Consider the following 57,671-nt stretch of genomic DNA (forward strand, 5'->3'; position numbering starts at 1 on the left):
TTGGAGCGGGAAACGAGACTCGAACTCGCGACCCCGACCTTGGCAAGGTCGTGCTCTACCAACTGAGCTATTCCCGCATCACATTTTTGGATGTTTCACGTGCCGACTTAATAACAAAAACTTCATCGGTACGGGGAGCGCATTATACGAAAAATTCAGATACTAGCAAGCCCTTACACTCAAAATTTTTATTTTTTTATTCGTTTGCTGACAATTCAATCACAATGGTGATTTTATCAACACCCGTTGTAATAAATTGATTTCAATACGTTAACATTGTTAACTTATTGGGAGAGAACAGCTTATGAAAGCCGCTCAAGATTGCGGCTTATTCGTTAATTTAACATTTATTCTTTAATAAATGTCTCTCGGTAATAAGCTAATTCAGCCACAGATTCACGAATATCATCAAGAGCTTGGTGAGTATTTTTCTTCGAAAAACCCGCTAGAATTTCAGGTTTCCATCGGCGAGCAAGCTCTTTTAATGTACTGACATCAAGATAGCGATAATGAAAATAGCTTTCTAATTCAGGCATGTAGTTGAACAGAAAACGTCTATCTTGCCCAACACTATTACCACAGATTGGGGATGCCCCTTGAGGAACCCATTTTTCTAAAAACGCAATCGTGGCTAACTCAGCTTCACGCTCACTCACGGTACTTTTGCGTACACGTTCAACTAAGCCGCTATTAGTGTGGGTGTTTACATTCCACTCATCCATCAAAGCGAGTTGTTCATCCGTTTGATGTACTGCAATTACAGGGCCTTCTGCTAAAATATTAAGATGACTATCTGTTACAATGGTCGCTATTTCAATAATACGATCACGAACAGGATCGAGCCCCGTCATTTCTAAATCGATCCAAATTAAATTATTCTCATTCTTTTGCATGATATACCCTAACTGCATTCTATGAAGTTAAGGTATGATAGCACTCTTCATGCCATCAGTGACAGGCGTGAGTAACCCCCTAAAATACAGCCCATAGTAAAGAGAGGACAGGTGGCTAAACAGAAACTTTCGAAAGGCCAACAGCGCCGAGTTCAAGAAAATCATCAAAAAAGACTTAAAAAGCAAAAAACAGTTGAAATTGATGATAGCCAATTAGGTGAAGCGCAAGAAGGCTTAGTCATTAGCCGTTTTGGGCAGCATGCTGATATTCAAGCAAGTGACGGGACTATCCAACGCTGTAACTTGCGCAGAACGATTTCGTCCCTCGTTACAGGGGATAATGTGGTGTGGCGACCAGCCTTGAACACACAAAGTGATATCAAAGTAAATGGCATCGTCGAAGCGGTTCACGAGCGCCGTTCTGTTCTAACTCGTCCCGATTATTATGATGGCTTAAAACCGATTGCCGCTAACATTGACCAAATTGTTGTGGTTTCAGCTATTTTACCTGAGCTTTCGCTGAATATTATTGACCGCTATTTAGTTGCCTGCGAAACCACCGGGATTAAGCCTGTTATCGTTCTCAATAAAGTCGACCTACTCGACGACGAAAACCGTGAGTGGGTAAGCGATTTAATGACAATTTATCGTGATATTGGCTATCAAGTTCTCGAAGTTTCAAGCCATACCAATGAAGGCATGGAAGCGCTTACTAACGCGCTAGCAGGTAAAGTATCTGTATTTGTTGGTCAGTCTGGTGTGGGCAAATCCAGTTTATTAAATGCATTACTCCCACATAACGAAGAAGCGATTTTAGTTAATGAGGTTTCAGACAACTCAGGGCTAGGACAACATACAACAACAACAGCTCGTTTATATCACTTCCCATTGGGCGGTGATGTGATTGACTCCCCTGGTGTCCGTGAGTTTGGTTTATGGCATCTAACAACGGAACAAGTGACCAAAGGATTTGTCGAATTTAAAGATTACCTTGGCGGCTGTAAATTCCGTGACTGTAAACATTTAGATGACCCTGGTTGCCTGTTACGTGAAGCCGTAGAAGCAAATAAAATTGCTGAATCACGCTTTGAAAACTACCATCGCATTTTAGAAAGCATGGAACAAATCAAACCTCGTGGTAATTTTACGGCGAAAGATAAATAATGTTAGTGAGTGCTTACAAATAACTCACTAACGCTAAACCCGCTCTAAATAATTTAATGATGGTTAGCCAATGATGCGGCCGTTTGAAATATGACGAGTAAACTGTGTACAATAGCCGCCCTTTTGCTAACATACCTTTAAAAATCAGAGGTTAACGTGCTAGATAAAATTAAAATTCGCTTGCAATATATGCTTCCAAAACAATGTCTTACTGAATTTGCAGGCTGGTTCGCAAGTCGCAATGCGGGTTTCATGACGCAATGGGCAATTAAACTGTTCGCAAAAGTCTATAAAGTGAACATGAATGAAGCGCAAAAAAGTGAGCTTACTGCTTATGCCACTTTTAATGATTTCTTTATCCGTCTGCTAAAAGAAGGCGCTCGCCCAATTGTGGAGAAAGAACACCAACTTGCTCAACCTGCTGACGGTGCAGTTAGTCAATTAGGCCCAATAAATGATGACCTTATCTTCCAAGCTAAAGGCCATAATTACACAGTTGAAGCGTTACTTGCTGGCCAATACCAATTAGCAGAGCATTTTCGTGGTGGTGACTTTATTACCACTTACCTCTCCCCAAGTGACTATCACCGTGTACACATGCCATGTGATGGTTTACTCAAAGAGATGATTTATGTGCCAGGCGATTTATTCTCTGTAAATCCATTAACGGCACAAAATGTTCCCAACCTGTTTGCACGGAATGAACGCTTGATTTGTGTTTTTGACACCCCTGTTGGCTTAATGGTACAAATCCTTGTAGGTGCAACCATCGTTGGTAGTATTGAGACGGTTTGGAGCGGTTGCGTCAATTCCAGTCGTGAAGGCGTCATTAAGCGCTGGGTTTACCCTGAGTTGGACTCTGAAGGTGCCGTTTTCTTGAAGAAAGGTGAGGAAATGGGGCTGTTTAAACTGGGCTCAACGGTGATTAATTTATTTGAACCTAACAAAGTGATATTTAATTCATCACTGATCCCCGGTTATGCAACTCGTATGGGCGAATTACTCGCTGAAACTGTTGCAAATACAGTAACAGAAGAACCTGCTGACGCTTAATTAAATTATTATCCCTTGAAGGAGCTCCTCACTGTGCGTGTGATTATCAGTTTTTTTCTTAGCCTGTTAATCGTTTTTTCTTCCGTTGCAGCACCGACTGCAGCGCAGGATGAAGCACAGATTAAGCAGGAGCTCAAACAACTTGAGTCAAGTACCAACCCCAAAGATGCAGAGATAGCACAAGCATTACAGGGTGCTTTGAATTGGATGAGTGAAACACGTGATTCCGATGCAAAGGCCAAGTCTTATCAAGAAGCCATTGATAACTTCCCTAGAATTATCAAAGAAATAAGACAAAAAATCCTCAATGAAAGTGATGAACCAGCACCTATACCTGTGGGTATCAGCTTAGGTGAACTTGAACAACGTATTATTCAGCTTAGCAGCCAATTACTCGATCAAAGCCGCTTAACTCAGCAAGAGCAAGATAAAGGCCGCGAAATCAGTGAATCACTAAGTATTCTGCCACAACAACTTTCTGAAGCTAGACGCTTACTCACTGAAGCCTCTTCGCGCTTTCAGTCTCTGAGTACCCCCTCAACGCCATTAGCCGATGCCCAGTACACATTAGCTCAAGCCGAAGTAAGTGCTCGCAAATCAACAGTTAATGAACTGGAAATGGCGCAGCTTTCTGCCAATAACCGCCAAGAAATCTCACGCCTTACGTTGGAGTTATACAAAAAACGCTATCAACGTATGGAACTTGAGTTACAAAACCTGCGTGATTTCCAAAATACCCAACGCCAACAAAAAGCAATTTTAGCGTTAGAACATACCGAGATGTTGGCTGCGCAAGGTGAACTGACCCCATTTTTAACTGAGCAGCTTGATATTAACCGTAAAATGTCTCAGGAATTAACCGCTCAGGCACAGCGCATGAGCGCAATCACCAATAGCCAAGCTGAAATTTCAACGAGTATCCGCGATGCTCGACAAGCGCTCACAACTATTCGCGAGCAAGCTCAGTGGATCAGCAGCTCAAGTACATTAGGGGAAGCGCTCAGAACACAACTCTCCCGTTTGCCTGATATTCCAAAGAGCCAGCAGCTTGATCGGGAAATGGCAGATTTACGCGTTCAACGCTTAAATTATGAAGATAGCCTCGATAGGCTAAGTAAAATAGATACAACCGAGCAAGAAAGCGAGCATGAGCTCAATACAGCTCAAGTACAAGTTTATCAGTCATTGATTAAAACCCGCCGTGAGCTACTAACCTCTTTAATTTCAGGTCTCGATGCTGAAATGTTAGAGCTAACAAAGCTCAATGTCGCCACTGGGCAATTGACCGATGCATTAAAAGAAGTCAAAGATGCTTCAAACCGTTATCTTTTCTGGGTCGCAGATGTTCCGCCAATAAGCATCAGCTATCCTGTCATGTTAGTAACAGATATTACTCAATTACTTTCTCTGGATACCTTGTCCCAACTGGCCGGTGCTCTGCGTGTTATGCTGACAACACAAGATACATTTTTGTATCTTTTAGGTTCGATAGCATTAGTCATTTTCAGTATTAGCACTCGCAAGCACTACCAAGCATTTCTTGACCGCTCCAGTTTACGGATTGGTAAGGTGACACAAGACCGGTTTTACTTAACCATTCGAACTATTTTTTGGTCAATAATTGTTGCTCTTCCTCTCCCTATGATGTGGTCAGCCATCGGTTATGGCTTACAAAGTGCATGGCAATATCCCATGGCCGCGGCGATAGGTTATGGTGTCAGTGCGACGACACCTTTACTATGGCTGTTTATGATCAGCGAAACCTTTTCTCGCCCTACTGGGTTATTTATTTCTCACTTCGGTTGGGACAAAGATTCTGTTAAACGTGCGATGCGTTATTACCGAATGGCGATTTTTGTCATCGTTCCACTCGTGATGGCAATTATTACCTTTGAACATTATAGCGATAGGGAATTTGCAGCTAGTATTGGCCGCTTATGCTTTATCTTTTTATGTGTCGCACTTAGCTTAATTACCAACAACTTACGCCGCTCACAAATCCCTCTCTACTTAGATAGACATGGCTCCGGTGAGAATATTGTTAATAAAGCATTATGGTGGATGATATTACTCGCACCTATCGTTGCTGGGTTCTTCTCCATTTTAGGTTATTTTTCAACTTCACAGGCCTTGCTTGCTCGTTTAGAAACCTCTGTCGCCATTTGGTTTGTTATCCTTATCGTTTATCATACGATCCGCCGTTGGATGTCAATGCAGCGCCGTAAATTAGCCTTCGAGCGTGCGAAACAACGCCGTGCTGAGATATTAGCTCAACGTGCTAAAGGTGAGGACGATAACCAGCAAGCAAACGCCAGTAGTGAAGGAAATATTGATATCGAAGAACAGGTTATCGACTTAGATACCATCAGTACCCAATCCGTTGGGTTAGTTCGTTCGATTTTAACCATGATTGCCTTGGTCTCATTGATTTGGCTGTGGTCCGAGCTACATACCGCATTCTCTTTTCTTGAAAATATTCGCTTATGGGATGTGACATCAACGGTTAATGGCGTTGATACCGTACAACCTATCACCATGGGGTCTATTTTCATTGCCATTTTGACTATTATCGTTACCGCACAATTGGTTCGTAACTTACCGGCTTTGCTTGAGTTGGCCGTACTCCAACATTTGGATTTAACACCAGGTACTGGTTACGCCATTAGCACATTAACAAAGTATACGATAACTATTATAGGGACCATTGTTGGCTTCTCTATGTTAGGAATTGAGTGGTCAAAACTGCAATGGCTTGTTGCGGCAATGGGGGTCGGGCTTGGTTTTGGTTTACAAGAAATTTTCGCCAATATTATCTCAGGGTTAATGATCTTATTTGAGAAACCGATCCGGATTGGGGACACAGTAACTATCCGTAACTTGACGGGGAGTATTACCAAGATAAACACCCGTGCCACTACGCTGACAGACTGGGATAGAAAAGAAATTATTGTGCCAAATAAGGCATTTATTACTGAACAATTTATTAACTGGTCACTGTCTGACACGATCACACGTATTGTCATGACTATTCCTGCACCTTCTGATGCCAATAGTGAATTAGTGACAGATACCATTTTACGTGCAGCCAAACGCTCTACGATGATTTTAGATAACCCAGCACCTGAAGTATATCTTGTTGATTTACAACAAGGTATTCAGATTTTTGAATTACGTGTCTATGCCGCTGAAATGGGCCACCGGTTACCTGCGCGCCATGAAATTCACCAAAACATCTTAGTTTCCTTTGCTGAACAAGGAATTACCTTGCCATTCCCACCATTCCAAGCAAGGGTGGATGTCCGTGATAATTCTCTGCAAAGTGCGACAAACAATCTTTCAGGGCGTAATCCTAGTCGTAAGTCAGGGGAATTGTAAGCCGTATTATGCCATTACAATTAAATGAAAAAGACGAATTAGTGATGTTGAGGATCGCCCAACTTGAACGTGTTGGGTCGATTTTATTCTTTTTAATTCCATTAATTATCTTATTAATTGTTGGGAAAGCTTTTGCATTTAATACACTGTACCTTTGGCAAGTGTATTGTGCGGTTTATATCGTTGGGTTTCGTGTACTTTGTAGCAAGCTATCATCACAACAGCAACAGCTAGCTATTCGTCGAGGCTGGGGAAACAATCGTTTTTATCGGCTTTCTTGGTGCTATCTTGTATTATCTGTTGTCATACTGGTGGGATACAAAATCGTATCCCACACATCTGCTTAATCATTAGCTGGCTTTAAAACCATACGATTTAATATAACCTTCCGCTAATTTTTGTGCTTGCTGTAATTCTTCAGGGCTTAACTGAGCCGCAATCTTATTTTGTAGACGATGACTTTCTGCGTTGCCGCTATACACCGCAGTTGCAAGCCATGCGTAGGCTTGCTGCAAGTTTTTCTTCACACCACGTCCTTCAGAATACATGACACCTAAGCGGTCTTGAGACTTGGCATCCTTTTGTTTCGCGGCTTTTCTAAACCAAAACACTGCTTTCTCGTCATCTAAATCAACTCCACTCCCAATCGAGTACATTTGGCCTATTTGGAATTGAGCAAGTATATTTCCGCCTTGCGCTGCTTTTCTAAACCAAAATGCCGCTTTTTCTAGGTTTTGACTGACACCTAAGCCTTGTGCGTACATCATAGCCATGTTGGTTTCAGCTCGGGTATCACCTTGAGCCGCTGCTTGTTCATACCATAGCATCGCTTTGTCATAATCACGACGCACACCAAAACCATTTACAAACATCGTACCTAAGCGAAACTGTGCATCTGAATTCCCTTGGTTCCCCGCCTTAATAAACCACTCAGCCGCTGCTTTAGAATCTTGAGAAACACCTAAACCTTTAAAATAACGCTCTCCTAGCTGAAATTGAGCTTTAGGATCACCTTTTTGTGCTAACTGCGTAATTTGTTCAATCGAGGGTTCTTGTGCTGCTGTCGCCGGTGCTGGCGCAGTGGTAGGTTTAGCGGTTAAAACAGAACTATAACAAATCGAGCCTAACAACAGTGCTAACGCAATTTTTTTCATCCTAAGGAACCCTCAACAGTGCAATATGCAACCTGTGAAAACAGTGCTATCCATTAATATCGACCGAAACACTTATCCCCCTAGTTTAAATTTACTTTTTGTCAGAAAAAATAGGAAAAGTGGCCTAAATTTCACAAAAAGCACGTTTCGCTGTATTTTCGCTATGGGAACTTACGTTTTTCATCTAATTGAGATAATAAAAAACCAGATAAACATATTGCCTATCTGGTTCCTCTATTTCAAATAACAAAATACATTATGCGTTATTAAGGTATTTATTTCTCAGATAACGAGCAACAGCATCATCACTATTCGAACCAATGACTTCCATGTGTGGTAACGCATCTTTTAGCAATTGATGAGCATTTTGCATGATGCAGCCTTTTCCAGCCATAGTCAGCATTTCTTTGTCATTCATGCCATCGCCAAAAGCAATACTATCACTCGGTGTATAGCCATGTAGTGCCGCAACTTGCTTCAGAGCCTCACCTTTAGAAACATCACCAGCCATAACTTCTAAACAGCTACGCAATGAAAACGTTACATTCACTTTATCTTGCCAGCGTGCTTGAATGCGCTGCTGTAAATCCACCAGCAGGTCATGATCTTCACTGGTGTAGTAAACTTTACAGACTTCAGAAGTGACAAAATTATGGCGGTCAAACAGCTGGTAGTTAAATACCGATTCTTTAAAAAATTCTTTTTGTTCAGGGCTTTCCCTGTTGATAAACCAATCATCACCATGGTAGTAATTAGTGATAAGTTCAGGGTTATCAAATTCCATCAAACACAATTCATGAGCTATTTGAGGGTCAACATTGTGCTCAAAAATTAAGTCACCGCGGGTATTATGGATCCGTGCACCGTTAGATGTGATCATATACGCGTCGATGCCTAAACCATCACGGATTTGAGCAACATCCACATGGTGACGGCCTGTTGCAAACACAAAATGCACATCTTGGGAAGTCACTAGCTGTTTCAAGGTGTCTTTTGTATAAGACGTTAAATCATGATTGGGAGATAACAGTGTCCCATCCAAATCGGAAGCAACTACAGGATATTTCATATTCAAACCCTAACTAATACTGCTCAAAAAAATCACAGATAGCATTAAGCGCCATCGCTCTTAATGCATCCACTTCAAATAGGATTTCATGGTGTGCCCCTTCAATGATGAGAGGTAATTTTTCTTCTCGTCCTATTTGCGCTTTTTGTCGGCTTTGACAAAAAGCTTGTAGCTCTTTATTGCTGACCACTTTTTCTTCGCTGGCTTCCAACACCATCAGTGGTACATCAATTTCTCCCGCTTTCGCAATTAGCTCATCGCCAATCACAAAACTTTCACGTAACCAATGGTAAGTCGGCCCACCTAAGCGCAATTCAGGATAATCGGCATAATAACGTAAGTAGCGCCGATAACGCTCTGGGCTGTGTGTTAATACATTGATTAAATAAGGTAATGGCTGCCATTTCCCAGTAGAAGCCGCATAATCATTACGGACACTTTCGCGAGATTCGGCTCTATCAACAATAAAGCTCGCCATCCAACGAGGCATTGGTAAATTAATACCAATCATCGGCGCACATAAGGTTGCAGCATCAAAAGTGACGTTATCTCGCAACAAATACCCGGCTAAGATAGCACTCCCCATTGAGTGAGCTAATGCATAACATTTTGGATAATGCCGATATTTAACCTCAAGCTCAATGAACTTTTCAAAATCGTCAATGTAATCAGTGAATTTTTCAACATGGCCTTTTTGAGGATCCGCTAACATGCGCCCTGATCGCCCTTGCCCACGATGATCAATAATAAACACATCATAGCCTAAATGATAAAAATCATAAGCCACTTCAGGGTACTTCACATAACTTTCACTGCGCCCCGGTGAAATGACAATCGCTTTATGATGTTTTGGATGAATAAAACGGACATAGTGAATGGGAATATCATCAACCCCCACGAATTGAGATTCTTCACGATGTTGCCAGAAATCTAAAAGCGGGCCATTTGTAAAAGCAGAAAATTGAGTTTCTCGATTCAGCCAACTCTCTTTTAGGTTTTCAGGCGTCATCCTGCAGTTTCCTTATCTATTCATTCATAACCTTCAAGATGGTCTTGGATAAGCGCCATAAATGCTACTCCAAAACGTTCGAGCTTGCGTTCGCCAACACCATTGATTAACAGTAATTCGGCAGGTGAAGTCGGGGTGTGCTCAGCCATTTCAATTAATGTTGCATCATTAAACACCACAAATGGCGGAATATTTTCTTCATCTGCAATGGATTTACGCAATTTACGCAGTTTAGCAAAGAGCTTTTTATCATAATTGCCATGATAAATTTTGTTTTGTTGATTACGGCTTTTTACCACTAAAACACGAGGAACTGCGAGTTTTAGTGCAGCTTCACCACGTAATACTGGCCGTGCTGCCTCCGTTAATTGAAGCGCTGAAAAATGCGTAATATTCTGTGTGATCATACCTAAATGGATCAGTTGGCGAATCACACTGACCCAATGTTCATTACTTTGTTCTTTACCAATGCCATAAACAGGCAGTTTATCATGGCCTAAATCACGAATACGCTGATTATTAGCGCCACGCAGAACCTCAACAATATAGCCGATACCAAAGCGCTGACCAACACGATAAATACAGGACAGCGCTTTTTGCGCATCCACTAACCCATCGTACTGTTTTGGTGGGTCTAAGCAAATATCACAATTGCCACAAGGCTGCTGGCGATTTTCACCAAAATAATTGAGTAGCACCAAACGGCGGCAAGTTTGTGCTTCAGCAAAAGCCGCGATGGCATTCAGCTTATGCCGTTCTATATCTTGCTGCATACCCGCAGGCTTTTCTGCAAGACAACGACGTAACCATGCCATATCTGCAGGGTCATAAAATAAAATGGCTTCGGCTTCAACACCGTCACGACCTGCCCGCCCTGTTTCTTGATAATACGCTTCGATATTACGCGGAATATCAAAATGAGCGACAAACCGAACGTTTGATTTGTTAATTCCCATCCCAAAAGCCACTGTCGCCACGACAACTTGTAGGTTATCTTTTAGAAATGCATCTTGTACCCACTCCCGTTGGGCAGCGTCTAACCCTGCATGGTATGCCGCAACACTTAAGCCTCGCTTTTGCAAGCGCTCTGTCGTTTCTTCAACCTTACTGCGACTATTACAATAAACAATACCCGCTTTTCCTTTTTGCCCTTTAATAAAAAACCAAAGTTGATCTAAAGGCTTATATTTTTCGACTAAGGTATAACGAATATTTGGCCTATCAAAGCTACTCACATGGACTAATGGCTCATGTAGCTCTAATAAGCGAATAATGTCTGCACGTGTGGTTTCATCCGCAGTTGCGGTTAACGCCATCACGGGTACATTAGGTAATGATTGCCGTAATTGGCCTAGTGCGCGGTATTCAGGGCGAAAATCATGTCCCCATTGGGAAATACAGTGGGCTTCATCCACTGCTAGCAAGGTGATGTTCCATCCTGCTAATTGGCTTAAGAAATAATCAGTTAACAACCGTTCAGGAGCAACATACAGTAATTTTATTTCCCCCTGACTGCACTGCTCCATGATTTGACGTTGTTCTTGTGACGTTTGCGATGAATTTAAACACGCAGCATTAACCCCATGTAACCTTAATTGGTCAACTTGGTCTTTCATTAATGATATTAATGGTGAAACGACCAGTGTGACACCTTCTTTAACTAAAGCAGGAACTTGGTAGCAAAGGGATTTTCCCCCCCCTGTTGGCATTAACACTAAGCAATCACGGTTATCCAAAATAGCCCCAATGACGGCATCTTGCCCAGGGCGAAATGACTGATAGCCGAATGTACTATTGAGCACATGTTCAGCCAATGAAAGTTGGTTAATGACGCAAGCAGTGGACACAAACTTCCTCAATCGATAAAACAAGCCGCTGCCCAATTGAGCAGCGAAGTTGTTGATTCATGACTTGGTATTCAACTCAGAACAAAATAGAGAGCTGAGTTTTTCTTCCATTACAGCATATCGTTTAGCATAACACCGATACCAAAACGTGTTTGGCGATAATTGTAGTCTATCATCGACTCACCATATCCGCTAAACAACTGGGTATAAAAACGCACATGTTTACTAATTGGATAGCTCCACCCCAATTCTGCACCACCATACCCTGTATTCCAGTTATAGCGCCCAGTCGTAGTAAACACGCTGTCTCCCAACGCATACCCTACTTTTAAGCGATAGTAACCCATATATTTGGTAATATCAGAATTATCATCACGCCCTTCACTTTCATGAATGCGGTACCAAGGTTTGAGATCAACTTGCCAGTTACCATTTTGCGCCATTGCCCTTGCATATACTCGGTTCCAGCTGCGAGAAGTAGGCTCTGAACGACCATTTGACTCGTGGTTAAAACCTGTTTCAATCTCACGCAACGTCCAACCCGCAAATTGGTAGTCGGTTAACCAGCCAACAAACACTTGAGGCTCATAGTTAGTTTCTCTAAATGGTGAAGATTCTTTTTTATTACTTAGCTGCCACCAAGAACGCTGAGTATAAGAAACAGCTAAAATTGAGTCATCACCCGCAATACCCGCCCATAATGGAAACGCTAAACTTAATTGAAATTTAACTTCGTCCTTTAACGCATCATCACCCCAATTGTAGCTAGAAATGGCTTCTTTATTCATCGAGGATGTATAGGTATAAAGGATATAATTCGATTCATATGGATACAGCACAAATGGGTTATCATGGTGTTGCAGTAATCCTGAAATGATGCTTCCACGTATTGGCAAGGTATTTTTGACATCTTCTTCAGGCTGAACACCTGTATTTTCAGTCGCAAACAATGAAGCAGACCAAAAGCAGAGCACTGCACTTAACAAAATCGGTAAAGCGCGCATTAGTCATTCCTATTTTCAACATCGTCCAAAAAAAGTTTGTCCTATTTTACACACAAAACTGAATAACTGTTGAAAGATTATTCATTCGTTTGTTAGAGACATAATTTACACATAATGTTAACTTATCATTCACATATTTTTAAAGGATGAAAACGATGAATGACCGTACTTATACTTTAGAAGAAGCCAGTGACTTAATGAGCCATGCATTTATTTATAAAATGCCATTTAACCAGCTACTTGGTATTAAATTAATGAGTTTAAATGATGACTTTGTTCAGCTTACTGTTGAAAATCGTCAACAATTAATTGGTAATTTTACTCAGAACATTTTACATGGCGGTGTGATCGCTTCGGTTTTAGATGTTGCAGGGGGGATGGTATGCATCAATCGTATTTTGCAGCGTATTAATCCATTAACCCACACCGAGATTGTCGATAAAATGTCCCGAATGGGGACAATCGACTTACGAGTTGATTATTTACGCCCCGGTCGAGGGCAAATTTTTACTGCTAGTGCTAGCTTATTAAGAGACGGCAATAAAATAGCCGTTACCCGCTGCGAGCTTCATAACGAAAACAACCAGCATATTGCAACAGCAACGGCAACTTATCTGGTTGGATAGAAATAAAATATAAATAATTAGTCACCTACTAAACTAATAACTTGTAAAAAAACCTGAGCAATGTCACATTAGTGGTATCAAAAATCGAGCCGCTTAAATCGGCTCGGTCTCTCTGTATAAGTATCTTTTTAGTCTTTAATTCAATTTCAGAGCCAACAATGAGCCAGCAAAATACTACCAAAGGCGTGTTATGTGCCTTAGGCGCCTATTTTATTTGGGGTGTCGCACCTATTTATTTTAAAAGCATCCAAGAAGTGCCCGCAGAAGAAATCCTGACTCATCGTATTATTTGGTCATTTTTCTTTATGATTTTATTATTAACAGTTTCACGGCATTGGAGTTATGTTCGCCAAGTACTAAAGCAACCAAAGAAAATATTAGTTCTTGGTGTAACGGCAACGACAATTGCTTGTAACTGGTTAATTTATATTTGGGCAGTTAATAATGGTTATATGCTACAAGCTAGCTTAGGTTACTTTATTAACCCACTAGTTAACGTACTGTTTGGAATGCTATTCTTACAAGAACGTTTTCGCCGCATGCAGTGGATTGCTGTTGGTCTTGCACTAACAGGTGTATTGATCCAGCTTTGGCAATTTGGCTCAGTGCCTGTGATTGGGCTAAGTTTAGCTGTTACATTTGCCACCTATGGATTATTACGTAAAAAATTAGGGGTCGACGCACAAACAGGAATGACATTCGAAACACTTTGGCTGCTTCCTGTCGGGATTATCTTCTTATTATTTTTTGCAGATAGTCCAACGAGTGATATGGCAATGAATGATTGGCATTTGAATGCACTTCTGATTGCTGCCGGGGTAATTACTACAGTGCCACTGTTACTATTTACAGAAGCAGCTAACCATTTAAGGCTTTCAACGCTAGGCTTTTTCCAATATATGGGGCCAAGTATTATGTTCTTACTCGCCGTCTTTGTGTACGGTGAAGTTATGACACCTGAATTGTTAGTCACTTTTGGGTTTATCTGGGTTGCATTAATTTTATTTACATTAGATGCATTATATACCCAGCAGAAACTGAGAAAAAAATAATGGCTAACTGTTTACAGAAACTCAGATAGCCGGTAAATAGCGTTAATATTAAATACCGACTCTCGTTTTATATTCTAAACGAAGTCGGTGTTTCATTATATGGAACTCAAATAGTTAATTTAATTAATGCAAATAGGCTATTTAATTAAGTAGTAAATTCTTTATCTACCACATGATAAATTAAAATTAATTTAAATCTTTTTGTTCTTATCTATATATACGCAATTGTAACAAAATAAATTTAATCACATAAAATCAATAAGTTAAACAGAAAAAATTCATCTTGATTTTCTATACATAATAGCTATCATTTAACTTATCTTAAATCCACTTCAATTAATAAACACATCCATCAAACAACTCTTTGAAATAAAAGTAGTTGTTTATTTTTTTCAATTAATGATTGCTTAATAGGAACTTGGTAATTATATTGTACGCCGCTTGTATTCACCCCAGCGGATGGTGATGGTCCGATTCATCACTGACGTTTCATTAAAGTGCGCACGATGACATTTCATTTTAAAAATGTCCTGGTGCGAGGTTTTCTGAAATTGAATGCAGACGGCTCTAAGATTTAATTTAATACAACCATGTAGCGTTAAGACTCTAAATAATTCGAAAACATAACTAGGCGACGAGCGAAGCCAACAACGTTGTGATTCGAAGTATGACGAGTACGACTCTAAATAATTCGAAAACACAACTAGGCGGCAAGCAAGAGAGTCGCTAGGAGCATACAAAAGTATGTGACTAGTGCGAACGAGTGAAGCCAACAACGTTGTGATTCGAAGTATGACGAGTACGGCTGCATTTTAGGTTCACTCGGCCTGTGCATTCAGACAGAGTTAACGTTGTTAAGGGCTTTTGGGAAGGGCTTAAAAATGCAACAGAATACCGTTCAAATGAAACGCGTACTGACCACTCCTGCGTTAGTTTTTTTCGGGCTGGCTTATATGGTGCCACTCGGAATTTTCACCACCTATGGACAAGTTACTGTATTGAGTGAGGGCCATCTGCCTATCGCTTATTTAATTACATTAGCTGCCGTCTTTTTTACCGCCATGAGCTATTGCCGCATGACAAGCGCACTTCCTCTTTCAGGATCTGCTTATTCATACGTGCAAAAAACCTTTGGCGGCACACTCGGGTTTTTAGTGGGTTGGGCACAATTGCTCGACTATCTCTTTCTGCCAATTATTAACTACATTGCAATTGGGATCTTTGTTCATGAAGCGTTCCCCGATATCCCAATGTATGTGATTATTTGCAGTACCATCACAATTGTTAGCATTATGAATATTTTGGGAATTAAATTAGTTTCCTCAATGAATATGCTAATCATTTTAATGCAATTTGTATTTATCGCAGTGTTCCTATACTTAAGTTTTAAAACTTCGTTTGTATTGGATACTGATGCTTTATTGGCACCTATTACGGTAATGTCAGAACAAGTATCAGGGTTATTTGCCGGTGCAGCGGTGCTATGCCTAGCCTTCCTTGGCTTTGATGCGATCTCCACCATGGCAGAAGAAACCAAAGATGCACGTAGTGCGTTACCAAAAGCGATTCTATACACCGTGTTTATCGCAGGTACGCTATTTGTCATCATTTCCTATGGTGCGCACTTGGTTTACCCGATGTGGCAAGATTTCATTCCTAATACCGATATTGCTAGCCTTGCGGTAATGAAACAAGTTGGTGGTGCGATGATGGCTTCTAGCTTTATCACCGCTTATGTTATCGGTGTATTTGCCTCGGCAATGACCTCACAAGCCAGTATTGTGCGTATTTTCTATGCGATGGGCCGTGAAGGTGTGTTACCACGTTCGCTGTTTGCTTATCTGCATCCAAGACTCAATACACCGGTTTACTCAATTATCTTTGTTGCGTTAGCATCACTGCTTTCATTAGTGCTTTCACTCAGCATGGTCGCCTCAATGATTAGTTTTGGTGCCTTAATTGCATTCACTTTTGTGAATTTATCGGTCATTAAACATTTTTACATTGACCGTAAAGCACCGCTGGATAATACAAAAATTATCACTTGCCTGATTATGCCTTCTATTGGTGTTATCCTAACATTATGGTTATGGACAAGCCTTGATAGCGAAGCCTTTAAAGTGGGTTTATGGTGGCTAGCCGCAGGGGCAATTTACTTAGCACTGCTGACCCATGGTTTTACTCGTCGTCCACCTGCAATCTCTGACGATGAAACTGAAATGATTATTAACTAAGCATTTCAAGTCTTATAAATGATTACGGGGGAGCACTTGCCTTCCCCGCTGTTTTTTTAGCTCTGGTGCCACCAAAGCACCACTGATACAGACGGTTTACAATGAATAATCAATTAGCTGACGTTATTTATTTTAACGGTTATATATATACTGCGGATGATAAAAATCGCGTTGTCGATGCGGTTGCTGTTCGTGATGGTTACATTCTTGCCACAGGCACTTCTGATGAACTTCATCAGTATGTTGGCCCTGAAACAGAGAGTATCGATCTCGAAGGCAAAATGATGATGCCTGGTATCATTGATGGTCACATGCACCCTTTTTGGGGCGGTATTCAACTCTTCGGTTGTCATTTAAATTATGAATCGTTAACTATCGAGCAAATTTTAGAGCGTGTACAAGATCACCTCGATAAAGACCCTCGTACCGGGGAAAATGATTGGCTCAAAGTCACTGCATGGCTACGTCAAGGAATGATCCCGGCGGGTGTTGATATGTATCGTGAAGATATGGACAAGCTCAATACAAAACGCCCTGTCGTATTATTTTCAAATGACTGCCATACATTGCTAGCCAATAGCCGTGCTCTCGAACTATTTGGTATCACTAAAGACACGCCTGAGCCACCTGATGGTAAAATTGGCAAATACGAGAACGGTGAGTTGAATGGCATCCTTGAAGATGCACCCGCTATGCGTGCTGCCGATAGCATTCCTTCAATTCGTGACGACCAAGCAATTGAAGTTGCTGAATTAGTACAGAAAGTACTTAACCAGCAAGGTGTGACTATGGTGATGGACGCCCGCGTTTCAGAACAACAGCTTGAAGCCTTTTCTCAATTACAGCAACGTGGTGACCTTACGATCCGTTTCCAAGCTGCTCGTGAAATCACCCCCGATGAAACACCAGATGTTGCTTCAGTAGCGGCAGCCGTGGATAAAGCCGCTGCATTTGCCAAAAAATGGCACCAAGCTGATTGGACACCAACCCCAGGTATTGGCTTGAATAATATTAAAATGTTTGTTGATGGTGTCATGCAATTTCCAACAATGACAGCGTCGTTATTGCAGCCATACCGCATTAATCAAGGCACAGATGACACGCCTAATTGGGTAGAAACGGATAACTATGGTGATCTGTATTTCACAGCTGAAATTCTTGATGAATTAATGGAAAAAATTGCCGCAGCAGGCTATGACCCTCACTTGCATACTGTTGGTGAAGGTGCCGTTTCCATCGTATTAGATGCGATTGAAAAAATGCGAGCAGCGCACCCAGAAAAAGATATTCGCCCAGGACTCGCTCACAATGAACTAGTCCATGCGGATGATTACGCCCGTTTTGCGCGCTTAAAAACCATCGCTTGTTTATCTTTCCAGTGGGCAGCCCCAACTCCAGAGCTAGCGGCTTTTGAGAAAAAAATGCTCGGTGATGAACGTTTTGAGCAACTTGAACCCATCGCTAAATTTGTCGATGCTGGCGCGGTTGTTGCATTTGGTAGTGACTGGCCAATCGATGATTTCGATGAGTGGTATGATTTAAAAGTCGCAGCGACACGCCGTGGCCGCGATATTAATGGCCAAAAAGCACCGAGACTCGATAATGACCGAGATTTGACGGTAATTGAAGTTTTGCGCTCTGCAACCATTGACTCTGCTTATGCACAGCACCGTGAAGATGTACTCGGCTCATTAGAGGCTGGAAAATTTGCTGATATGATCGTGCTAGATCGCAATGTATTTGAGATCCCTGCTGATGATATTGAAAATGTAAAAGTATTACGTACAATTATTGGTGGAAAAACTGTACATATTGCTTAATTATTTATTTAGATAACTAATTAAATAAACACCCCAAAGATTCAATAATATCTTGGGGTGTTTTTAATTGGGCACTTAATTCCAAACCTGAATACTCACAATTAAATCGGGAAATTACGAGGGAATAAACTCCCTCGTAAAGCAACATTATTCTTCGTAAGAAAACGTTGTTTGAACAACTGTATTTCCATGACTAATGACAATTAGGCAAAGCCTATCCCGCATTAATAGTGAAATACCGAACACGGTAATACACGCCGAAACAAACGCAATCACTGCGAACTTGCTCATTTCCCTTGACCTCTTAATAGTTAAGAGGCACAATCCTAATTGTTCGGTTAGGTTTGGGCCTCGTTGGTTAATAATAACTAACGGGGCTTTTCCATTTCTAACCCAAACATTTTATCCAATATAATAAGCTTGAACCAGAAAGGCTCAAGCACCCGCCCAAATGATAGCAAACTTTTATATTTCACTCACGCTCAATTCCATTGGAATAAATAAAAATATAAATTTAATTATCTAATTATTAGTTCGTATAATATTAATTAATTTACATATTGATTTTATATATTGGTTTAAGAAAAAGGCTAAAAATCGGCTATCTTTAAAATAGCCCTTGCAAAAGAAAAAAGTTACCGTTAGTATCCGCAGCGTTTTATATTCATCTACTAACTGCAAGGAGGTTTACCATGACAACAATTAATCAAACTCTTTGCGGGCACACTCAGAAATAGCCACTCTCGTTAGTTAATCTATTTTCTTAATTTTGCCTGCTAATTCACCTTATTTTTCAATTAAAAATGAGTTAATAGCTTATGGGCAATACCTTACATACTGTGGATCAGCAAGTCAGCTATATCGCCACAGAATCAACATGGATTGAAAGTAAAGCAATCCAACAGTTACAAACAACCGCAAACTTACCTAATATGGTCTCTGTTGTTGGCATGCCTGACCTACATCCAGGCCGTGGATACCCAATTGGTGCGGCATTTTTCTCAACCAAGCGCTTTTATCCTGCGCTAGTTGGTAATGACATCGGTTGTGGAATGGCGCTGTTCCAAACTGATATTAAAAAATCGAAAGTTAACCTCGATAAACTCGAAAAACAACTTTCTGAAATGTCAGATCATGCGCCTTTGTCATGGCTTGAAGAGCATGTTCCAAATAACATGCAATCACATGACTTTATGTCATCATTAAGTTCTATTGGTGGCGGAAATCATTTTGCTGAATTTCAGGGCGTTGATGAAATATTAAATCCAGAATTGTTCAGCATATGTGGATTAAATAAACAACAATTACTGTTATTAGTGCATAGTGGCTCTCGTGGCTTAGGCCAATCAATCCTTCGCCAACATGTAGAAAAATATAGTCATGATGGACTTATAGACAATACTCAAGATGCAAAAGATTATCTGGAAGCTCATCAGAATGCATTGGACTTTGCCCAACTAAATCGGCAAATGATAGGTTTACGTATGCTGCAACAAGTAAAGTCAAAGGGTAAACTCGTACTCGACCTTAATCATAACCTAGTTGAATCCTGTAAAATCAATGGTATTGAAGGGTGGATACATCGAAAAGGAGCGACACCATCAGATCGCGGGCTAGTCGTTATCCCTGGTTCTCGAGGTGATTACAGTTATCTCGTTTCTCCACAACCAAGTGAAGTTTGTCTGAATTCTCTTGCTCATGGAGCTGGACGGAAGTGGATGCGGGCTGAGTGTAAAGGGCGTTTATCACATAAATATACACCGACTCAATTATCAAGGACGGTATTAGGTAGCCGTGTTATCTGCGCAAACAAACAATTGATTTACGAAGAAGCCCCTCAATCTTATAAATCTATTGATACTGTAATTGAAAGCATGGTGAATATTGGCATCATCCAAGTTGTTGCACGCCTTAAACCTGTTATAACCTATAAAACCAGTGGAGATTGCTAATGATATTATTACAGTTTTCCTCTGCGCAGGGGCCTGAAGAATGTTGCATAGCGGTGGAAAAAGCACTTGCTTGTTTTTTCCAAGAAGCTAAAAAGCTTTCAGTCATTGCCGATACACTTGAGTTTTTTCCATCACGCTACGGACTGAAATCTGCCTTAATTTCATTGGAGGGTGAGAATGCAGAAATACTATCCCAAAAATGGACTGGCACTATTCAATGGCAGTGCCAAAGCCAAATTAGGCCACGACATAAACGTAAAAATTGGTTTTTGAGTGTCACCCGTTTCTCTCCCATTAAACCAATTGAAGAGAGTGAAATTGAGTTTGAATTTACTAAAGCACAGGGGGCTGGAGGGCAGCACGTTAATAAAACCTCGTCTGCGGTTAGAGCAAAACATGTCGCTACGGGTATCACTGTCAAAGTGCAATCTGAACGCAGCCAGCACGCTAACAAAAAGCTTGCGAAACAGTTAATTCAATGGAAATTGAATGAACATCAATCGCAGCAACTTAATGAACTGGATAAACAACGTCATCATTCCCATTATCAAATTGAAAGAGGAAACGCTGTAATTACTTTTTCAGGAAATGAATTTAAACGTTTAAAATAAAACAATGCCACCTCAGATAAGAGGTGGTATATAATTTAAGATATCTACCTTACTGTTTTGTGCTTTACTACCCAGACAATATTTAATTCACTAAATAACACATTGAATTATTAAATTGACATTCAGCAATATAATAATTTGGTTCAATGATAAAACTATATTCTTTTTGTGAAGAAAAACAATTTGTTGTTTGTATTAGTGACGAATGATCAACATCATAATTAATAGGTACAATATCACCCTTATTTTTATTCATTAAGCTATTAAATGCTGTTTCTAATTGTTTTTCATATTCCATGATACTCATTCCTTGTTGAATCTGCTTATCACCATAACCAAATTTATCAACGCTGTTCATCTACAAGCTCCTTTTATATGTACATTGAAAAATCACAAGTAAAATGGCTGATATAACCGATTAAAACAAGTTAAATTGAATAGAGTTAATCTTAAATTTTAAAGAAAATAATATAATATTAATTAGATATTATAAATATGGAAGAATCTCTATCAGCCACCTCAATAAGAGGTGGTAATAGCCTGAACGGATTAGAGTAATTTTTCTGTTAAAAACCAGCCTGCGATACTTTCTCGTTTTTGTTGAGTCGGTAACACTTCATGTGGAAATTCTTCAGACATAAAAAAAATTATTCGACCTGCAAGCGGTTCCAATTCAAACAATTGATTGTTTTCTTTATCATAGACAACAAGTTCACCTCCATCTCCAGCTTGCCATGCTTCATTCATATATAAAACAGTGGTTACCTTGCGACGCCCTTGTCCTCTTGGGTTATCAAGATGCTTTTTATAAAACCCACCATTAGGATAACGGCAGAAATGCGTTTCAAAATCACGCAGACCAAGATAAAGCTGGCAGTTAAGCTCTTGCCTAACCTGCTCCATTTTATCGAGATAATTAACGATAGGCTCCCCCATTTCAGGTTCTAGCCAAATAGTTTGATCAGCACGAATACTTTTATTTCCTTGTAAGGTATCGCCGCGCCCAATACGTGCATCCTGTAGGGTATCTGGGATACTATTTTTGATGGTTTGTATATGTTGCAGGCTCATGAAATCGTCCCACACATACCAACCTTGTGAGGAAAGTGAATCAATAAGTTTATCCATTGACATGATGAGTCTTAGAAAAGTTAATTAGGTAATATTTTATACTTCATTGAGATATAGTTTTAAAATTAAAAACTTAAATCCTGATGATTGATACGGCATATCAAAGTCAATCACTAAAAAGATAGTGATAGTTATCATAGAGTAAACTAGAAAAGAGATTCAAAATTACATAAATAACATACTCATTCCATAGTAAAAAAGCACTCCATCCATATTGAGTGCTTACTATAAAATCAAATTAAACGATTGATTGACTTAGCAGAATGCAGTTCTTCCAATACCACCACAAGAACAACGTGCCACTGGGTTAAGAAGACTTACCTGCCCTAGGTTTTTATTTACTTCACTATTCCCCTCTTCCGCCGATTGGAAAGCCGTAATTCGTTCTGAAATTAATTCGCTTTGAATTACGGGTTGAACTAATGTATTACCATCTTGATTTTCAATCATTTTTTGAGAACGAATTGACCAGTGAAGTTCAACATCTTTGATAGTTTCTTTAATGCTATGCATTTCTTCATTATATCTTTTAATATTTAAAGATAGATGATTTTTAAAAGGCCCTGAATTCACTTCTAATTCGCCTTGTTTTTCCATTTCAATATTTAGCTTATCAATATATTGATTTAATTCGTCTAATACTTTTAGTAAATTTGATTCCTGTAGTTCACTTATCCTACTTAACTCATTTAATACATGCTTATCTTTTGCTATGCTAGGGCTTTCTACTCTATACAATGAAATATTTCTACGTAATGACCTTATTTCTTCTATTTCTGAATTAGTTTTATGTTCGTTCAACTCACTTAGGCCTTTAAACACATTTAATTGTTCATCAAATACTTTTACATTTTTATGAACTTTTTCCTCTAACATTCTCATCGAATCATCTATCTGTTTTTGGCTATATTTATCAGTAACAACCGAACTGGAGCCCCAAGCTCTTCCTTTATTTAATAGCTGTACTGAACGAGATTTCAAATCATTTATAGACGAAACAAATTTTTCAATTTCATCATCTATCTCTTTTTTATTTTTTATTGTCTCAATTTCTATGTTATCTAACTGTAAATCAATTTTTCGTTCATCTTCTAATAACTTAGATGCTCTATTTTTCAATGATTTTAGCTTAGCGTTATGATAATTTATTGAGATAGATACAATACCTGTTTTAACTTTATTAAACGAAGTATTTAGATGGGTTATTTCATTATTTATCTTTACTAAAGTAGATTTTTCATGATTTAACATACCCTCTTTTGTCTCATGAGGGATTTTTTTGATTACAAAAATACTTTCTAGTAGTTTATGGTCACCACCAATATTTTTATTTTGCTTATTTATTTCCAACTCTATTTTATACTTAGAAAACTTACTAGCCTCAAAATATAAAATCTCATTACCGATATTTTCCTTGTTATATTTGCTAGCAAGATTTTTCATTGCTAGTAAATTACCTTCAAAAAATTTAATAGCTTTATTCACCTCATCTATTTTAGCGGTCACTTCACTATTTATATTTGTTTTTTCAGATAAATATTCATAACCATATTCATCTTGAATTTTCATTACTAATGAAGACTTCAGTTTCTTAATTTTATTTAAACGATTTTCAGCAGAAAAAATTAACGAGTCTATTTTTTTAAAATCATAACTATTTAAATTAAAATCAATTTTCATATTAATTCCTTTGATTTTCATATAATTAAAAACATAATTTGATATCTATATTGCGTTTTTATCTTATATTAAAGACAAAGGAGTGACTAATTTATTATTTGTATAATAAAAACAAATTATAATTATTTTAAACCTATATTTCATTTAAATAAATAAAGTAGAAATATTATTCAGATTTCTACTTTATTTATACTTGTCTATTACAGTTTCTCAAGCTTCGCATATGAAGCCACCAGCCACTTAATTCCTTGGCCTTGGAAAGCGATTTGTAAACGACAGTGTTCACCACTACCTTCAAGGTTAATAATCGTGCCTTCTCCAAATTTAGGATGAACTACACGCTGCCCTAATGCATAACCCGAATCATTTTGGCTAATCGGGGTACCAAGGCGTTGATGGCTAACTGGTCTTGAAACCTGCGCTCGCAAACGAACTTCTTCAACACACTCGGTTGGTAGCTCACCGATAAAACGAGAAGGCCTGTGATAAACTTCTTTGCCATATAAACGACGACTTTCAGCGTAGGTGATAGTCAGTTTTTCCATTGCTCGGGTAATACCGACATAAGCAAGGCGACGTTCTTCTTCAAGACGACCACTTTCATCCATCGACATTTGGCTTGGGAACATACCTTCTTCCATTCCCACAATGAATACAACTGGAAACTCCAGGCCTTTAGCCGAATGCAAAGTCATCAATTGAACGGCATCTTGACTAACATCCGCTTGTCCATCTCCTGCTTCCAATGCTGCATGAGAAAGAAAAGCCTGCAATGGCATTAAGTCTTGGTCTTCGTCTTGATAGCTGAAATCACGGGTTGCATTGACTAACTCTTCCAAGTTTTCAATTCGAGCCTGTGCTTTTTCGCCTTTTTCTTGCTCATACATCGCTCGTAGGCCTGAGTCGTTAATGACTCGATCAGCTTGGACGTGTAATGGCATGTCTTGGGTTTCTTTAGCTAATGCATCGACTAATTCTAAGAAACGCTCGATTGCAGCGGCTGCCCGACCTCCCAACACCTGCTCGCGAAGTAAGTACTCACAACTTTCCCATAATGTTAGTTGTTGATCCCGTGCAGTTTGGCGAACAGTATCTAATGTTCTATCTCCGATGCCACGTGTTGGTGTATTGACCACCCGCTCGAAGGAAGCATCATCATTACGATTTGCTATTAATCTTAAATAAGAAAGTGCATCTTTAATCTCTTGGCGTTCAAAGAAACGTTGCCCACCATAAATACGATATGGCATAGCACCTTGGATGAGCGCCTCTTCTAATACACGAGACTGTGCATTACTCCGGTACAGCATGGCACAATCTTGTAGGGCTCCACCATTTTCATGCCATTGTTTAATGCGCCCAACCACATAACGTGCTTCATCTAACTCATTAAAAGCGCAGTAGAGGGAAATGGGTTCACCATCTCCGCCTTCTGTCCATAAATTTTTCCCTAAGCGGTCACTGTTATTCGCGATCAATGCGTTCGCCGCTTTTAATATATTATTCGTTGAACGGTAGTTTTGCTCAAGGCGGATAGTTTCTGCACCAGGAAAATCATTGAGAAAGCGCTGGATATTTTCTACTTGAGCCCCACGCCAGCCATAGATTGATTGGTCATCATCACCAACAATCATGACTTTGCCAGTTTCCCCAGCGAGTACACGGATCCATGCATATTGGATATTATTGGTATCTTGGAATTCATCGACGAGAATATTCGTAAAGCGCTCACGATAATGCTGTAGTACATGGGGCTTGTTTAACCACAGTTCATGGGCACGTAATAATAGCTCAGCAAAATCCACCAGTCCGGCTCTATCACAGGCTTCTTGGTAAGCTTGGTATACTTTTAGCCATGTGGCTTCGACTGGGTTTCCGTAAGCTTCAATGTGCTGAGGACGCAAACCCTCATCTTTTTTACCGTTTATGTACCACATACCCTGACGTGGTGGCCATTGTTTTTCATCTAAATTCATCGCCTTAAGTAAGCGACGAATTAAACGGTATTGGTCATCACTATCGAGAATTTGAAAATCCTGCGGTAAATTGGCATCCATATAATGTTGGCGTAATAAACGATGCGCTAAGCCATGGAATGTTCCTATCCACATACCGCCTTCACTAGTACCAATCAATTGATTGATTCTATGGCGCATTTCTGCTGCCGCTTTGTTCGTGAACGTCACTGCCATAATTGAAAATGGGGAAGCATTTTCCACAGACATCAGCCATGCAATTCGATGCACTAGCACCCGAGTTTTACCACTACCTGCCCCCGCAAGGACAAGTAAATTGGTACGCGGGGCGGCAACCGCTTCGCGCTGTTTGTCATTAAGGCCTTCAAGCAGATAAGAGACGTCCATAGTTACCATCAAAGCAAAACAGTGGTTAATACCACTGTGAGGTTATTAACAATGGCTATTGCCACTGTATTTTTATACAGGAAATAATTATACCAATGATAAGAGAGAATCCAACCGCGAAATTTCTACATGCGGTAATAAACGACCCTCTTTCTCTTCCATCAGTGTTTTTTGTTCTGTGTTTATCCAGCAAGCTTGCATACCGCTGTTAATTGCACCTTCAACATCCGTTAACAGGTTGTCCCCGACATGAAGAATAAATTGTGGCTCAATTTCAAGTCGCTTTGCTGCTAAACGATACATATCACAAAATGGCTTTGAGCGCCCATCAGGCCCCGCTTTCAATACAAATTGAAAATATTGGCCTAACCCACATGCTTCCGGCTCTGCGTTACCATTAGTAATCGCCACCAACGGAACTTTTTCTGCAAGTTGGCACAATGTTTCATGGGTGGATTTCGGGACATCGATTCTATTTCGCCAATATGTGAAATGCGCCATGATGTCATCCGCCCCTTTTTGTGCCGCTTCTTTCGAATAACCATAATGGCAAAGCATCATTTTGGAAGAGAGCCAACGCCAACGTGATATATCATGATAAATATCAGGCTCTTGTTCTTCAACAAGACGGCGAAAAGCATAAAGATCTTCATTACTAAAATGATTAAAGCGCGGATCATATTCACGAACAAAACGTAAAACTTCTTCTTCCGTTTTATCAATAACTGGGTGGTTATCGTAAAGCGTGTCATCCAAATCAAACGTGATCGCCAGAATGGGTGATAACGGACGGTAAAAATGCATTAAGGTTTCTCCCTCTTTGCTCTCGGATGAGCCACATCATACACGTTTGCTAAGTGCTGAAAATCAAGGTGCGTATAGATTTGTGTTGTTGATAAATTTGCATGCCCAAGAAGTTCTTGCACTCCACGTAAATTCCCACTTGATTCAAGGATATGTGTCGCAAAAGAGTGGCGTAATTTATGGGGATTAATGTGGCTATTAACCCCTTGTTTTATTCCCCATTGCTCAAAACGTTTCTGTACGTTCCGATTCGAAATACGTTTACCGCTTTGGGTTGAAATAAAAACGGCGTCATCTTCAGGGTCATAGAGCTCTCGCATCTCAAGCCAACGTTGTAGCCAACTCACCGCAGTTTTACCCATTGGCACTCTGCGCTCTTTACTCCCTTTCCCCATTACCCACACTTCGCCCGTATTTAAATCAAGATGGCGAACATCTAGCCCGACTAGTTCAGATAAGCGTAACCCCGCGCCATACATCACTTCAAGCATCGTTCGGTCACGTACAACAAGAGGGTCGCCGCTATCCATATTCAAAAGTTGGGAGACTTCATCCACATCCATATTCTTAGGAAGTCGCTTTTTGGATTTAGGGGCATGGATTGCTTTTGCGGGGTTTGCGGGTAATTCCCCCTGGTGTACCATCCAATCAAAAAAACTACGCAGCGATGATAACCGCAACGCCATACTTGCTGCTTGTAAACCCGATTTGCGACTTTTAGCCGCAATGTTGCGCACAATCGCCGCATCCACTTTTTGCCATTCGTGGATATTTAATAAGGCTAACATCTCCACAATAACGCTCAGTTGGCGACGATAGTTAGTAATAGTAACCGGACTTAACCGGCGTTCAACACGCAGATAATACAGAAAGGCCTCAATTTGGCTCATCAGCCCTTCCGGCTGGTTTTTTACAGGCGTTCTATCCATTGGCATAATAACCTCGGTAGAATTTGAGCGACTTTCTCCAACATGACCGTTCCCATACCATGTTGATAATGTTCACGATCACGGCTAGTAAAAATGACCATACCTGATTCACCATGATGACCAAACAATGAAATGGCGACTGAGCCGACATTTAACGCATCAGGTAAAAGTAGTTGGATTTCAGGGCCATTTAACCGGCCGAGGTAGTTACGCTTATCACCAAAGCGTTGAATCCTCACTGGTTCAAAAACACGACGCGAGATAACTAATTGATGTGCATCCAAAGGTGCAGACAAATGCCAACTGTCACTAAACAAGCGTACCTGAGCACCGGATAAACCCAGTTTTTTTGCCCAACGGTTTAGCGCTAACAGCATTTGCTGTAAACTTTCTGCTGATGACATTTCAATCACCAACACTAACAACTCATCAAAAAGCTCTACATTTTCATGAGCTTGCTCAACCATAAACCGAATATCTTGTTCGAGCTCTTTGATTTTCAACCGTTGACGGCTCATGACTAACTCAGGCAATGAAATCGCTTCCCGCACAACATGTGGGACTTTTAGTTGCTCCAACAGCTGTGCATTACGAAGAAAAAAATAAGGGTTTTCCGTTAAATAGCGCACGACATCAAGCTCATCAATTTGATGAACCATTTCCTGTGCTTTTTTGGTTTTATCCATTTTTTCCTCTTCGGCTATTCAAAATTAGAGTTGAATGACCCCATCATAAACATGCGTTGCAGGACCTGTCATATAAAGAGGTGACCCAGGACCTTCCCAAGAAATATCTAATGAGCCCCCCGGCAAATCGACTTTAACCCGCTTCGCTAGTAGCCCTTGAGTAATCCCAACCGCGACAGCTGCGCATGCTCCGCTACCACAAGCTTGAGTTTCCCCTGCTCCACGCTCATAAACGCGCAAGCGAATATGGTCAGCACTGATAATTTCCATAAAGCCAATATTGGCACGTTCTGGAAAACGCTCATGATTTTCTAAAGCGGGGCCTAAAACTTCGACTTCTGCCGTATGAATACTTTCAACTTGAATGACACAATGCGGGTTACCCATTGAGACAACCCCACACAGCACTGTACGTTCTTGTGCTCGAATAATATAGGTCTTTTCTTCTTTAACTGCGCGAAATGGCACTCTCTGTGGTTCAAAATCAGGTTCGCCCATATTAACGCAGACATCATCATTCTCATTTATGGTTAATGTCATACGACCCGACTGAGTGCTGACTTTTATTTTTTGCTTATTCGTTAAGCCTTTGAGCCTAACAAAACGAGCAAAACAGCGGGCTCCATTACCACATTGAGCGACTTCACTGCCATCCGCATTAAAAATACGATAATGAAAATCAAGGTCAGGGTCATAAGGGGCTTCAACTAATAGTAGTTGATCGAACCCAACGCCTGTATGCCTATCTGCTAACCGACAAATCAATTCAGGCGAAAAATACACATTTTGTGTAACGCCATCAACAACCATGAAGTCATTGCCTAAGCCATGCATTTTAGAAAATTGCATTTCACGCTCCATAGAGGCGACTTACTGATTATTCGTGGTTTGAGCATGCTCTTTGGCAGTACTGTCTTGTGCGGTAGATTGCACATCAGATGCCTTAGCCGGAGCTGCAGTTTCTTCCGGCGGAAAATACAACGGGCCTTTTAAGCCACAGCCAGAAAGGGTAAATAAAACAACTAGTGCACTAAGCCCAATTAAACTTTTTTTCATTCTTTTTCGCCCGTAATACTCACTTTTGACATCTGATATTTTACACAATAACAGGAGTGGCCTCGCAAATCACGCCTGTTTATCCAGCATGTTAATATTATATACTTTAGGCTAAATTTAGTCTGAAATTTTTAGCGGGTATGCTGAGATTGACCCCAATGCAGGTTCCCTCCTATAATTTCAATTAACAATAATAATTTCAATTAAACCATTGTGAGCAAACAGGAAATTAATCGTGAATGACAGCGAATTTCATCAGCTAGCAGAAACGCTACTGAGCACCATCGAGGAGCATTTAGATAATTATGAGGGTGATGCCGATATTGATTGTGAAATCAATGGTGGTGTGATGACTCTTAGCTTTGAAGATGGCAGTAAAATTATTATTAACAAACAAGAGGCATTCCACCAAATATGGTTAGCAACTAAACAGGGTGGGTACCATTATGATTATAAACAAGGTAATTGGGTTTGTGACCGTTCAGGGCATGAATTCAAAACTAAACTAGCCGAGGCAATTGCTTTTCAAAGCCAAGAGCCCTTTTCGTTCTAAGCTTTACGAATTTATACGGTGGGCAGCGCAAAACTGCCTACCATCAATAATAATGTGCTTGTGGGTGCTGTGGTTGGCTAGATTGCCTTTCATACCCAACGTCATCATCTTCTGCCGTAAATGGCCATGTCGCACCAGAAAATGCAACAACTTGGTTTTTACCATCTTGATTAATGATTTGGTAAAACTGCGGTAAATTGAAATTGATAAAGTTTGCACCATAGGTAAACCGGTCGTGGGAAGAAGAATAGAATTTACTCACGTCACGGACGAGGTCTTCTTTTGACCCTTCACAGTGGGAATAAATTTCAACCCGATTTGCTTCATCTAAAACGTAAATATTAAAACCCGTGTTATCTGCGGTATTTTCAAAGAAAAACTGTACAATCCCTTCACTTGCATAACCATCGACAACAGCAGGCAAATGGTTATCACCCTTCGCCTGAAGTTTAACTGGCCAGCCATGTAGTTTGTTATGGGAGATAGCCCCATAGAACTCAACGGCATTTTCAAGTTTTTGCACAGATACATTTAGGCGCTCAAAGAATAAACCCCACGTCTGCCCGGCAATACGTAATGCTTTAAAACGCCCAGGGTCATTTCGGTTGCTTGATAAACGCAGTTCTACACACTCCGATACCAGCTGTTGTACACGGGTACGAATCAGCCCGCGTAAGTGCTCACTATAACAAAACACTTCAACTGCTTCAGGAGGTGATGCATCTTGATGCATTTTCCCTAAAATGGTCTTAAGTGCTTCTAACATGCATTGTTCTCCGCTGAAATGTAACGTTCTTACCTCATTCCACGAATTACGATACAACAAATCAATACTACCAATCAGACACCGTTGTGATTCTCCAAAACTGAAAATATCCAGTTTTCTAAAATCAACATGGACGACTTGCTCAGAATATACCTGTGTTGGGTCTTTTTCTAAGTTAACAATGATTGCAAGATGGCGGATTTCACAAGGGCTATAAAGCGCTTTTGGCGTTGGAGCGGGTAACCTGATAGGGAAATGGCTTGATACATCATGCATCAACTCAAGCAGCTTTCGTTCATCACACTGAGACTTCCCGTTATGCATATAAACCTGAGTATTCTCAGTCAACAGGCCGTTAAAATATGCCCATGCCACTAATTTATTTAAATAGCGATTATATTCAAGAGGTTGATGACCAATAATGGCCTCAATATTTGGCGCTTGGTTATACAAATACCAACCACTACGGTTAGCTCTCCCCTCGGGTACATAAATAAAGGTGAGATGCGCTTCGCTCAAATCAGGTGAAATTTGTGGATTAACTAATGTCACCTTACCAGGTAGCGCCTCGAAAGCCGCATATAATTTACGGGTTAGTACCCCAATATCTTGAGGGCTTGCACTAACACTTAAATTATTTCTACGCGCAAAGCGAATGAGATTACGATAACTTTGCATCATCGTATCAAGTAACTCGTTGTGTGCCTCACGGACACGCTCAATTTTCCATTGATTACGTGTGTCGAGAATAGACAAACGTTCTGCTCCCCACCCCCATGATTCAACCAATTGAGACAACACATCACGGCGCCAACCTGAGCATGTGTTATCCTCTTTTTCAGATAGTTTTTCACACACTTTTAGGTAGAAACAACGGCGGATAAGGTCAAGACGAGTTAGATCATTAATTTCAGTCAGGTAACGTGTCACACGCTCTAACATCAAACAGTATGAGTCCAAGCCATAACACACAATTTCGCCTGCATGTAAATGACGCTTAAACTCCATCGCTAATAATTTACCGTTAGGGTAATCCCATGAATAGGATTCCAGTAAAATACTCTTCAATACGGCTTTATAGGGGGAATCAACACTTTTGTATAGCTGCCATAGACTTGCACCGAAGTATTCCGCCGCAGAAAGCTCACTTAAACCACCTAAATCAAGCCATTCATTCGGTGTTAGCACGCCTTGTGCATATAGCCCCATAACATATTCATCGTAATGCTGCTCTTCTTCAACCGGCACCATAGTCCACAGCAAACGTTTACCCGCCATACGTACAGCTGTTCGATAAAATTCATCTAACAATAAGATATGTTGCGTTGAACCACAGTTTTCCCCACCAATATGCCCACTAGCATGATGGCGAAAACGATTTTCATCGATTAAAAAAACAGTGACATCAATCCCCAAAGACGCAGCCCACTGCTCAATTAAGGTACACTTCTTTTGCAAAAAACGTTTTTCTTCGTGGTCCAACCAAGAAGGATGGCAAACCCAAACGTCAATATCTGAACACTGACTTTGCCCAACAGATGAAGTGCTTCCCATCGAATAAATACCCGTAATAGGTAATTCGCCATTCGCTTCGGTTTCAATCGTGGGTAAAAAACGTTCGAAAGGTGCCAACCATTTTTTTTGCTCTGTATCAGGAGAGAAAAAACAGACACCATGGGGGACATTACCTTCAATAAAACCAGGTATCATTGGATGATGATAATGAAACAAGACAGGCAGCAAGCTATAAACCTTCGAGAAGGTTTCACTCATAGAAGCTGTTGCACGTTCTAACCGTAATTGGTTTATCGCATCCAGTCTTTGTTTTAAGGTTTCAATATAGAGATACAAAGGTTACGCCTGATTGAATGAAAGTAATACAAACCTGAGAATTTCCCAGCACCCAACAGATAGAGATAGATTTAAAATAATTTTCAAATGGATTGTCGGAAACGTGATCAATTTAACACCTTGCATCAAAAGGGTAAAGTAGATCACATAATTTTATACGCTTATTTTTGATACAAAATGCTTTTCAACATATTGTATAAAAAGGCTTTTTATTTTTTAATCTATAAAATATCCCTTGTTTTTCAATGGAATAATTTCTTTTTACCCAATTGTTTAGTAAAACAGCAAAATCAAACGATATTAAGTACAATACGCACAGTGTCTGCGCTTACTCGCTTCAACACGAATTAATACAAACCGCAGAGTGTTTCACACGAAAGATAGCACGATAAGCTAAAGAAATTGCTTAATAGCTATTCTAGGTCATCTCATTTTGAATCGCGTTCTTGCATCATGGAAGAAAAAGTAAATCAGTTATCAACAATTCAGAGAGTGGTTTTGCGCCTAACTGGAAAAAATATCCTTAACATGTTAAAACTAAGGCCAATTGTATGGTTAATCTGCGGCATTTTTCGCCAGAGAAAACAGTAAAATGACATCAACAAATATCGTGCGTATTGCAACGCGCAAGAGCCCTTTAGCCCTATGGCAAGCGCACTTTGTCAAAGACAAATTAGAGCAACTTCACCCAGGTTTGCTGGTTGAACTCGTGCCTATGGTGACAAAAGGCGACATCATCCTTGATACACCTCTCGCGAAAGTTGGCGGGAAAGGGTTATTCGTCAAAGAATTAGAACTTGCCTTATTAGAAGGGCGCGCAGACATTGCCGTTCATTCGATGAAAGATGTCCCTGTTGAATTTCCTGAAGGCTTAGGATTAGTCACGATTTGTGAACGTGAAGACCCCCGAGATGCCTTTGTCTCAAACCACTATGACAACCTTGAGGCACTACCAAAAGGCAGTATTGTCGGAACATCGAGTTTGCGTCGTCAATGCCAATTAAGGGAGCTCCGCCCTGATTTAGTCATTCGTGACTTACGCGGCAATGTCGGAACACGCTTATCAAAACTAGATAACGGTGAATATGACGCCATTATTTTGGCCGTTGCAGGGTTAAAACGTTTGGGGTTAGAAACTCGAATTAAAACCGCCCTTGCCCCTGAACAATGCTTGCCTGCCGTTGGCCAAGGTGCTGTCGGCATCGAATGCCGTTTAAATGATAGTAAAACCCGTGAGTTACTCGCGAAACTAAATAATGACGCAACATCGACCTGTGTTCTTGCCGAACGAGCAATGAATATGCGCCTTGAAGGTGGTTGCCAAGTTCCCATTGGCAGTTATGCTATTTGGCAAGATGACAAAATATGGCTACGCGCCTTGGTTGGAGCGCCAGACGGTAGTGTGATTATTCGTGGAGAACGACGAGTTTCACCAAGTGAAGCTAACCAAGCAGGGGTATCATTGGCTGAAGAATTACTTGAACGCGGTGCAAGGGATATTTTGGCGGATGTCTATCAAGGAAACCCGCCTGCATGAAAGTGCTTGTCACTCGCCCTGAGCCCGCATGTTCAGAGCTGATCACGGCAATCACCACCAAAGGGGGGGAAGCCTTCGCCTCTCCTTTAATTCGCATAGGGCCCGGTGCTGAATTAAATACCCTTATTCCTCAACTTGATAGCCTTACTGCGAATGATTTAGTCTTTCTTTTATCTAAAAATGCAGTCGAATATGCAAATTTAACACTTGAACAAATGGGGCGTAGCTGGTCAGATAAGTTATCTTACTACGGAATTGGCCGCTCTACAGGGCAATATTTTCAGCAAGTAACCGGAAAAGACATACGTTGGGCGGAGCAAGGCGAAACCAGTGAAATACTACTGACACACCCTGAGCTTCAATTTCTCGAAGGGAAAAACGCCCTGTTATTACGTGGAAATGGCGGGCGAGAGCTTCTCGCGTCAACATTACGGGCTCGAGGTGCGCAAGTCAGTTATTGTGAATGTTATACAAGGTACCCGGTTGATTATGATAAAGCTCTGTTCAATCAGCAGTGGTTTCAAACCGGTATTACAGATGTTGTGATCACGAGTGGTCAAATGTTAGCCTTGTTAGAAGAATTAATCACTGAAGAATACCAAACTTGGTGGTTTTCCCGCCGCCTACTTGTCGTCAGTGAACGGATTGCAGACCAAGCCCGCAGAGGCGGATGGCAAAAGGTCTGTGTAGCTAATAGCGCAGATAATAATGCTTTATTAGAAGCATTAATTTCAATCGATATGGGATGCTAATTTATGACGGAACACGATAAAACAACCGAGACGGTTACCCCAGAAGCTGGTGCAGAACAACAGCACCCAAAAACTAAACCTTCTTCGGAACAAAAACGTTCTGGTCTGATAGGCGGTGTAATTGCTATCGCTATTATCATCGCTATTGGCGGTGGGCTGTACTATTTCACTCAACAAAGTAATGCCACCTTAGTCAATGAAAACAATGAATTAAAACAAAAATTAAGTGATTTAATCGAACAACAAAACTCAGACAGGCAGCGGTTAGATGCATTAGTTGCGGCTAATGCTGAAATAAAAAGCCATTCTCGTGAATATGAAGAGAATCTCAACCGCCGCATGCAAGAGCTGCAAGCGCACGTTACTGCGTTATCTAGCGCTGATGTTAAAAGTTGGCTACTTGCACAAGCTGACTTTATGGTCAAAATGGCGGGAAGAAAGCTGTGGAATGATCGCGACCCAGTAACCGCGGCCGTTCTGCTAAAAAGCGCTGACTCAAGCTTGGCAGAAATGAATGACCCAAGCCTACTCGACATTCGTAAATCAATTAACAGTGATATGGCTAAATTAGCCGCAATCAACCAAGTTGACTATGACGGCATTATTTTACGTTTAAACCAGCTAAGCAATGAAGTCGATAACTTACGTTTAGCAGATTTAAACAGTGGAGATGCGAAAGCTGAGGATAACGCTGACATTAGCGATGATATTTCGGATTGGAAACAAAATTTGGCGCGTAGCTGGAAAAGTTTTGCAAATGACTTTGTCACAGTACGAGCTCGTGATGGCTCAGAAGCCCCTCTCCTTGCACCAAATCAAGACATTTACCTACGTGAAAACATTCGCTCTCAGCTATTAATTGCAGCGCAAGCCGTACCACGTTATCAAGAAGCTACCTACAAACAGTCATTAGAGCAGGCATCGACTTGGGTAAGAGCCTATTTTGATACTGAGGCGCCTGAAACCAAAGCATTCCTATCAACCATTGACGACCTAATCAATCAGCCGATTGATATTGACATGCCTGATACCTTGGAAAGCCAAGAAAAGCTAGAAAAAATCATGCAAACACGGGTTCGTAGCTTACTTTCTCAGTCATCCGACAATACAAAAGTTAGCGATGGTGCCGTTGATGCCGCAGCGGATGCGACTGAAGCACCAACAGAAGCCGCAGCAGATGCCGCTGTTCCTGCCACGGATACGCAAAAAGCAGAGTCAGCTGACAATTCACACCCTTCAGAATCAGCAGAGCCTGCTGGCAATAGGGGGTAATTATGATAAAAGTCCTGATCCTATTTATAGTACTTATTGCAGGGATAATCTTAGGCCCATTATTAGCGGGTCACCAAGGTTATGTTTTTATCCGTACAGATAATTATGACATTACGACCAGTGTAACCAGCCTCGTTTTGGGCTTTATCTTGCTCCAGTTTGTGCTGTTATTCCTTGGTTGGTGCTACCGCCGCTTTATCAGCACGACATCACGTACCCGAGGTTGGGTAAGTGGTCGTAAATACCACAAAGCGCATACCCAAACACAAAAAGCGCTACTGAAATTAGCAGAAGGTGATTTCGAGCAAGTTGAAAAATTAATGAGCAAACATGCTGATTTTTCTCAACAACCGGTCATTAACTACCTCATGGCAGCCGAAGCTGCTCAACAGCGTGGTGATGAATATCGCACTCACCAATACTTGGATAGAGCCGCCGAAGCCGCAGGAAGTGACCAGCTTCCTGTTGATATCAGCCGTGTCCGTATCCAATTAGCGGAAGGAGAAGTCCATGCTGCTCGCAATGGTATTGATAAACTTCTCGACAAAGCCCCAAGACACCCTGAAGTATTGCGTCTTGCGGAACAAGCTTATTTACGTTCGGGCGCCTATCAGTCACTGATTGAATTACTTCCTGTTATGGCTAAAGTACAGTTACACAATGAAGATGAGCTCGATGCATTGAAATTAAAGGCTTACAAAGGGTTGATGAACCAATATATGGCTGAAGGGGGTAGCGATGGGCTAAAAGCTTGGTGGAAAGCACAACCTCGCCGAGTTCGTCATGAAACCGCATTGCAAGCTTTCTTAGCAGAACATTTAATTGAATGTGGCGATACTGCAAGTGCAGAAAAAATGATTATTGATGGCTTAAAACAGCAATATGATGAACGCTTACTCCTGCTAGTGCCAAAACTGAATAGTGAACGCCCTGAAGTTATCGAAAAAACCCTTTTACATCTGCAAAAGCAAAACGGTGCCACCCCGTTACTCAACAGTACATTAGGTGTTTTATCGCTACAGCATGCCCAATGGGACAAAGCAGAGACCTACTTTAAGGCCGCTTTAGCACAACGTTTTGATGTTCAGGATGCATCATGGTTAGCCGATGCGTTTGACAGGCAACATAAATCTAGTGATGCGGCAAAAATTCGCCAAGATGCATTAAACCATTCATTGAAACAAGAACGAAACTAATATTCTTGCTTATCCTTTTCTAAAAACTCCACACCTTTTAGTGGAGTTTTTTTATTCATAAACTTAACTGCCACTAAGCCTAGCTTCCCCAATCAAAACGCAGAAAAGAATTTAAATACATTGCGTTAGTCGTATTAAATCATCGTAAAAGGAGAATATGAGGTTTATGATTGGTAACATTACAGATCAATAACTCAATGTTTAATCAATAATCGTTATTTAAGGATCAGCAAAACACACTTGGCTATGTTATAAAATAAACACATAGTGTATAAAGCTTTATATACATCTTTGCTTTGAATGAATTAGGGATATCGATATGAATGTAATTAAAACTATTTGGCGCTGGATTATTGCAACCCCAAACCGTTTACAAATATTCTTTGATCTTCTGCTGTTAGTATTATCACCTTTTGTTTTTATTATGATTATTGGTTTTAATACCGAAGATCTTAGTAAAGACATTTTCATTATTACATTCATTATCCTCTGCTATACCTATATTACTCGCTGGTTCAGTAAATGGTTTAGTAAAGGTAGAAGCTAATACCTATCTTATTTTCAGCCTCTTAGTCATTTTCTAAGGGGCTTGGTTTTTTACATAAACAAAAAAAAACACCTGCACAAGGCAGGTGTAAAATACAATCAGGTCTACAGACGGATGGTGCCTCACTCAACGTTTCGCCCGTTCGTTGATGGTAAGAGGATGAGCTCTTGATCATCTAAGTTGGACAATAGGCACCGATAATCGGCTTTGCGTCATCTCTGGGTTTATGAAGCTTCGCTGTCATAAGAAGTGAGATGAGCATCTACATATAAAATAATGCACAATGCATGCCAACTTTTTTAAACCGAGTTTTTTTTAAGTTTACTCTTTTGGCTTCGCTCTCATCTCTCGGTTTTACACATAATTTTCCTTCTTGGAAAGAAATCCCCCTAACATTAAAGAATTCACTAATGTGGTGCCTGTATCTTATCTTGCTATTTTGTCGCAGTTTAGAGACAGCATAAAACAGTTATTTACATTCCCTTATAAATCAACAAGTAAAATGTCTCCTTTTGACGACACCAATATAATGAATTGTATCTATTTTACGACACAGGCTAGTTAACCTGCTAAATTACAAATAAAAACAAGCAATTAACCATAGCCAATCATTATTGAAGAAACAGCACTAAGTAGACTTTAAACAATTCAGGTTATAACTAGGCGACAAGTGAAGATATACCGATGAGTATACACAAATATGTGATTCTAGGAGACTAACGCAGACAACAACGCGATGGGTCAAAGTGTGATGATTATAAAGCATAAAAAGCAAAAAACCCGTCGGTTAAGACGGGTTTCTTTAAATTGGTCGGCGAGAGAGGATTCGAACCTCCGACCCACTGGTCCCAAACCAGTTGCGCTACCAAGCTGCGCTACTCGCCGAAATTTTGTAGTACTTATTAATACCTATTACATTTCTTCGTGGTGCGAAAGGGGGGACTTGAACCCCCACGTCCATAGGACACTAACACCTGAAGCTAGCGCGTCTACCAATTCCGCCACCCTCGCAATGTCACAAAAAAATGGGGTGGCTAATGGGACTCGAACCCACGACAACTGGAATCACAATCCAGGGCTCTACCAACTGAGCTATAGCCACCATAACTTCACTTTTTTCAAAGCGTTGCTATATTACTACATACAACGTCATTTTGCCAACCGTAGCGAAGCGCTAAAACTGGTGCGCCCGACAGGATTCGAACCTGAGACCTCTGCCTCCGGAGGGCAGCGCTCTATCCAGCTGAGCTACGGGCGCTTAACGCCGTTGCGGGAGAGGATAGTACGGATTTATCCTCCCGCTGTCTAGTCCTTTTTGAAATAAAAATATCGATTGCTTGCCTTTTATCCATTTCGCTGAGAAAGAGAGCATATTTACCCTCTTTTTCACTGTACGACTAATAAAAATCCGTCGAAGCACCACCACTAAACTTTTGCATTGCGGCTATTGAACAGGCGAATAATGAAATAAAGCAGTGAAACGCACCCTAAAAAGATAGCACCAACGATTAAAGATAAACGGGTGTCTGGATTAATCGCCATCCCAACTAATACGCAGGCTAAAAATAACAAGGTCGCATAGTTAACCCATGGAAAAAGGATCGATTTGAAAGGATGCCCAATAAGCTTTTCTTTGTTTTGTTGGCGAAAACGGATTTGGCTGGTCAATAGCACTAACCAAGGCACCATACCTGGTAACACACTCGCACTATAGACATACACAAAGACTTTTTCTGGATTCGGTATGATGTAATTCAAGCTAGAACCCGCCACTAAACAGAGAATAGTAAAGCCAACGCAACGTGCTGGTACGCCATTTTTCGTTAATTTCAATAATGACTTAGGTAATTGCTTATTTTGCGCTAAGGCATATAGCATTCGCCCACCACTATACATGCCACTATTGCAACCAGATAACGCCGCAGTTAACACCACAAAGTTAATTACAGCGGCTGCGGACACAATCCCCACTTTCGCAAACGTAAGAACAAATGGGCTACCTTGTGAACCCACTTCCGTCCACGGAAAGAGTGTCACAACAATAAAAATAGCACCCACATAAAAAATTAATATGCGCCATAAAATATTATTGATCGCTTTTTTTAATGTAACTTGAGGATTTTTCGCTTCACCTGCCGTGATCCCAACTAATTCAACCCCTTGATAAGAGGCCACAACGATACACAACGCAAATAAGAAACCTTTCCACCCCCCTGCAAAGAAACCACCATGCTCAGTGAGGTTTGCTAGCCCAATCGGTTCAAAATTATTACCAAGGCCAAAAAAAATCAGACCTAAGCCAATTAAAATCATCACTACAATCGTGGTCACTTTGATCATGGCAAACCAGAACTCAAGCTCTCCATACAGCCGAACAGCAGCTAGGTTAGCTAATGCGACTAATACCACGGCAATAATGGCAAAAATCCATTGAGGCACGTCAGGGAACCAATATTCAGCATATACGCCAATGGCAGTGATCTCTGAGATACCAACGGCCACCCACATGAACCAGTAGCCCCACGCAGTGAGACATCCCCAAAACGGACTTAAGTATTTATAACCAAACGAAGCAAAAGAACCGGTTACAGGCTCAAGAAATAGCATTTCCCCCATTGAACGCATAATGAAGAAAACAAAAATTCCTGCGATGATATAAGCCAGTAAGACAGAAGGCCCAGCCCATTTTAGTGTACTGGCCGACCCCATAAATAACCCAACGCCAATAGTCCCACCGAGCGCAATCAGCTCGATATGCCGTGCTTCTAACCCACGTTGAAGCCCTTGCTGTGGATTTCCCATACATACCCCTGTCAAAATTAGATATTTAAAATGCAGTTTTAATTGAAACTCAGTTAGTAATAATCACTGCAATTATTTGAAAAGCATCAATTAGGCGATTAAAAAAATGCCATAGCCGCAAGATTAAGCACAAACTGGTGCGAATATGATTATTTTTGAGGGATTATAGAAATATTTGAAGAAAGAGACCAGTCATTCGGAGAATTCAGACCGCAAGCAAGGGATTAGGCCTACTTGCGGCCAGTAAAATACATCGATAATAACGATAAAAATCAAATCACTATAAAAATTACAGCTTACCGCCGTAATAGTAACCTAAAAATTTCAGTAATTTAAACTGACGAATAATACGGGAAGGCTGAGATAGTAAGCGATACAACCATTCCAACCCTAAGTTTTGCCAAACTTTCGGTGCACGTTTTACATGCCCTGTAAACACATCATAAGTCCCCCCAACGCCCATATATAAGGCATCTGGGTACACACTTCGGCAATCTCGCATAAAAATTTCTTGTTTCGGAGAACCCATCGCAACAGTGACAATTTTTGCACCACTTGCACGAATGCGTTCGAACAATGCACTTCGCTCTTCAGCAGTAAAATAGCCGTTTTGCGAACCTACAATGTTCACATTCCACTGCGAGCGTAGCTTGCTTTCAGTTTGCTCTAGAATTTCTGGTTTGCCACCCACTAGGAAAACTGGCGTACCTTCTTTACCGGCCCGTTCCATTAACCCTTCCCACAAGTCAGCACCAGCCACGCGGGAAACTTCAGCTTGGGGGTATTTACGACGAATAGCACGGACAATACTAATTCCGTCAGCATATAAATATTCGGCTTGGCCTAGTAACGTATTTAAAGCCGTATCTTGTTCAGCGATCATCACTTTTTCTGCATTAATCGCAACGAGCGTTCCCGTTTTCGTTTCCCCACCAGCAAATAAGTAGTCTAAAAAATGGGCCATATTTTTAAAGCCCCAAATATTATGACCACGAATACTATATTGTGGAATAGATGGCTGTGTAACGGATGAAGACTTAGTTGATGACGATTCCATGATACTCCTTTAGCGGCTTTCACGCTGTTGGCTTCTTAAAAAAGAAGCTGTTTTTGTGCGAATAAGCCCTGCACTTTCAAATAACCAATACAGTAATTTTGCTAACACCAGACACAGTCCGAATATTAAGCAGAAGAAAACCACCCGTGAGACGAAAGAATCCACGCCTTCACGCGCTAAAACAATGATGTTAAAAATGGCACCAAAACAAAATGCCTGCATAATGGCAGCCTTATAGCGATTCGGTTCTTTCAGGCTCATGCCATAGATCCAATCAAACCATTTGATGATAAGCCCCACAACTATGGCTCCGAGTGGTATAAAAATCACCCCACCCATCACCACCAATGAACCAATCAGTGTTGGGGAAATTGCCAGTCCAGAATGGTTGTTTAGTACTTCCCACGTAAAATAGTTGGCAGAATTCAATACCGTATCTGGGCGTTCTGGCCAAACCCAAGAAGGAATAAAAACATAAAAGTCACGGATAATCGGCGCTAGGCCTTGAAAGTCCATCTCATCATAGTGGCTTAACAGTAATGCTAAGTTTTCCCACGGGGAGAATGTGTCCCGTGTTAAATACAAGAAAGTGTAATACGCTTCGGCACCACTGACATCTAGCCCATAGCGCTTTAAGGCTAACCAGAACATACCTACAATACTTGCGACCCCGGCAGCAGCTAGCATCCACAGCGTAATCCAACCCCTGACAATCCCAATAAATAAGAATAGTGCGAAAGCAATAATAATGTTCGCTCTGGTTCCTCCAACGATAACATAGGTCAAGAAACCAAATGCAACGGTACTAACGAGGAAGAAAATCCAACGTTTCTGTGTCGGTCGCAAGAAATAAACAATCAACATTGCCGGTATGAAGAAATAGAAAAAGCGTTTTAATGCCACGCCAGAAACTTGGCTGGAGAAAATTTGGCTATAGGATTTTAGCTTAAACAGCAAAAAACCGTTCTGCATGAAAAAGATACCTACTGTCACGACTGCAATCAGTATCAATAACAGACAGGTTAGATTCGTTTCCACTTTGTTCATGCTAAACAACGCACGCCGTGGTGCGTCTGGTTGCCTAGAAAGCCGTGTTTTATAAGCAACATAATAAATCGCATAAAAACTGGTAGCCGCTAGTTGGGCGTAAAGTAAGTAATCCGCTTTCACAACCGCAACATCAAATTGGAACACTAACGCACAAGTTAATGGAAAACCAAAGTAAAACGTCAATAAATACAGCATTGAAAAGAAAATATTGAAGTTAAACCGAGCACGTAAAAACTCTTTGTACAACAAAGTACCAATAAAAATAATTGATATCAGGTAGACCAGTGCTAAGCCACCTAACTCCGTCAGTGTCATGCTCGCTCCTCCACGGCACTGAGAACGGCTTTCCAGCCTTCAGTAAAGTTAGGAGCAAAAAATTCGATATGCTGTTTATCTAATAAGCTCATTTGGCGCTGAGCTTCATCCACTAGTGGTATCGTCAGGTTGTCACCATAGAAAAATACAGGGACATTTTGAGCAGTTAGATCCTGCCAAAATGTATTTTGACGGCTGATCACAAAAGGAATACCAAATTGAATTAGCAAACAAACCGTACCAACACCTTGCTGGCGATTAAAAATAAAATAGCCAAGATCACAGGATTTGAGCAAATTAAGGTACTCGCTAAACTCCATGCGCTCTTTCAGAATTTCTACTTGCCCTGAAGTAAACTCACTATTTGCAGCCTGTTCGACTTGTTCAATATAGCCTTGGTTATTTGCAGGATAGCCCATTGGGACAATAACCTTAACCTCATCACCAAATTGCTGTTTAATCGCACTCAGCGCCTCTACATGACGATTAGAACGGTCACCTGAGTTACCCAACAAAATAGTCAGTTGAGAGCCTTCACGTGCCTTAGGCTCGCTAATTGTCAATGCGGGGTCCATTCGTGTTGGAAAATACAACACAGTGGCAGGCACTTTAGGGTTCGACTGGTGGAAATAGCACAAATCCCCACGTGTTGCACACACATGCCCTACTTTTTTCTGCGCTAAACGACGCAAAATATAGAATAACTTAAATTTTAGGGAGCTAGATTCTTCATAGAGGTCAGCTCCCCATATATGCCACCAAAACTGATGGGATTTGATTTGACCAAATAATAGCGCTAACCAAATAGGGGCGTTGAATTGCCCATGAAAGAAAAAGCGAGTACGGCGATCTGCCTTGGCACGCTGTATAACACTATTAGCAATGGCCTGTTTATTCGCAAAAACATCTATTTTTAGCTGAGGATAAGCGTCAGCAAGCTGCGCATCATCGCTTACCACCATAAAATGCGGCGTTGATGACGAAGCCATTTCTTGGCAAATGACGTCATTAAAAAACGTCAGTACCGTCTGATTGTGGTGTGGGAGGTTCGATCCCAGTACATGTATTAAGGTTGTCATGCTCGCCTACGGTAAATCAAAAATACGCAACAACATAAGGTAAAATAGACAATATAAGTGGCCATATAAGCCTGAGTTGCACCTACTGCACCATGTTCAGGGATAAGCCAATGGGCAAAGCCCGTTAATAATAAAAATTGACTCACTTCAGTGAGGACATAAAAACGCAATGCGGCTTTGGCAATGACCAAATAGCCAAATACGTAAGCCCCCACTTTCAATACATCACCGACCAACTGCCATGCAAACAGGTCTCTCATCCCTGTAAATTCTTTTGAGAACAGCAACCAAATCGCGAAATCACGTAGTAACCAAACTGTAAAACTCACAACGGCAACAGCAGGTAAAACAAACTTCAATGCTTTAACAATTTCTGCTGTGATTTCATTTTTATGCTGCAAACGCGATAACGTCGGCAATAAATACACTGAAAATGTCGCGGTAATAAACTGCAAATAGGCATCTGAAATAGTGGTCACACCGGTCCATAACCCCACTTCATCCCAGCTATAGGTTTGGGCGAGTAAGTTTCGCATCATGATATAAGCAACAGGCAACGTTACCGCTGTTAGCATCGCCATGACCGTAAATTTGCCTAAATTAGTCGCAATCGCTTTGTCCCATGCTGGCTTCAATGACGATAACGCAAACTGCTTGCGTTTAATTATCATCCCAGCCGCAGGCAATACCACAAGTGCAGGGACTAATGCTAACCCCGCTAGTGCACCTTCATACCCGCCCACTAGATAGCATAAATAATAAGCAATTACACCAATTACGCTACCCAAAATAATGGCTAATGCGTTTGCTGATGCGTCTCGGTAGCCCTTCAAAATAGCCAGAAAATAGTTCGCATACGCGATACCCATTTGAATTAAGGCGACTATTTGAATAACTGAGCTGTATTTTTCACTATCAAATAACGCCACGCTAATTGGCGCACTGCAAAGTAAAAAGATAAGCGCAAGTAGCGCTGAAAATCCTAAAATAATCGTCGATGAAGTTCCCAGAACCGCACGTAATTTTTGTGGGTCTTGGTGGTGCTCTGCAACATATTTTGTGACACCATTGAAAATCCCTGCACCAGATAACACCCCTAGTACAGTAATCAATTGGCGGAAGTTACCCGCCAGCCCCACACCGCTGGGCCCAAATGAGACTGCAAACAACTTAACGATTAACAGGCCTACCCCGATTTTAATCAGGGTAGAGCCAGCAGTCCAAACCGATGCTTTAGCAAGAGACATTAGGCAAAGAACGCTTTGATTCGCTCAATGACCGTCTGCTGTTCGTCATCAGTCATGTTGTAGAACATCGGTAAACGCACTAAGCGATCACTTTCTGATGTTGTATATTTATCTTCACCATGGAAACGGCCAAACTCAATACCTGCCGGGCTAGTGTGTAATGCAACGTAGTGGAATACCGTCAAAATGCCATGAGATTTCATGTAATCATTGAATTCGGTACGCTCTTCGATATCTTTAAGTTTGATGTAGAACATATGGGCATTATGTTTTAAGCCTTCTGGCACAGTTGCTAGGACTAAACGTCCCGCATCAACCAATGGCTGCAACGCTTCATCATACCGTTTCCATAATAGTAAACGGCGATCATTAATTTTGTCGGCTTCTTCTAACTGTGCCCATAGGTAAGCCGCTTGCAAATCAGACAACAGGTAGCTTGAGCCGATATCACGCCATGTGTATTTATCCACTTGACCACGGAAAAATTGGCTACGGTTCGTTCCTTTTTCACGGATCACTTCAGCACGGCTAATCAAGTCTTTATCATTGATAAGCGTTGCCCCACCTTCACCGCCTGAAGAATAGTTTTTAGTTTCATGGAAGCTATAACAGCCAATGTGGCCGATAGTCCCCAGTGCTTTGCCTTTATACGTCGACATCACACCTTGTGCCGCATCTTCAATCACGAATAAATCGTGTTTTTTCGCGATAGCCATAATGGTGTCCATCTCGCAAGCAACACCTGCATAATGGACTGGAACGATGGCACGCGTACGTTCAGTGATTGCGGCTTCAATTTTAGTTTCATCGATATTCATCGTATCCGGACGGATATCAACGAATACAATTTTAGCGCCACGTAATACGAATGCGTTAGAGGTCGATACAAAAGTAAAGCTTGGCATGATAATTTCATCACCTGGCTTAGTATCAATCAGGATCGCTGCCATTTCTAATGAGGCCGTACAAGATGGCGTTAACTGCACTTTTGGGCAATTAAATCGTTTTTCCATCCATTCTTCACAACGTTTCGTGAAGCCACCGTCACCACACAGTTTGCCACTTTCCATGGCTTGTCTCATATACTCTAATTCAGTACCTACAACGGGTGGTTTATTAAATGGAATCATGTTGTCCCCTGTATAACCAATAGGCGGTACTGGCAATTGCTGCACCGCTACGTGAATAAAGATTTAATGCCGCAACATTACTGATTTGCGTGGCCACATTTAACTGTCTTTTTTGGTGTTCCACACACCAATTAAATGCTGCTGACATCAACTTACGCCCCACACCTTGCCCTTTCGCTTCTGGCATTTTCGCTAGTAGGCCAACCCGTGCCGTTTCTGCATCAAGGTGCCGCAAACTCACGAAGCCCAATACCGCACCAGACGCATCTTTAACCAGTAAACAAGTGTGGTCAAACGTACCCAGAACTGATTTTTCTATCCACAACGCATAAAACTGCCCGCTATCACCATCACGGTACCAAGGTGCTCTAAAGCGGCTTTTGCTAAAGACAGACTCAGCGGCTTGCCGCAACGTAGGGATATCATCCACTTGTGCAACAATAACGTGGTCTTCCGCTGTTAAACCAGTCTTTAAATAAGCATTTTCTGTGCCAATAGTAAGAGCGAAATCGATTTCACCTTCAACAAATGAAAACCCCATACCAGCTAAATCATCAATCAGCTGCGTTTCAGACGCTGCGACTTTTGCTTGCACGATATCGTATTCATCCATTTGATAAGCAAGGAGAGTTTCGAGGTTATCCCCTGTAAAATTCAACTTTGCTGTTGAGCGATGAAAAAATTCGCTCTCCCATGGCAAGCTCTCAATACTGGCGTGGACGGACACGTAATAAATCCTCTAAATATTGCCCATAACCTGTTTTTTTCAGCTGTTGCGCTGAAAAAGCGACTTGTTCGTCTGTCAACCAGCCATTACGCCATGCTATTTCTTCTAAACAAGCCACTTTGAAGCCTTGGCGTTTTTCAACGGTTTGTACAAAAGTACCCGCCTCAATGAGGCTATCGTGAGTGCCTGTATCCAACCAAGCAAAGCCACGACCGAGCAATTCAACGTTTAATTCACCACGTTCTAAATACATTTGGTTAATTGACGTAATTTCTAATTCACCGCGTTCAGAAGGTTTAACTTGTTTTGCAAATTCAACCACTTGTGAATCATAGAAATACAACCCTGTCACCGCCCAATTGGATTTAGGTTTAAGCGGTTTTTCTTCAATAGACAGTACTTTAAAATTATCGTCAAATTCCACAACACCAAAGCGCTCAGGGTCCATCACTTGGTAACCAAAAACGGTTGCGCCATTTACTCGTTTAGCAACAGATTTTAATTTTGGGCTAAATGAATGGCCGAAAAAGATATTGTCGCCCAATACTAAGCAGCATGAATCACCATTAATGAACTCTTCACCAATGATAAACGCTTGCGCAAGGCCGTCTGGTGATGGCTGTTCCGCATAGCTCAGCTCAATCCCAAACTCATGGCCATCCCCTAATAAACGTTTAAACATCGGCAAGTCGTCAGGGGTAGAGATAATTAAAATCTCACGAACTCCCGCTAACATCAAAACTGAAAGCGGGTAGTAAATCATCGGCTTATCGTAGATAGGCAATAACTGTTTAGAAATACCGCGAGTAATAGGATGCAAACGCGTTCCCGACCCTCCAGCTAATATAATACCTTTCATACTGTCACCTAATTTCCTAGACCTAAACGTTCGCCCGCATAGGAACCGTCTTGTACGCGACGCCACCACGTTTCATTGTTCAAATACCACTGCACCGTTTTGCGAATACCTGATTCGAAGGTTTCTTGTGGCGTCCACCCCAATTCGCGCTCAATTTTCGCAGCATCAATCGCATAACGCATATCGTGGCCCGGCCGGTCTTTCACATACGTGATTAAGTCACGGTAGTGCGCCACACCTTCAGGCTTTTGCGGACGTAGCTCTTCAAGCAGTTCACAAATCGTTTCTACAACGTCAATATTACGGCGCTCATTATGGCCACCGATATTATAGGTGGTGCCAGGTTGCGCGGTTGTAGCAACTAAATGTAGTGCTCGTGCATGGTCTTCAACAAACAACCAGTCACGAATTTGCTCACCTTTACCATAAACAGGCAGAGGCTTACCCGCTAAGGCGTTCAAAATAATTAATGGGATCAATTTCTCTGGAAAATGATACGGCCCGTAGTTATTTGAACAATTAGTGATCATCGTTGGCAGGCCATAAGTTCTTTGCCAAGCACGAACTAAATGATCACTCGATGCTTTCGATGCTGAATATGGGCTACTTGGTGCATAAGGCGTTGTTTCTGTGAAGAAACCATCAGGTCCTTCTAAGTCACCATATACTTCATCTGTTGAGATATGATGAAAACGGAAAGCTGCTTTTTTCTCATCATTCAATGCGGACCAGTAATGGCGTGCCGCCTCTAACAGTGTGTAAGTGCCCACAATGTTGGTTTCGATAAATGCCGCAGGGCCATCAATTGAACGGTCAACATGGCTTTCTGCCGCTAAATGCATAACGGCATCGGGTTGGTATTTTTCAAAAACGGCATCTAATGCAGCTCTATCACAAATATTCACCTGCTCAAAAGCATAGCGCGGGTTATTCGCAACCGTTGCAAGGGACTCTAAGTTACCTGCATAGGTTAAGCAATCCAGAACCACTGCGCTGTCGTCAGTGTTTTCAATAATATGACGAACAACAGCAGAGCCGATAAACCCGGCGCCTCCAGTGATTAAAATGCGTTTCAACGCCATACTCCTTTTGTATCCACAACCCATTTTTGTGGGATCGCAGAGCCTTGGATGCCTTTGAACATATTGTGGTCAACTAACATTAAGATCACATCCGCTTCATTAACGGCTTTTTCAATCGAAACTAGCTCAGAAATGCCTTTTAAAGAGGTCGGTAATTCATCAATGTGTGGCTCAACCGCATACGTTTTACCTGGGTTCCAGTTCGCCACCATTTTGGTGATGTGCATTGCTGGGCTTTCACGTAAATCATCAATATTAGGTTTAAATGACAGGCCGAAACAGGCAATGGTCACTTCACTGGCTTTTTTACCGGTTTCCACTAAGCAATCAGCCACTGCTGCTTTCACTTGGTCAACAACCCAAATTGGTTTGCCATCATTGACTAAACGAGCGGTATGAATAAGACGTGATTGTTTTGGATTTTGCGCAACGATAAACCATGGGTCAACCGCGATGCAGTGCCCACCAACACCTGGGCCTGGTTGCAAAATATTAACGCGTGGATGACGATTCGCGAGGCTGATTAACTCCCACACATTGATGTCTTGTTCCGCACAAATTAATGATAATTCATTCGCAAAAGCAATATTCACATCACGGAAGCTATTTTCCGTTAACTTACACATTTCCGCAGTTCTTGAGTTAGTAATTACACACTCACCTTCAAGGAAAATATTGTATAGCTCACTTGCACGCAGAGAGGATTTTGGCGTCATACCACCAACAACGCGGTCATTTTTAATTAATTCGACCATCACTTGGCCTGGTAACACACGCTCAGGGCAGTACGCTACATCGATATCGGCTTCTTCCCCTGCTTGATGAGGGAAGGTTAAATCAGGGCGAGCAGCTGCCATCCACTCTGCCATTTGCTCTGTTGTTCCTACTGGCGATGTAGACTCAAGGATGACTAAATCCCCTTTCTTCAGCACCGGAGCCACAGACTCAGCAGCAGCACGTACATACGCGAGGTCAGGTTCGTGCTCGCCTTTAAATGGCGTAGGCACAGCAATCAGATAAGCATCTGCAGGTTGCGGCTTAGTAAAAGCTTTCAGATGGCCTTCTTCAACCGCCTTTTTGACCACGATATCCAGTTCTGGCTCCACGATGTGGATTTTACCCTGGTTAATAGTATCAACGGCATGTTGGTTAACATCGACACCAACCACTTGTTTTTTACGTGATGCAAAGGCTGCTGCTGTTGGTAAACCAATATAACCAAGGCCAATAACAGAAATAGTTTCAAAACTCATAATTTCACCTGATTACTTTTCAATGCTGCAAGAATACGCTGACATGCATGACCATCCCCATAAGGGTTATGTGCGCGGCTCATTTCGTGATACTCCGCGTCATCTGTCAGTAACCGATTAACTTCTTTCACAATTTTTTGTGTATCTGTTCCCACAAGACGAACAGTACCTGCATCAACAGCTTCTGGTCGTTCTGTGGTATCTCTCATCACCAAAACAGGCTTACCGAGAGAAGGCGCTTCCTCTTGAATACCACCTGAGTCTGTTAGAATTAAATAAGCATGGTTCATCAAATAAACAAACGGTAGGTAGTCTTGAGGGCTAATTAAAATAATATTATCAATATCATGCAGTATACGTTTAACAGGCTCACTCACATTTGGATTTAAGTGAACTGGATATACGACTTGCACATCGGGATGCGCTTGTGCAATTTCTGCTAAAGCGTGACAAATACGTTCAAAGCCACCACCAAAACTTTCTCGACGATGGCCCGTGACTAAAATCATTTTTTTATTTGGGTCGATAAATGGGTAATTTGCAGCCAATTTCTCCATCATATGCTGGTCGCTCATGACTTTATCACGTACCCACAATAACGCATCAATTACGCTATTACCGGTGACAAAAATATGGCTGTCAGGGATAGATTCTTTTAACAAATTTTGGCGTGAATTTTCAGTTGGCGCGAAGTGATACATCGCTAAATGACCAGCAATCTTACGGTTTGCCTCTTCAGGCCATGGCGAATACAGGTTTCCTGTACGTAATCCCGCTTCAACATGCCCTACTGGTATACGATGGTAAAATGCCGCAAGGCTAGTTGCCATCGTTGTAGCTGTGTCGCCATGAACAAGAACAACATCCGGTTGAAAATCAGCAAAAACGCTTTTCAACCCTTCAAGAATACGACAAGTGATATCAGTTAAATCTTGCCCTGGCTTCATAATATTGAGATCGTAATCTGGAATGATCTCAAACAGTTTCAGTACTTGATCTAGCATTTCACGATGCTGTGCCGTAACACAAACTTTAGCTTCAAAGTCTGTATCTTCAGCCAATGCATGAACCAGTGGTGCCATTTTAATAGCTTCAGGTCGTGTGCCGAATACAGTCAATACTTTCACAGAGACTCTCTTATATTTATCTTTCGCAGTGAGCTGCTTTGTATAATCTTAATAACTTTATATGCCACTGGAAAATTCGCCAGTGGCTTATCCCAAAATCAAGATGGGCGGCGGCGAGCAAGTACCACTCCGGCACCTACTAACATCCCTATGGCTCCCCATAGAACCATCATAAAGGCTCGACGAGGACTATCGCGTTTAACGGGCTCTTCAGGAGTACGTAAATAGCGATATGCTTGAAAATTATCTTGGAGGGTAGGCCCGACACTCAATGTTGATAACATGGCAATATTTTGGTCGTAATCACTGTCGTGATCGGGGCCGGTTGCTTTCAATGTTTCAATTTGTGCTTGTAATAAAGGGGCACCTAACATAAACATTTTTGAATCTGGGATTTCATCCACAGGTGTTGCGCTTTGATTACGTACAATACCTTGTTTTTCTGCAACTTTTAATGCTTGTTCCAGTGCATTCAAACGTCGCTCATAAGCGGCCTTGGCCACCATATCTTCACGTTTAACTAATGCCTTCATGGATTGCATTTTCGTTGCCCAAGTGCCTTTAATTTCATCATTTAGATTCGTTGTGGCACGTTGGTTAGCAAACTGAGTGTATTGACGCAGCAACTGGTTCGCATCTGCGGAAGTTTCCGCCACTAACTTAATGCTATCTGTTAAATTTTTGACTTCATCTGCTGGCGTAAACTCAATATCGTTGATGAGCTCATCCAATAATGCGGCATCTGCTTTAGGATCATTCTCTAAGCGCTGCTTATAGTAATCCGTATTTAGCCAAAATTGACGACGTGTATCATAAGAGCCAAGCTGCTTTGTGAATTCTTGATAAGCTTCTTTTGCAATTGTCGGTAATTGCCCTTCTTGCCCCGTAGTATTAATACGGGAATCGAGGTTGCGCAGAAATTGCTGCTGAGAATAGTAACTTCCCAGATTATTGACGGTTGGTAAATCCGTAATTGCTGTCGCACTCCACTTCGGCTGCATAAAATAGGACGCTCCCAAGGCAATTGCTGCAAAAATAACGGCAAATGCAACGATCCAAATTTTACCTTGCCACAGTGAGCGACATAAACCACGGATATCCAATTCCGGCTCTATTGGCGATTGATGCTGACTCGGTTGTGTTTCTGAGTTATTCACTGCACAGAACCTCTATTTTCGTTTTGTCGTTACCGTACTGCTCCTCTACGTGCTCTACGTCTCACTCGCTTAATAAAACGGGCGACTTTCCAAGCTCGTTTGATGCAGTAACCATACATCATAAATACAAGCAAAAATAATGCCAACATTACCCATTCAGGTACAAATGTTAAGTGTTCACCAATAATACCGACACATGCTAAAGCGGCCGCTGATAGTGTAATCAGTACAAATGCCCCTTTTGGTGTAAAACCAGAACGCATAATTAAATGATGAATGTGCTGGCGATCGGGTGAAAATGGGCTCATCCCTTTACGAATTCGACGATACATAATGGCAACCATGTCCATTAGCGGGATCGCAATAATCCATAAAGCGGTAACTGGGTTAATCGGATGTACTTCTTCTTGGGTCGAAGCCACAAGGATCCAAATAATAGTGAACCCAATCAGCGTACTTCCCGCATCTCCCATGAAGACTTTAAAACGACGGCCTAGCACACCTAAATTAAGAAGAATATAAGGAAGGATAGCTGCAATAAAGGCAAAACACCAAAATGCTAACGCATAGTTACCGTTTTGATATAGCAAAAAGCCGAGAGCGCCAAAAGAAACAGAAGATAAGCCACCGAGTAACCCATCAATGCCATCAACCATGTTAAAAGCATTAATTGCTGCCCATACTGCAAATAGGGTAACGATATAACCAAATGGACCCAGTACCAGTTCCCATGGGCCAAAGGCATGACCGAGTGAATCAAGTTTCAACCCTGCCGCTGTCATCATAACAACCGCAACGATCGCTTGAATACCAGCCCTTAGTTTCACACTGATGTCAAACCTATCATCTAATGCGCCAATAAAGACTAATAACCCTGCACAAGCGATATATAGCCACTTATGAGGGATATATTCTCCGGTAATATAAAACGCAAAACAGATCCCAAAGAAAACGGAAATTCCCCCAACAAGAGGAACTAATCCTACGTGTTTCTTTCTGAAATTAGGTTTATCAACTAACCCGATTTTTATTGCAACAACTCGAGCCAGAAAAATAAAAACTAATGAAAACAAGAAAACGTAGAAGAGATTGGTTACAAAGTGTATGGTGTCCACTGTTTGACTCTCTTAATCTTTATATTTAACTTTCAAAACTAATTTTTTAGCGAATGCAGATAAACCAGCATACGCCAATGCATTATCATCTTGGTACTGAAATCTGCTATAAGACGAATCTTTATTCATAAAGAGATTCCTGTAACATTATTAGTTTTTACACTTTATTAGTGTGTTTGATTTAATAACGAAACATCCGGTAATTTTATACTGAATAGCTGCAATATGCATGCCATAAAAGCAATACTCTAAAGTTGAGTTAATCGATTGATGTTTAAATAGGCGCTTGATGATTAAATAATAAAGTGGCGAAAATAAATTTAACGCTAATCACAAAATAAATATTTTCATGAATTTATCTTTTAATTCAATAAATTAAAGCATATTCGTTAGTATTTCCTATCGTTTATTATTAATTTTTTAATAAAAACTCCATCTGTTACCCAATGCTATTTATAAATGAACCAAATAAAACATGTTCTTAATTTATTGAAAATAAATCAGTAAAATATTAAACCTGCTTAATATGGTAGGCTTTAATTTTTATACACAACTATCGAGTATGAAAACAAAAAAAAGGTGCCATAACAGGCACCTTTTTTATAATACGCAGAGAACCTTAACGGTTACGCTCTTTTCATAAAATCAAAGAACTCTTCGTTGGTTTTTGTCATCGCTAACTTACTGATGAGGAACTCCATCGCATCGATTTCGCCCATTGGGTGAATAATCTTACGTAGGATCCACATTTTTTGTAACTCATCTTGCGATGTAAGTAACTCTTCTTTACGCGTACCTGAACGGTTGTAGTCTATTGCAGGGAAAACACGTTTTTCTGCAATCTTACGAGATAGGTGCAGTTCCATGTTACCTGTACCTTTAAACTCTTCGTAAATAACTTCATCCATCTTAGAACCAGTATCAACCAGTGCAGTTGCAATGATTGTCAGGCTTCCACCTTCTTCAACATTACGAGCAGCACCGAAGAAACGTTTTGGACGGTGTAATGCGTTAGCATCCACACCACCGGTTAATACTTTCCCAGAGGAAGGTACAACCGTGTTATATGCACGAGCTAGACGCGTAATAGAGTCGAGTAAAATGATAACGTCTTTTTTATGTTCAACTAGACGTTTCGCTTTTTCAATCACCATTTCAGCGACTTGGACGTGACGTGCTGCAGGCTCATCGAAAGTTGAAGCAATAACTTCACCTTTAACCAAACGCTGCATTTCTGTCACTTCCTCAGGACGTTCATCGATCAACAGAACCATCAGAACGCAATCAGGGTAATTGTGTGCAATATTCGCTGCAATATTTTGCAGTAACATTGTTTTACCGGCTTTCGGTGGAGCCACAATCAGACCACGTTGACCACGACCGATTGGAGCCGCTAAGTCTAGTACACGAGCAGTTAAATCTTCAGTTGAACCATTACCACGTTCCATGCGCAGACGACGGTTTGCATGTAATGGAGTGAGGTTTTCGAAAAGAATTTTACTGCGGGCATTTTCAGGTTTGTCGTAATTAACTTCGTTGACTTTCAGGAGGGCAAAATAACGTTCACCTTCTTTAGGAGGACGAATTTTTCCTGAAATTGTGTCACCTGTACGTAGGTTAAAACGGCGGATTTGGCTAGGAGAAACGTAGATATCATCAGGACCTGCGAGGTAAGAACTGTCTGCTGAACGGAGGAAACCAAATCCATCCTGCAATATTTCCAGTACGCCATCGCCGAAAATATCTTCGCCACTTTTCGCATGCTGCTTCAAAATAGAGAAAATAATATCCTGCTTTCTCATACGGGCTAAGTTCTCTAGCCCCATGTTTTCGCCTAACGTAATCAATTCTGATACTGGCGTATTTTTTAATTCGGTAAGATTCATAATGGTGGGTTCTTTAACTCGGGGTAATTCTCGAACTATGAACGTAAATTGACGGCAGCTTACTATTAAGTGCCAGTTTAACTTTATACTGCCCTGTTGCTCACTAATTTTTACCAAAAGCAAACAACAATGCAAAAAAATCTTGTGCTAGCCATTACTAAGATTGCTCTAACATTTGACTGCAACTCATCTTGATGATGTGTGACATATTATTAGAAACACACACAATATTAGCAATAGTTTTTTGTACATTTAGGACAACATCCATCCCAATATCGCAAATTTAATGTCAGATTAGCATTAAAAAACACATAATTGCTAAAGACAAACCTGCCCCACTTCGTTTTTATATCCCTATGATATAAAAATATTGAATTTCATTGCGTTCGCTTATGCGCTATCTTTAATTCATATGAGAGATGCATTGAAACCGAAGATATTGAATACTGCTATAACTCAATGTCTAAACTTTCAATTTTCATATTTAAAATCATTACGCCATCAGTTTTTTGATCAATAACAATCATCACAATACTGAACTAACAAGCTAGATATGTAAGATAAGAGCAATGGAATACAAGGTAATTCATATGGGTGCTATACGAGGAATGACGATAACTTATCATGCTTAAGTGAAGACGTCTAGCGGCTCTCTAGATAAAATAGATATACCGCTAAACGTTTTAGCTTACATATAACGATAACTTACAGATTTTCGTCTAAAAATTCTTTCAGTTGCGTTTTTGATAATGCCCCAACTTTCGTTGCTGCGACTTCACCATTTTTGAATAAAAGCAAGGTCGGGATACCACGAATTCCATATTTTGGAGCGGTAGCAGGGTTTTCATCAATATTCAGTTTTGCGATGGTCAGTTTGCCTGTATATTCTTCAGCAACTTCATCAAGAATAGGCGCGATCATTTTACAAGGACCACACCATGCAGCCCAAAAATCGACGAGAACAGGTGAACTTGCGTTCAGAACTTCAGTTGCAAAACTTGCATCAGTTATATGTATAATTTTATCGCTCATGTTGTACTCCAAAGGATCATCTTTTGCAGACTTAGTGTAACATTATTGGCAGCAGTATGCTTTATTTCAAAAGATACACTTTCGTAAACCAACCGTTAACTGATATTCTAACATACTATGAGTAAAGCACACTTGACAGAAAAGAAGTTTTCCGACTTCGCATTGCACCCTAAAGTCATTGAAGCTCTGAATAAAAAAGGCTTCAATTTTTGCACGCCTATACAGGCGTCCACCTTGCCTTTTACTGTCGAAGGCAAAGACGTGGCGGGTCAAGCGCAAACTGGTACAGGTAAAACGTTAGCTTTTTTAACGTCTACATTCCATTATTTATTAACTCACCCCGCTATTGAGGGTAAAAAAGCGAATCAGCCTCGTGCGCTGATTATGGCACCGACACGCGAACTTGCGGTACAAATTTATTCGGATGCGAAAGAGCTAGCTGAGTACACTGGCCTGAAAATGGGGCTAGCCTACGGTGGTGACGGCTATGATGAGCAGCTTAAGGTTTTACAAAACGGTGTTGATATCCTTATTGGTACAACAGGCCGTTTAATCGACTACGCGAAACAAGGCCATGTCGACTTAAGTGCGGTTCAAGTTGTGGTACTTGATGAAGCCGACCGCATGTATGATCTTGGTTTTATTAAAGATATTCGCTGGATTTTCCGTCGTATGCCAGGTGCTGCAGAAAGGCTTAATTTGCTGTTTTCTGCAACTTTATCTTACCGAGTAAGAGAATTAGCTTTCGAGCAAATGAATAACCCTGA

The 57,671-nt window shown here is 41.0% G+C and carries 49 protein-coding genes and 5 tRNA genes (1 of these 54 running past the window's edge); 17 read left to right on the forward strand and 37 right to left on the reverse strand.

Annotated elements, in window-relative coordinates; translation table 11 throughout:
- Position 1: 1 nt before the first annotated feature.
- Positions 2 to 77 (reverse strand) — tRNA-Gly (locus SJ312_RS20815).
- 270 nt (positions 78 to 347) lie between these two features.
- Complete coding sequence (gene orn, locus SJ312_RS20820) at positions 348 to 893, reverse strand: oligoribonuclease (protein WP_096864350.1); 546 nt, start codon at positions 891 to 893, stop codon at positions 348 to 350.
- A gap of 111 nt (positions 894 to 1,004) precedes the next feature.
- On the opposite strand from orn, the gene rsgA reads away from it, so the two are divergent.
- From rsgA to SJ312_RS20840, 4 genes are all read left to right on the forward strand, one after another.
- Positions 1,005 to 2,057, forward strand: coding sequence for a small ribosomal subunit biogenesis GTPase RsgA (gene rsgA / locus SJ312_RS20825; RefSeq protein ID WP_004906021.1), 1,053 nt, complete (start codon positions 1,005 to 1,007; stop codon positions 2,055 to 2,057).
- A gap of 156 nt (positions 2,058 to 2,213) precedes the next feature.
- Entirely contained in the window at positions 2,214 to 3,110 is an 897-nt protein-coding gene (gene asd, locus SJ312_RS20830; RefSeq protein WP_094962479.1) for an archaetidylserine decarboxylase, read from the forward strand.
- 33 nt (positions 3,111 to 3,143) lie between these two features.
- A complete protein-coding gene (gene mscM / locus SJ312_RS20835; RefSeq protein ID WP_004906027.1) occupies positions 3,144 to 6,485 on the forward strand; it encodes a miniconductance mechanosensitive channel MscM in 3,342 nt (1,113 codons plus the stop codon).
- A gap of 8 nt (positions 6,486 to 6,493) precedes the next feature.
- Complete coding sequence (locus SJ312_RS20840; RefSeq protein ID WP_094962477.1) at positions 6,494 to 6,832, forward strand: hypothetical protein; 339 nt, start codon at positions 6,494 to 6,496, stop codon at positions 6,830 to 6,832.
- Positions 6,833 to 6,835: 3 nt separating this feature from the next.
- Here SJ312_RS20840 and SJ312_RS20845 read toward each other — a convergent pair whose 3' ends face one another.
- From SJ312_RS20845 to pldA, 5 genes are all read right to left on the reverse strand, one after another.
- The gene (locus SJ312_RS20845) at positions 6,836 to 7,639 is read right to left on the reverse strand and encodes a tetratricopeptide repeat protein (RefSeq protein ID WP_004906030.1); all 804 of its coding nucleotides are present in this window, start codon (positions 7,637 to 7,639) and stop codon (positions 6,836 to 6,838) included.
- A 256-nt stretch (positions 7,640 to 7,895) separates the two neighbouring features.
- Positions 7,896 to 8,708, reverse strand: coding sequence for a sugar/pyridoxal phosphate phosphatase YigL (yigL, locus tag SJ312_RS20850; RefSeq protein WP_094962476.1), 813 nt, complete (start codon positions 8,706 to 8,708; stop codon positions 7,896 to 7,898).
- Between the two features lie 13 nt (positions 8,709 to 8,721).
- On the reverse strand, positions 8,722 to 9,717 hold the full coding sequence (gene pldB / locus SJ312_RS20855; protein ID WP_004906034.1) for a lysophospholipase L2: 996 nt from the start codon (positions 9,715 to 9,717) through the stop codon (positions 8,722 to 8,724).
- A gap of 20 nt (positions 9,718 to 9,737) precedes the next feature.
- Positions 9,738 to 11,564: an ATP-dependent DNA helicase RecQ gene (gene recQ / locus SJ312_RS20860; protein WP_319868316.1), complete on the reverse strand. Its 1,827-nt coding sequence runs from the start codon at positions 11,562 to 11,564 to the stop codon at positions 9,738 to 9,740.
- Between the two features lie 110 nt (positions 11,565 to 11,674).
- Entirely contained in the window at positions 11,675 to 12,568 is an 894-nt protein-coding gene (pldA, locus tag SJ312_RS20865; protein ID WP_004906038.1) for a phospholipase A, read from the reverse strand.
- A gap of 155 nt (positions 12,569 to 12,723) precedes the next feature.
- Here pldA and SJ312_RS20870 point away from each other — a divergent pair, with 155 nt between their 5' ends.
- The 4 genes from SJ312_RS20870 to SJ312_RS20885 all read left to right on the forward strand — a co-directional run bounded on the left by SJ312_RS20870 (position 12,724) and on the right by SJ312_RS20885 (position 18,300).
- Positions 12,724 to 13,194, forward strand: coding sequence for a thioesterase family protein (locus SJ312_RS20870; RefSeq protein ID WP_096864355.1), 471 nt, complete (start codon positions 12,724 to 12,726; stop codon positions 13,192 to 13,194).
- A 158-nt stretch (positions 13,195 to 13,352) separates the two neighbouring features.
- Positions 13,353 to 14,246 (forward strand): EamA family transporter RarD, encoded by an 894-nt coding sequence (rarD, locus tag SJ312_RS20875; RefSeq protein WP_004906041.1) that lies wholly within the window; start codon positions 13,353 to 13,355, stop codon positions 14,244 to 14,246.
- Between the two features lie 881 nt (positions 14,247 to 15,127).
- Positions 15,128 to 16,480 (forward strand): APC family permease, encoded by a 1,353-nt coding sequence (locus SJ312_RS20880; protein ID WP_096864356.1) that lies wholly within the window; start codon positions 15,128 to 15,130, stop codon positions 16,478 to 16,480.
- 101 nt (positions 16,481 to 16,581) lie between these two features.
- Positions 16,582 to 18,300 (forward strand): amidohydrolase, encoded by a 1,719-nt coding sequence (locus SJ312_RS20885; protein ID WP_319868317.1) that lies wholly within the window; start codon positions 16,582 to 16,584, stop codon positions 18,298 to 18,300.
- A gap of 147 nt (positions 18,301 to 18,447) precedes the next feature.
- On the opposite strand, the gene SJ312_RS20890 is transcribed toward SJ312_RS20885, so the two are convergent.
- A complete protein-coding gene (locus SJ312_RS20890; protein WP_110591039.1) occupies positions 18,448 to 18,591 on the reverse strand; it encodes a Hok/Gef family protein in 144 nt (47 codons plus the stop codon).
- A 527-nt stretch (positions 18,592 to 19,118) separates the two neighbouring features.
- Here SJ312_RS20890 and SJ312_RS20895 point away from each other — a divergent pair.
- Complete coding sequence (locus SJ312_RS20895; RefSeq protein ID WP_319868318.1) at positions 19,119 to 20,252, forward strand: RNA ligase RtcB family protein; 1,134 nt, start codon at positions 19,119 to 19,121, stop codon at positions 20,250 to 20,252.
- The gene (gene prfH / locus SJ312_RS20900; protein ID WP_094962468.1) at positions 20,252 to 20,863 is read left to right on the forward strand and encodes a peptide chain release factor H; all 612 of its coding nucleotides are present in this window, start codon (positions 20,252 to 20,254) and stop codon (positions 20,861 to 20,863) included. Before SJ312_RS20895 ends, prfH begins: the two co-directional genes overlap by 1 nt.
- An 82-nt stretch (positions 20,864 to 20,945) precedes the next feature.
- On the opposite strand, the gene SJ312_RS20905 is transcribed toward prfH, so the two are convergent.
- The 9 genes from SJ312_RS20905 to lptM all read right to left on the reverse strand — a co-directional run bounded on the left by SJ312_RS20905 (position 20,946) and on the right by lptM (position 29,512).
- On the reverse strand, positions 20,946 to 21,221 hold the full coding sequence (locus SJ312_RS20905; RefSeq protein WP_096864360.1) for a hypothetical protein: 276 nt from the start codon (positions 21,219 to 21,221) through the stop codon (positions 20,946 to 20,948).
- Between the two features lie 191 nt (positions 21,222 to 21,412).
- Positions 21,413 to 21,997: a 2OG-Fe(II) oxygenase gene (locus SJ312_RS20910; RefSeq protein ID WP_153673771.1), complete on the reverse strand. Its 585-nt coding sequence runs from the start codon at positions 21,995 to 21,997 to the stop codon at positions 21,413 to 21,415.
- A gap of 252 nt (positions 21,998 to 22,249) precedes the next feature.
- On the reverse strand, positions 22,250 to 23,674 hold the full coding sequence (locus tag SJ312_RS20915; RefSeq protein WP_110591035.1) for a hypothetical protein: 1,425 nt from the start codon (positions 23,672 to 23,674) through the stop codon (positions 22,250 to 22,252).
- 200 nt (positions 23,675 to 23,874) lie between these two features.
- Positions 23,875 to 26,037 (reverse strand): DNA helicase II, encoded by a 2,163-nt coding sequence (gene uvrD, locus SJ312_RS20920; protein WP_036958803.1) that lies wholly within the window; start codon positions 26,035 to 26,037, stop codon positions 23,875 to 23,877.
- 87 nt (positions 26,038 to 26,124) lie between these two features.
- On the reverse strand, positions 26,125 to 26,841 hold the full coding sequence (gene yigB / locus SJ312_RS20925) for a 5-amino-6-(5-phospho-D-ribitylamino)uracil phosphatase YigB (protein ID WP_004906059.1): 717 nt from the start codon (positions 26,839 to 26,841) through the stop codon (positions 26,125 to 26,127).
- Complete coding sequence (xerC, locus tag SJ312_RS20930; RefSeq protein WP_136134023.1) at positions 26,841 to 27,770, reverse strand: tyrosine recombinase XerC; 930 nt, start codon at positions 27,768 to 27,770, stop codon at positions 26,841 to 26,843. The genes yigB and xerC overlap by 1 nt, the downstream gene beginning before the upstream one ends.
- On the reverse strand, positions 27,752 to 28,456 hold the full coding sequence (locus SJ312_RS20935) for a DUF484 family protein (protein WP_004906061.1): 705 nt from the start codon (positions 28,454 to 28,456) through the stop codon (positions 27,752 to 27,754). The genes xerC and SJ312_RS20935 overlap by 19 nt, the downstream gene beginning before the upstream one ends.
- Positions 28,457 to 28,480: 24 nt before the next feature.
- Positions 28,481 to 29,305 carry a diaminopimelate epimerase gene (gene dapF / locus SJ312_RS20940; protein WP_094962463.1) on the reverse strand — a complete coding sequence of 275 codons (825 nt, stop codon included), beginning with the start codon at positions 29,303 to 29,305 and terminating at the stop codon, positions 28,481 to 28,483.
- 21 nt (positions 29,306 to 29,326) lie between these two features.
- Entirely contained in the window at positions 29,327 to 29,512 is a 186-nt protein-coding gene (lptM, locus tag SJ312_RS20945; protein WP_110591033.1) for an LPS translocon maturation chaperone LptM, read from the reverse strand.
- 235 nt (positions 29,513 to 29,747) lie between these two features.
- On the opposite strand from lptM, the gene cyaY reads away from it, so the two are divergent.
- Entirely contained in the window at positions 29,748 to 30,065 is a 318-nt protein-coding gene (gene cyaY / locus SJ312_RS20950) for an iron donor protein CyaY (protein WP_004906066.1), read from the forward strand.
- Positions 30,066 to 30,108: 43 nt separating this feature from the next.
- On the opposite strand, the gene SJ312_RS20955 is transcribed toward cyaY, so the two are convergent.
- Complete coding sequence (locus SJ312_RS20955; RefSeq protein WP_094962461.1) at positions 30,109 to 32,682, reverse strand: class I adenylate cyclase; 2,574 nt, start codon at positions 32,680 to 32,682, stop codon at positions 30,109 to 30,111.
- Positions 32,683 to 33,274: 592 nt separating this feature from the next.
- Between SJ312_RS20955 and hemC the strand changes: the two genes are divergently transcribed.
- The 5 genes from hemC to SJ312_RS20980 all read left to right on the forward strand — a co-directional run bounded on the left by hemC (position 33,275) and on the right by SJ312_RS20980 (position 37,986).
- Positions 33,275 to 34,219, forward strand: coding sequence for a hydroxymethylbilane synthase (gene hemC / locus SJ312_RS20960; RefSeq protein ID WP_110591032.1), 945 nt, complete (start codon positions 33,275 to 33,277; stop codon positions 34,217 to 34,219).
- Entirely contained in the window at positions 34,216 to 34,971 is a 756-nt protein-coding gene (locus SJ312_RS20965) for a uroporphyrinogen-III synthase (protein WP_094962459.1), read from the forward strand. The genes hemC and SJ312_RS20965 overlap by 4 nt, the downstream gene beginning before the upstream one ends.
- A 3-nt stretch (positions 34,972 to 34,974) precedes the next feature.
- Positions 34,975 to 36,243, forward strand: coding sequence for a uroporphyrinogen-III C-methyltransferase (hemX, locus tag SJ312_RS20970; RefSeq protein WP_144140426.1), 1,269 nt, complete (start codon positions 34,975 to 34,977; stop codon positions 36,241 to 36,243).
- A 2-nt stretch (positions 36,244 to 36,245) separates the two neighbouring features.
- On the forward strand, positions 36,246 to 37,439 hold the full coding sequence (gene hemY / locus SJ312_RS20975; protein WP_110591031.1) for a protoheme IX biogenesis protein HemY: 1,194 nt from the start codon (positions 36,246 to 36,248) through the stop codon (positions 37,437 to 37,439).
- Between the two features lie 319 nt (positions 37,440 to 37,758).
- On the forward strand, positions 37,759 to 37,986 hold the full coding sequence (locus SJ312_RS20980; protein WP_004906084.1) for a hypothetical protein: 228 nt from the start codon (positions 37,759 to 37,761) through the stop codon (positions 37,984 to 37,986).
- A gap of 808 nt (positions 37,987 to 38,794) precedes the next feature.
- On the opposite strand, the gene SJ312_RS20985 is transcribed toward SJ312_RS20980, so the two are convergent.
- The 19 genes from SJ312_RS20985 to trxA all read right to left on the reverse strand — a co-directional run bounded on the left by SJ312_RS20985 (position 38,795) and on the right by trxA (position 56,904).
- Positions 38,795 to 38,871: transfer RNA gene (locus SJ312_RS20985), tRNA-Pro, on the reverse strand.
- 40 nt (positions 38,872 to 38,911) lie between these two features.
- Positions 38,912 to 38,997, reverse strand: a tRNA-Leu gene (locus SJ312_RS20990).
- A gap of 15 nt (positions 38,998 to 39,012) precedes the next feature.
- A tRNA-His gene (locus SJ312_RS20995) sits at positions 39,013 to 39,088 on the reverse strand.
- 79 nt (positions 39,089 to 39,167) lie between these two features.
- Positions 39,168 to 39,244: transfer RNA gene (locus tag SJ312_RS21000), tRNA-Arg, on the reverse strand.
- Positions 39,245 to 39,411: 167 nt separating this feature from the next.
- Positions 39,412 to 40,788, reverse strand: a complete 1,377-nt coding sequence (gene thrP, locus SJ312_RS21005; RefSeq protein ID WP_153673770.1) for a bifunctional threonine/serine APC transporter ThrP — start codon at positions 40,786 to 40,788, stop codon at positions 39,412 to 39,414.
- Between the two features lie 289 nt (positions 40,789 to 41,077).
- Positions 41,078 to 41,845, reverse strand: coding sequence for a lipopolysaccharide N-acetylmannosaminouronosyltransferase (gene wecG / locus SJ312_RS21010; protein ID WP_319868321.1), 768 nt, complete (start codon positions 41,843 to 41,845; stop codon positions 41,078 to 41,080).
- Positions 41,846 to 41,854: 9 nt separating this feature from the next.
- Positions 41,855 to 43,210: an ECA oligosaccharide polymerase gene (wzyE, locus tag SJ312_RS21015; protein WP_094962456.1), complete on the reverse strand. Its 1,356-nt coding sequence runs from the start codon at positions 43,208 to 43,210 to the stop codon at positions 41,855 to 41,857.
- Positions 43,207 to 44,289: a TDP-N-acetylfucosamine:lipid II N-acetylfucosaminyltransferase gene (locus tag SJ312_RS21020; protein WP_004906092.1), complete on the reverse strand. Its 1,083-nt coding sequence runs from the start codon at positions 44,287 to 44,289 to the stop codon at positions 43,207 to 43,209. The genes wzyE and SJ312_RS21020 overlap by 4 nt, the downstream gene beginning before the upstream one ends.
- Positions 44,286 to 45,536 carry a lipid III flippase WzxE gene (wzxE, locus tag SJ312_RS21025; RefSeq protein WP_165880551.1) on the reverse strand — a complete coding sequence of 417 codons (1,251 nt, stop codon included), beginning with the start codon at positions 45,534 to 45,536 and terminating at the stop codon, positions 44,286 to 44,288. The genes SJ312_RS21020 and wzxE overlap by 4 nt, the downstream gene beginning before the upstream one ends.
- Positions 45,536 to 46,666, reverse strand: coding sequence for a dTDP-4-amino-4,6-dideoxygalactose transaminase (gene rffA, locus SJ312_RS21030; RefSeq protein ID WP_112308137.1), 1,131 nt, complete (start codon positions 46,664 to 46,666; stop codon positions 45,536 to 45,538). Before rffA ends, wzxE begins: the two co-directional genes overlap by 1 nt.
- Entirely contained in the window at positions 46,653 to 47,393 is a 741-nt protein-coding gene (rffC, locus tag SJ312_RS21035) for a dTDP-4-amino-4,6-dideoxy-D-galactose acyltransferase (protein WP_319868322.1), read from the reverse strand. The genes rffA and rffC overlap by 14 nt, the downstream gene beginning before the upstream one ends.
- Complete coding sequence (rfbA, locus tag SJ312_RS21040; protein WP_109912165.1) at positions 47,371 to 48,252, reverse strand: glucose-1-phosphate thymidylyltransferase RfbA; 882 nt, start codon at positions 48,250 to 48,252, stop codon at positions 47,371 to 47,373. Before rfbA ends, rffC begins: the two co-directional genes overlap by 23 nt.
- Before the next feature lie 8 nt (positions 48,253 to 48,260).
- Positions 48,261 to 49,334: a dTDP-glucose 4,6-dehydratase gene (gene rffG, locus SJ312_RS21045; protein WP_319868323.1), complete on the reverse strand. Its 1,074-nt coding sequence runs from the start codon at positions 49,332 to 49,334 to the stop codon at positions 48,261 to 48,263.
- Complete coding sequence (gene wecC, locus SJ312_RS21050) at positions 49,325 to 50,587, reverse strand: UDP-N-acetyl-D-mannosamine dehydrogenase (RefSeq protein WP_094962451.1); 1,263 nt, start codon at positions 50,585 to 50,587, stop codon at positions 49,325 to 49,327. Before wecC ends, rffG begins: the two co-directional genes overlap by 10 nt.
- Positions 50,584 to 51,714: a non-hydrolyzing UDP-N-acetylglucosamine 2-epimerase gene (gene wecB, locus SJ312_RS21055; protein ID WP_004906103.1), complete on the reverse strand. Its 1,131-nt coding sequence runs from the start codon at positions 51,712 to 51,714 to the stop codon at positions 50,584 to 50,586. Before wecB ends, wecC begins: the two co-directional genes overlap by 4 nt.
- 98 nt (positions 51,715 to 51,812) lie before the next feature.
- A complete protein-coding gene (wzzE, locus tag SJ312_RS21060; RefSeq protein ID WP_004906105.1) occupies positions 51,813 to 52,871 on the reverse strand; it encodes an ECA polysaccharide chain length modulation protein in 1,059 nt (352 codons plus the stop codon).
- A 29-nt stretch (positions 52,872 to 52,900) separates the two neighbouring features.
- Positions 52,901 to 53,986, reverse strand: a complete 1,086-nt coding sequence (gene wecA, locus SJ312_RS21065) for a UDP-N-acetylglucosamine--undecaprenyl-phosphate N-acetylglucosaminephosphotransferase (RefSeq protein ID WP_004906107.1) — start codon at positions 53,984 to 53,986, stop codon at positions 52,901 to 52,903.
- A gap of 626 nt (positions 53,987 to 54,612) precedes the next feature.
- The gene (gene rho / locus SJ312_RS21070; RefSeq protein ID WP_004906109.1) at positions 54,613 to 55,872 is read right to left on the reverse strand and encodes a transcription termination factor Rho; all 1,260 of its coding nucleotides are present in this window, start codon (positions 55,870 to 55,872) and stop codon (positions 54,613 to 54,615) included.
- A 705-nt stretch (positions 55,873 to 56,577) separates the two neighbouring features.
- Positions 56,578 to 56,904 (reverse strand): thioredoxin TrxA, encoded by a 327-nt coding sequence (gene trxA / locus SJ312_RS21075; RefSeq protein WP_004906112.1) that lies wholly within the window; start codon positions 56,902 to 56,904, stop codon positions 56,578 to 56,580.
- A gap of 117 nt (positions 56,905 to 57,021) precedes the next feature.
- Between trxA and rhlB the strand changes: the two genes are divergently transcribed.
- On the forward strand, positions 57,022 to 57,671 hold the 5' portion of the coding sequence (rhlB, locus tag SJ312_RS21080; protein ID WP_004906115.1) for an ATP-dependent RNA helicase RhlB. Its footprint extends 637 nt past the window's final position; only the first 650 of its 1,287 coding nucleotides appear in the window; its start codon is at positions 57,022 to 57,024; the stop codon falls past the right edge of the window.

The sequence above is a fragment of the Providencia sp. CIM-Carb-044 genome (genome assembly GCF_033901115.1).
Taxonomy (GTDB): Bacteria; Pseudomonadota; Gammaproteobacteria; order Enterobacterales; family Enterobacteriaceae; genus Providencia; species Providencia hangzhouensis.

What these genes read in the sequence shown, in the direction of transcription:
- SJ312_RS20895 (WP_319868318.1), top strand. Translation starts at nt 19,119, where the DNA reads ATGGGCAATACCTTACATACTGTGGATCAGCAAGTCAGCTATATCGCC.
- lptM (WP_110591033.1), bottom strand. Translation starts at nt 29,512, where the DNA reads ATGAAAAAAAGTTTAATTGGGCTTAGTGCACTAGTTGTTTTATTTACC.
- hemY (WP_110591031.1), top strand. Translation starts at nt 36,246, where the DNA reads ATGATAAAAGTCCTGATCCTATTTATAGTACTTATTGCAGGGATAATC.
- trxA (WP_004906112.1), bottom strand. Translation starts at nt 56,904, where the DNA reads ATGAGCGATAAAATTATACATATAACTGATGCAAGTTTTGCAACTGAA.
- yigB (WP_004906059.1), bottom strand. Translation starts at nt 26,841, where the DNA reads ATGCATTTTTACCGTCCGTTATCACCCATTCTGGCGATCACGTTTGAT.
- rho (WP_004906109.1), bottom strand. Translation starts at nt 55,872, where the DNA reads ATGAATCTTACCGAATTAAAAAATACGCCAGTATCAGAATTGATTACG.
- wecG (WP_319868321.1), bottom strand. Translation starts at nt 41,845, where the DNA reads ATGGAATCGTCATCAACTAAGTCTTCATCCGTTACACAGCCATCTATT.
- pldA (WP_004906038.1), bottom strand. Translation starts at nt 12,568, where the DNA reads ATGCGCGCTTTACCGATTTTGTTAAGTGCAGTGCTCTGCTTTTGGTCT.
- SJ312_RS20910 (WP_153673771.1), bottom strand. Translation starts at nt 21,997, where the DNA reads ATGTCAATGGATAAACTTATTGATTCACTTTCCTCACAAGGTTGGTAT.
- SJ312_RS20840 (WP_094962477.1), top strand. Translation starts at nt 6,494, where the DNA reads ATGCCATTACAATTAAATGAAAAAGACGAATTAGTGATGTTGAGGATC.
- SJ312_RS20870 (WP_096864355.1), top strand. Translation starts at nt 12,724, where the DNA reads ATGAATGACCGTACTTATACTTTAGAAGAAGCCAGTGACTTAATGAGC.
- rarD (WP_004906041.1), top strand. Translation starts at nt 13,353, where the DNA reads ATGAGCCAGCAAAATACTACCAAAGGCGTGTTATGTGCCTTAGGCGCC.
- orn (WP_096864350.1), bottom strand. Translation starts at nt 893, where the DNA reads ATGCAAAAGAATGAGAATAATTTAATTTGGATCGATTTAGAAATGACG.
- pldB (WP_004906034.1), bottom strand. Translation starts at nt 9,717, where the DNA reads ATGACGCCTGAAAACCTAAAAGAGAGTTGGCTGAATCGAGAAACTCAA.
- SJ312_RS20885 (WP_319868317.1), top strand. Translation starts at nt 16,582, where the DNA reads ATGAATAATCAATTAGCTGACGTTATTTATTTTAACGGTTATATATAT.
- rfbA (WP_109912165.1), bottom strand. Translation starts at nt 48,252, where the DNA reads ATGAAAGGTATTATATTAGCTGGAGGGTCGGGAACGCGTTTGCATCCT.
- SJ312_RS20880 (WP_096864356.1), top strand. Translation starts at nt 15,128, where the DNA reads ATGCAACAGAATACCGTTCAAATGAAACGCGTACTGACCACTCCTGCG.
- SJ312_RS20965 (WP_094962459.1), top strand. Translation starts at nt 34,216, where the DNA reads ATGAAAGTGCTTGTCACTCGCCCTGAGCCCGCATGTTCAGAGCTGATC.
- SJ312_RS20890 (WP_110591039.1), bottom strand. Translation starts at nt 18,591, where the DNA reads ATGAGCAAGTTCGCAGTGATTGCGTTTGTTTCGGCGTGTATTACCGTG.
- rffG (WP_319868323.1), bottom strand. Translation starts at nt 49,334, where the DNA reads ATGGCGTTGAAACGCATTTTAATCACTGGAGGCGCCGGGTTTATCGGC.
- hemC (WP_110591032.1), top strand. Translation starts at nt 33,275, where the DNA reads ATGACATCAACAAATATCGTGCGTATTGCAACGCGCAAGAGCCCTTTA.
- uvrD (WP_036958803.1), bottom strand. Translation starts at nt 26,037, where the DNA reads ATGGACGTCTCTTATCTGCTTGAAGGCCTTAATGACAAACAGCGCGAA.
- SJ312_RS20845 (WP_004906030.1), bottom strand. Translation starts at nt 7,639, where the DNA reads ATGAAAAAAATTGCGTTAGCACTGTTGTTAGGCTCGATTTGTTATAGT.
- SJ312_RS20980 (WP_004906084.1), top strand. Translation starts at nt 37,759, where the DNA reads ATGAATGTAATTAAAACTATTTGGCGCTGGATTATTGCAACCCCAAAC.
- SJ312_RS20935 (WP_004906061.1), bottom strand. Translation starts at nt 28,456, where the DNA reads ATGGATAAAACCAAAAAAGCACAGGAAATGGTTCATCAAATTGATGAG.
- wecC (WP_094962451.1), bottom strand. Translation starts at nt 50,587, where the DNA reads ATGAGTTTTGAAACTATTTCTGTTATTGGCCTTGGTTATATTGGTTTA.
- thrP (WP_153673770.1), bottom strand. Translation starts at nt 40,788, where the DNA reads ATGGGAAATCCACAGCAAGGGCTTCAACGTGGGTTAGAAGCACGGCAT.
- dapF (WP_094962463.1), bottom strand. Translation starts at nt 29,305, where the DNA reads ATGCAATTTTCTAAAATGCATGGCTTAGGCAATGACTTCATGGTTGTT.
- xerC (WP_136134023.1), bottom strand. Translation starts at nt 27,770, where the DNA reads ATGGATAGAACGCCTGTAAAAAACCAGCCGGAAGGGCTGATGAGCCAA.
- SJ312_RS20905 (WP_096864360.1), bottom strand. Translation starts at nt 21,221, where the DNA reads ATGAACAGCGTTGATAAATTTGGTTATGGTGATAAGCAGATTCAACAA.
- prfH (WP_094962468.1), top strand. Translation starts at nt 20,252, where the DNA reads ATGATATTATTACAGTTTTCCTCTGCGCAGGGGCCTGAAGAATGTTGC.
- hemX (WP_144140426.1), top strand. Translation starts at nt 34,975, where the DNA reads ATGACGGAACACGATAAAACAACCGAGACGGTTACCCCAGAAGCTGGT.
- wzxE (WP_165880551.1), bottom strand. Translation starts at nt 45,536, where the DNA reads ATGTCTCTTGCTAAAGCATCGGTTTGGACTGCTGGCTCTACCCTGATT.
- yigL (WP_094962476.1), bottom strand. Translation starts at nt 8,708, where the DNA reads ATGAAATATCCTGTAGTTGCTTCCGATTTGGATGGGACACTGTTATCT.
- SJ312_RS21020 (WP_004906092.1), bottom strand. Translation starts at nt 44,289, where the DNA reads ATGACAACCTTAATACATGTACTGGGATCGAACCTCCCACACCACAAT.
- rffA (WP_112308137.1), bottom strand. Translation starts at nt 46,666, where the DNA reads ATGATTCCATTTAATAAACCACCCGTTGTAGGTACTGAATTAGAGTAT.
- SJ312_RS20915 (WP_110591035.1), bottom strand. Translation starts at nt 23,674, where the DNA reads ATGAAAATTGATTTTAATTTAAATAGTTATGATTTTAAAAAAATAGAC.
- wzyE (WP_094962456.1), bottom strand. Translation starts at nt 43,210, where the DNA reads ATGACACTGACGGAGTTAGGTGGCTTAGCACTGGTCTACCTGATATCA.